The sequence below is a fragment of the Caloramator mitchellensis genome, assembly GCF_001440545.1.
GTDB classification, from domain to species: Bacteria; Bacillota; Clostridia; order Clostridiales; family Caloramatoraceae; genus Caloramator; species Caloramator mitchellensis.
On the sequence record NZ_LKHP01000012.1, the window covers coordinates 1 to 57,671 of the forward strand.

Here is a 57,671-nt window from a genome sequence, read left to right on the forward strand (position 1 = left end):
TTTTATCGTCCTTTATCAAATTTATTCTTTGTTCGAGTTTTATTTTTTCGCTGTTTAATTGCACAAGCGCTGCATATGAAAGTATAAACATCAGTAGAAAGATTATTGTTGAAACTAAAAAGAGCATCCTGCCACCCCCTATACTTCGATATTTATTATTTTTCTAATGAACAAAAGCCCAATGAATTCACTAATAATAGATGCAATTATCATAAATATTCCTATCCTTGTAGTGAACAAAAGCATTATATATTCCTTATTAAATGCATATATTACAAGACCTAAGAATACAGGCATTAAGCCTATAATAAGCCCTGAAAGTTTGCCCTGTGCCGTAAGAGTTTTTAATTCGTTTTTTATCTTTTGCCTTTCTCTTATGGTTTCAGATATATTATCAAGTATCTCCGAAAGATTCCCTCCAATGTCCTTTTGAATTAAAAGAGCGTTTATTAATAAATTTAAATCCTCTGAAACAACTCTCTGCTGAAGGCTTCTAAAAGCTTCTTCTTCTGGCATACCAAGGCTCATCTCCTTTAAAAGCCTTTTAAATTCCTTTCCAAGAGGTTCCTTTATCTGCTCGCTTACTACAGATAATGCTTGTAAAAATGAGTATCCTGCCTTTAGTGAATTTGAAATAATGACGATAGCTTCTGTTAATTGGCTGTCGAACATCTTAAATCTGTCGTTCTTTCGCTTTAATATGATTAGAGAAGGAATATTCCAAACTATAACCATAGTAAAGGATGACAAGAGCAAATCCCTTGTTATGCTGTAAATTAAAAACACAATAACAAATGTCGATAAAAGTTTAATAACTAAAAGCTCCTCAAATGTCAAGGGAACGTCTGCCCTTATAAGTTCAAGCTCAGTTTTTCTAATATTCTTCTTGTTAAATTTAAAATCAGGGACCAAATTGGAAAGAATTTTAATTAAGCTTATCCTTTCCTTCTTTAGGCTCTTTTTTTCCTCAACAAAGTCTTCTTCGAAATATTTCAATTTATCTATAGGCTTTTGCCTTCCGTATATAATAATCAAAATTGCAGCTGTCAATAAAAACACCGCAAGAAAAACGATAAAAAGTATAATTGCCATATAATCACTTCCAATTACTGAAATATTTCAGATGGGATTATAATTCCCTTTTCCTTAAGTTTTTGCATAAACTTTGGCATAACTCCTGTAAAAATAAATTCTCCCTTTACCTTGCCCTTATTATCAAGTCCTCTTTGTTCATACCTGAATATATCCTGAAGTATTATTACATCGCCTTCCATACCCTGAACTTCTGTTATATGGGTAATTTTTCTACTCCCGTCCATGAGTCTTGACTGCTGAATTATTAAATCTATAGCAGATGCAATCTGGTCTCTAATTGCCTTTACAGGTAGATTCATACCCGACATCAAAACCATTGTCTCAAGTCTTGATAGCATATCCCTAGGCGAATTGGCATGACCTGTGGTTAGCGAGCCATCGTGGCCTGTATTCATTGCCTGAAGCATATCGAGCGCCTCACCGCTTCTTACTTCACCGACTACTATTCTGTCCGGCCTCATTCTAAGGCTGTTTTTCACAAGATCTCTTATTGTTATCTCACCTTTACCTTCAAGATTAGCCGGCCTTGTTTCCAGCCTTACAACATGCTCCTGCGATAGCTGCAATTCTGCTGCATCTTCTATCGTTATAATTCTTTCCTCGTTTGGAATAAAAGATGATAAAACGTTCAAAGTAGTCGTCTTACCACTTCCTGTTCCACCTGATACAACAATATTCAGCCTTCCCTGAACGCAGGACTTCAAAAACTCTGCCATTTTAGATGTCATTGTCCCAAAACTTATTAAATCATCAACTGTAAAAGGATCCTCCGAAAATTTTCTGATTGTAATGGACGGCCCATCTATTGCAAGAGGGGGAATTATGGCATTAACTCTTGAACCATTCGGTAATCTTGCATCAACCATAGGAGAACTTTCATCTATTCTTCTTCCTAAGGGGGAAACGATTTTTTTGATTACGTGCATAACGTGATCATCATTTTTAAATTTTGCATCGGTTAAAGTTAGTTTACCGTGCCTTTCAACATATATTTTTGATGGGCCATTTACCATTATTTCAGTAACGGAGCTGTCCTTTAAGAAAGGTGTAATTGGACCAAAGCCAATTATCTCATCTATTAATTCTTCCCTAATCTTTTTCTTTTGGTTATTAGTTAAGTTTAGCGATTCCTCTTCTATATGCTTAGTTAAAATTGAATTAATCTTTTGTATTAATTCTTCATTTTGTTCTGATATTTCCTTAAAATCTATATCAAGTTCCTCAATTACCTTATTTTGAATCTTTGTTTTTAATTCTAAATATGGGTCGATTTCCTTTTCATTTTTGTTCTGCTTCTTATCTATGTTTATTGCTTCTAATCTTTTAATTAAAGACATTGAAATCCCCCCTAAACCTCCAGCGTCTTACACAGTGTTTCAATTGCCTTTGCCAGTTTTGATTTTATCAGTTTATTGTTGTCCATAAACGGTTTTCCATTGTTTATAGATGGCAAAACTGTCTTCTCATCATCTGGAATGCTTGCAAATATATTTTCCTTAAATACATCTTCAACGTCTCCCTTGTTTATTCCATAGTCTGTGTTGAATCTGTTGATGACTATCTTTACTTTTTTATTATCATATCCTAACGATTTCATGACCGAAAGCCCAAGCTTTGTGTTTTTCAGCGAAATTATATCCATCGTCGAAATCAACAATATATAGTCTGAATTATCAAGAACGTATAATGTAGTGTCGTTAAAATTTATTCCAGTATCCACTATTATCAAATCGTAGTGCCTTTTAATGATTTTAAATATTTTCTCCACGCTATCCTTTCCAATATATTCAGCCGATTCTGGTTTTTTAGGAGCAAATAAAATATCAAGGTTCTCCTTGTAGCCGAATATATAGGGCTTTAAGCTGTTATAGGAATCAAGCTGTTCATCATCTATAGTATCAAGAATAGTCTTATGATTTGCTCCGTCAACCATTAGGGATACATCACCGAACATCAAATCCATGTCAATTAGAATAGTCTTCTTAGTCTTGCTAAACTCTACTGCGCTGTTAACAGCAAGGACTGTTTTCCCAACTCCGCCTTTTGAGCTAAAAAAAGTCACTATTTTTCCATCCCTAATCTCTTCCTCGACATTCAGTTTTGAAAGTATATCCTTATATCTTTCGTAGGTTACTTTAATTGTTTCGATAAGCGATTCATAGTTAAATGGTTTTATAATATATTCTTTAGCACCATAGAACATGGCTTTTTTTAGGTATTCGCTTTCTCCCTGAACTGACATAATGATTACAATTACATTTGGATATAATTTTGTAATCCTTTCTGTTGCTTCAAGCCCGTTTAAAACAGGCATGTTTATATCCATCAAAACAACATCCGGCTTAAGCTTAGGTATAAGCCTTAAAGTTTCTTCACCATCACAGGCTTCCCCTACTATTTCAAATTCATCCTCCAAAAGAAGAATCTTTTTAATTATGTCCCTTGTTTCCTTTATATCATCTGCAATTAATACTTTAATCTTCATGGTATCACTCCTATTCAAAGGCGACCGGAATTTTTATCACCATACCTGGAACGATTATGTTTTCATCCTTTATTTTGTTTATTTCCTTTAAAAGTGCATAATTATCAGGAACGCCATAGAATGCCCTGCTTATATTTCTCAATGTATCTCCCTTTTTTACCTTGTAGTAAATGTATTTGGTCTTTGTATTAGTGCTACTTGTTCCTGATGAGCCTTTTAATAGGTCGGAATCAATAGTTCCATTCGTATTTATAATCTTATCATCCTTAACAGACCTTAATGCAAGTTTTACAACTCCTATATCTCCTGCAAGGACTAATTTTTCAACATCGTTTGCTGGGACCTCCAATGTAACAAAAAAGTTTGTAGGAACCTTCCCATCGTCCTTTGGACTATTTTCCCTCGAAAGGTTTCTATCAACAGCTAATACCTTTACGTTTTGGAGTATCATCTTTGCTATCTCGGGCCTTATTAATTTATTAGCTTCCCTTTTTTCTTGTAAGAAAACAATCACATCAACATAATCTCCAGGTTTTATTAGATATGAAACTCCAGTATCACCTGTTACATTCATTGAAACTGCTCTTTTATTTTCATCTATCTGAAAACTTAACTCGTTTATATTTTCGCTCTGTAGTTTTTCCTTGATTATAATCTCATCCTTAACTATGTTTTCCTTTGCAAATTTTCCAACAATATGAGAATAGTCCGTGATGAAACTATCTAAAAGAGCATCCTTAGATATTTCAACTTCCTTTAGCATGTCTTTTTGAATCACTGTTCCTTTTGGAATCGAAACCTGTGCAGCAATTATATTTACCATTTCTTCTTTCTTGTTGTTCTTTAGAGAGTTTAGGTAATAATATACTGAAGCTGTTGCCATAATAGATAGGATAAAGGATACTATAATCAGTTTTTTTGCTATTCCCTTCATACTAACACCTACCTTGTAAGTTTTGCACCATAAAGCCCTGTATCATTAAGACTCAAATCTATTTCAGCCCTATCTACATATCTTATAAACCTTCCTGTGATTTCTGCCTTACCTGATTTTTTATAAACATCCTCAACATAGAATTTTGCAAAACCAACCACCTGGACCTTCTTTCTTCCATCAACCTCAAGGGTATTAACAAGTGGCAATGTCCAAATCCTAATTGAGTCCCTGGTAAAATTTTGGAATGTGCTTTGTTCTGAATTTATTAAATTCCTAAGTTCATTTACAACCCCAGCCATATTACCAGGTTCTGTATCTATCCAATCTCCAACGCTTATCTTTCCGTTATATCCATATAGTGCATTATTCCTAAAAACTGCTGCTCCTTGTCCCCCCATTGCTAAAACTCCATAATTTCCGTGATATCCATCCCCAGCATCTTCCTTTAAAACTACTAAGTCTCCATAGTGATAATCATAAGCTACAACTGCAAATGGTCTTATTCCGCCATTTACAGACCTTGCTGGTCCAATTATTGCCTTTGATTTTGCATTAACAATGCTTTTATTTATTCCCATAATTTGTGCAAAGAAGTGCTTTACTTCTTTTTGAGAGCGTATCTCAATGCTTTTGTTGTTTTCAGCAATTAATATTTCAGATTTTCCAACTTCTGCACCGTTTTTTTCAAGATATTCCATTGCAATTTCATAAGCACTTTGAGGGTTAGTAGGAAGTTCTAGTGCTGCAGATAATGCCGCTGCGTCAACAGCATTCTCAAGTTTAATTTTTTCTCCATAAATTATCCCAATATCTATAACATAGGCTGAAAATCCCAAAAGTGCTGTCATTCCTATTGCAACTAGTATCGCTGCGTTTCCCTTTCTTTTCATACCATCACCCTCATTCAACCCTCATTGATGTTTCAGCTTTGAGCTCAATATTGTTGCCCAATAGATTGCTAATTACAGGGACAATTAATTCATAGTCATAGATTACTTTAACGTTTATAGTATCGCCTGATTTTCTACTGCCTTCACCAGGCGTTATTTCTATTCCAAGCTTAGAGTCATCCAGATTTGGTGATATGTTGCGAACTATCTGAATTATCTCGCTGTCGTTAGCACCCATAATTCCATATCTTGCCCCTTCCCTTGAGGCGTTTTGTATTGTTAAATAGGAATTGAGCATCATACCAAATTCTATAATTCCAGCTATTATAAATATCAAAATTGGAAGTATAATTGCAAATTCAACTAAAGCCTGGCCTTTATTTTTCATATTAACCGCCTCTGTTTCCACGCAAATAATTAATTTTTCATTATAAGCTTGTTTAAAAAAAGATATGCAAACTATTTCGCGTTTGCATATCTTTGAAAGTTAATCATGCTCTTATAGGTTTCCATTTATGCCCTCAAACAAAGTCTTTAGTTTAGGTCCCAAAAGAATCAATCCTGCAATAGCTACAACAGCTACCAGCGCGATTATTAACCCATATTCCACCATACCTTGTCCCTTTTGCTTTTTATTTAGAGCCATGAAGGTAAGCAAACTTCTTAGCATAATTTATACCCCCTTATATTTATTCTTAAATTTGTCTACCTTTTGTTAATTCTATTATATTAAGGTTATGAATCTAAAAATAGATTATGAAGGTCCTAACCTTTAGGTAATTTGGTCGCAAAAAAATAGGGACTAAAGTCCCTAAAACTTGAAATGACCTTCAATATCGTTCTGCAGCGCCAATATCGCCGCCTGAACCCTATCGTGAACGTTTAGCTTTAAAAATATACTTGTTGCATAATTTTTTACAGTTTTTTCAGAAAGATATAACATGTCCCCTATTTCCTTATTACTTAACCCCTTTGACATATAGTATAAAACCTCAACTTCACGCTTTGAAAGAGCATCAAATATACTGTTTTTTTCCTTTTCTTTATTTCTGATGTCCTTAAAAAGCAAAGATACCAAGGATTTATCTATATACTTTTCACCGCTATAAACTGTTCTTATTGCATCTACTATTTCTTCAGCTGCAGAGTCCTTTAAGATATACCCATCTGCACCTATGTCTATAGCCGTAAATATAGTAGCTTTATCGCTTTCAACGGTAAGCATAATTACTTTTAATTCACCATATTCTTTTTTAATCCTTCTTAACACCTCAATACCATCCATCTTAGGCATATTAATGTCAAGCAATAATACATCTGGAATATCTCTATTCAAATACGATAATACCTCTTCCCCATTCTTTGCTTTAAAAATTACAATTAAATCCTCTTCAAAACTGACTATTCGCTCAAGTCCCTGCCTTATAAGTTCATGGTCATCTGCAATTAAAACCTTAATCTTTTCCTTCATCTTGAATCACCCCCCTATTGACTGGAAGTTTAATCTTAAATGTTGTTCCATTACCCATTTTAGATACAATATGAAATTCGCCCTGTAGCTGATTTACTCTATCGATTATTCCTAATAATCCATAATTTTCCCCTGTTGTTTTAACTTTTTTTAATGTTTCTTCAACATCAAACCCTATTCCATCATCTGTTATGACTATCATCAGATATTTCATTCCATAGTCAAGCTTAACATCTACATTTCTTGCCTTTGAATGTTTCTTTATATTATTAAGTATTTCCTGAATCATTCTATAAGCAGCGATTTGTATGATTGGTTCAATCTCATCGTTAACTGGCTTTAATCTTAAATTAATGTTAATATTAGTTTCCTCTATAATTGACTTTACATGCTCTTGTATAGTTTGAATCAATCCCAGGTCATCGAAGGACATAGGCCTTAAATCAAAAATGGTATCCCTTATTTCCTTTAAAGCTTTCTTAAGAATTATTTTCAAATCATCTATTTCCTTAAGTCCTTCTTCTATATCCTTCATTATCACCTTAGGCAAAAAGTCAGCTCTCATTACCGCAGATGCGACATACTGGGCAGGTCCATCGTGTATATCCCTTGCTATCCTTGCTCTTTCATACTCCTGTGCCTCAAGTATTTTAATTCCAAGCAACATCTCTGATTCTTTATCATCTATTTCAAAGGCAGGAAGTATATCTCCCTCAAGGAACTTAAGCGCAACGCTAATTTGACTTATTACTTTTTCTGCACTTTTAATGTTCTCATCGAGTTTTCTTAGTTGGAGTTCTAAAGCATCTCTTTTTTCCCTTAAATGTTTTTCTTCTTGTATCCTGCTCATAAGATTGCCTCTAATCTCATAAGCCCTTTCATAAACTTCCCTTATATCTTTTTCTGTATATCTAGAAAAGTCTGAGGATACCTCAACAAGTCTTTTTCTCATTTGCTTATCTAGCTTTTCTAAATGATCCACCTCATCGATTATTTTAATAATATCGTTTTTCAGCTTTGCAATTTCAAACATCAACGATTCCTGTTCTTTTCGTATATTATCTATAATATTAACAATAGCTTCCTTGCTGTTCATAATATTATCTATTATTTTTCTAATAATATTATTGATTTCAACTATATCTATCTTCGGCATCCTCTCACCCCAATATGAGTTTAATTGCTATTTTAATTTAATTATAATTTCATTGTCTAGAAATTACAATTATAAATAATTAATTGTTTGACAAATGGTTTTTCTCATTAATCCTAATATCATTGTCAGAATTCTTTTGTAATTATTTGTAGAAATTTATAATTAGTTGATATATAATAAAAGAATGTAAAAAATAATCGTAGCTTCTTTTTAGGGGGAATTAAAATGTCCTTGAGCAAAAAGCTATTATATACAGTAACAATTGTTCAAATGATTACAATTTTATTGTTTAGCATTATATTTTTTAAGCTAACAATAAATCAAATAAAAAAATATGAAGAAGGCGAAATCATTTCTGAAGTAAAACAAATAGGTAATATAATTGCCAGAGATTTAGATAGTCTTGCCCATTCTACCTCTGATTGGGCCCTTTGGAAGGATACATATTTATTCATAAACGATAAGAATGATAACTATATTAATGAAAACATTAACCTGAAGACATTTGAAAACCTAAATATTAACTATATGATTTTTATTGATTCTAAAAACAAAATAAAATATTATAAAGGATTTGACATCTTAAACGGTAATGAAATAAAGGTAGATAATCAGTTAATCGATAGAATAAATGCTCTTATAAATAAGTCAAAACAAGGAGAGAAAATATATATAAGCAGCATAGTTAAGGCACAGGATAACTTCGTAATGTTATCAGGCATTCCTATAGCTTACGAAAATGCACCTTTAGAGTATTCAGGTATATTAATTTTTGGTAGAACGCTTGATGAAAATTATGTCGAAAGCATTTCAGAAAGAACAAATATTCCTCTTGAATTAAAAGTTAGCTTTAATAAAACTCAAGATGAAAGAATCATCGGAATTTCAAAAAATATAGCGCTTTCTTATAATCAAAATAAGGAATATATATTGGGAAAAATGTTTTATTCTAATCCTAATGTAACCGACACGTTGGTATTGAGTTTTAAACTTCCAAGAAAAATGTTCTTATTCTATAAAATTATATCCTTAGAAAATATAATAATATTCCTCGTATTAGTTTTAATCTCAGGTTTATTTTTATTCTTCATTATTAAAAATCAAATTACAAACAGAATTTTTAAACTTACAAACGATGTAATCAAAATAAGAAATGATAATGATTTTTCCGAAAGAGTAAGCATAATTAATGGACCAGATGAAGTTTCAACATTATCTGTTGAAATAAATAAAATGCTTGATAAACTTGAAAAATTCAAGAACAATTCAATAGAGCATGAATCCAAATACAGAAATTTGCTTGAAACTTCAAACGAAAGATTAAAACAAATTATCGACTTTCTGCCTGATGCGACATTTGCAATTGATAAAGAGGGAAAGGTAATTGTTTGGAATAGAGCAATGGAGGAGATGTCAAAGGTAAAATCAGAAGACATTCTTGGAAAGGGTAATTTTGAATACTCCATTCCATTCCGAAAGGAACGAAAACCTATATTAATCGATTTTGTATTTAACAAAAATCACAAATTAGACGATTGTTATCTGGATTTCAAGATAAACGATGATGGTTCAGTGATTGGAGAATCTCATGATGTAAACCTTGGAATTTATACATGGGGCAAAGCAAGCCCACTATACGATAAAGATGGAAATATATTTGCTGCTATTGAAACGATAAGAGATATTACAGACAAAATAGAGTCTGAAAAATCAATTATTTATCAAAAGAAATTCTTTGAAACTCTATTTTTAAGGACAGGCGATGCAATTGCAATTTTTAATAAAGATAATAAAATAGTAGACATAAACGAAAACTTTGAAAAAGTATTTGGATACACAAAAGAAGAATGCATAGGCTATGACATAGATGAAATAGTAACAAACAATAATCATGGTATTATTGGACAAGCAAGAGAAATAACAAGCACAGTCTACGATAATGGATATTTTGAAACCGAAGGAATCAGATTTGACAAGAGCGGAAATCCAATAGACATGATTATTAAGGGAGTTACAATAAAAATTGACGGTGAAATTATAGGAGGATTTGCAATTTACTCAGATATATCAAGCAAGAAAAAGTTTGAAAACAAACTGAAGTATTTAAGTTTACACGATAGTTTAACAGGGCTTTACAATAGAAACTATTTTGATAGCAAAATATTAGAGCTTCAAAAATCCGACGAATTCCCTATTTCAATAATATCAATAGATGTTAACGGATTAAAGTTAATAAACGACACATTAGGACATCTTAAAGGAGACGAGCTCTTGGTTAGGGCAAGCCAGATATTGAGAAGGGCGATTGAAGCAGACTTGATTTTTAGAGTAGGAGGAGATGAATTTATAGTCGTCCTGCCAAACACTGATGAAAATTCAGGTGAGGAATTAATAGAAAAAATAATAGATGAGTTTGATAAATATAATAAAGAAAATGCTGATTTCCCAATAAACATCTCGCTGGGTCTTTCAACAGCCAAAAATAAAAATGATTCTTTGATTGAAATATACAAGCGAGCCGACGACTTTATGTATAAGAATAAGTTAATACAAAAGACAAGCCCCAAAAGTCAAATTTTATCTACACTCATGTCCGCACTTGCAGAAAGAGACTTTTTAACAAGCGGACATGCGGATAGAGTTACCAACCTTTGCTTAAAATTGGGTGAGAAAGTTGGTCTTTCTTCAAACGAGCTTACACGATTAACTCTTTTAGGCGAGGTTCACGACCTTGGAAAGGTCGGAATTCCTGATAGCATACTCTTTAAAAATGGACCCCTTGATAATGACGAATGGGAGGTAATGAAGCAGCACTGCGAAAAGGGATACAGAATCGCACTTTCATCTCCTGAGCTTGCAAGCATTGCAGAGCTTATTCTAAAGCATCACGAAAAGTGGGATGGAAGTGGATATCCACTTGGTATAAAAGGTAAAGAAATTCCAATAGAATGTAGAATTCTAAACATCGTCGATTCCTACGACGCCATGATAAGCGATAGACCTTACCGTAAGGGCATGAAAAAGGAAGATGCTATAAAGGAAATAATAAGATGCTCCGGGACTCAGTTTGACCCAGAACTTGTCCCCTTGTTTATTGAAATAATTACTAAAGATGAATAAAAAGGAGAAAATGATTTACAATAATAGTATAAGTTATATTTTCTCCTCCGTAATGATTTAGGCTGTCTCAGATTCTGAGGCAGCCATTAGTTTTACTTAATCAAGCTTAACTCATCAAATGTCGGTTTAAGCCTTTGATATAATTTTTTGTAAACTTCGTAGTATTTTTCATATTCTTTAACATTATCCTCAATTGGATAAATTACATCGGTTACGCCTATTATTTGTTCGCAGGCTGATTCTACCGAGGTGTAGTGCCCATATCCTACGGACGCGAGTATTGCAGCGCCAAGGGCCGGCCCTTCAGTTGAGTTTATTATTTCAACCTTCTTGTTGAATACATCTGCAATAATCTGCCTCCAAAGTCTGCTCTTTGCACCGCCTCCATTTAATCTTACACAATCTATATTTATTCCAAGTTCATCTATCAACCTTAATGAATCCTTAAGCCCATAAGCAACTCCTTCTAATATAGCTCTTGTCATATGCCCTTTTTCATGTGTCATGCTAAGCCCAATAAAAGAGCCTCGCACATCAGGGTCGCTGTATGGGGTTCTTTCTCCCATAAGATATGGCAAAAATATTAGTTTCTGACTGCCTATCGCAGCCTTTTCAGCTTCTTCCATCAAATAATCATAGGATTCCTCTTTAGAGTTAATGCCCTCAACCCACCATTTTAGCGAAGCTGCTGCCGAGAGCATAACGCCCATTACATGCCACTTACCATTTGCATGACAGAATGAATGCAGCCTATTTTCAGCATCGACTGCAAAATCATCAAGCGCAGCAAATACAACTCCCGAAGTCCCAAGCGAAACTGAAGCATTACCTCCGCTTACAACCCCTGTTCCAATAGCTGCTGCTGCCTGGTCGCCAGCACCTGCAACCACCATCGTTCCCTTTAATAGCCCTGTATCGCCTGCAGCCTCCTTAGTGACATAACCTGTGCACTCAAATGACTCATAAAGCTTAGGAAGTATTTTTTCATCGATATTTAAATACTTCAAAAGCTCATAAGACCATCTCTTATTCTTAACATCAAGAAGCAGCATTCCAGATGCATCTGAAAAATCCGTCGCATACTCGCCCGTCAGTTTAAATCTTATATAATCCTTCGGAAGAAGAATGTGTGCAATTTGATCATATATTTGCCTTTTGTTATTCCTAATCCATAAAATCTTAGGAAGTGTAAAACCCGTCAATGCAATATTTCCAGTATAATCGGAAAGTTTATCCCGACCATATTCAATATTTAAATAATCGCACTCCCTTTGAGTTCTCTGGTCACACCATAGAATTGCAGGGTCTAAAACATTATTATTCTTATCGAGCATTACAAGCCCATGCATCTGTCCACTTAGTCCAATTGATTTTACATCTTCTCCTTTTATTCCTGTGTTATCTAATATCTCCCTTATTCCTTCCTTTGTAGATATCCACCACTCCTCTGGGTTTTGTTCTGCCCAGTTTGGATATGGATAATATATTGGAAACTCCTTTGTAGAACTTGCAACAATTTTCCCTTCCCCATCCATTAGTATTATCTTAACCGACGAAGTTCCCAAATCTATCCCCATAAAATACATAATCTCACCCCTATAGTTGGAATTTGGGCTGTCTCAATTACTTTAAACAATCATAAATTGAACATTATCGAATTAATTATGTTTTCAAGGTATTCCTGTCTTGCGCTTTCTAATTCCTTTACTTCTCCTAACTCGAGTGCATACTTTTCCAGGTCTTCTAAGCTTACATTGCCTGAAACTATTTCCTTCCCAATTCCATAAGTATAGCTTGAATATCTATTTTCAATAAATTTATCTATTCTTCCATCCTCAATTATTTTGTTTGCAATCTTGAGCCCGAGTGCAAAAGCATCCATTCCAGCGATGTAAGAATAGAATATATCCTCAGGTTTGTTAGAGCTTCTTCTTGTCTTTGCGTCGAAGTTTAATCCGCCCTTTGTAAATCCTCCAGCCTTTAATACTTCATACATACACATAGCAGTTTCATAAACATTAGTTGGGAATTGGTCCGTATCCCATCCTAAAAGCAAATCTCCCTGATTTGCGTCAATCGAACCAAAAACGCCATTTACCCTTGCAACCCTTAACTCATGTTGGAATGTATGGCCAGCAAGCGTTGCATGGTTTGCTTCAATATTCATCTTAAAATATTTGTCTAGTCCGTATTTTCTCAAAAAGGATATAACGGTAGCCACATCAAAATCATATTGGTGCTTCGTTGGTTCCTTCGGCTTTGGCTCTATATAGAAATCACCTTCGAATCCAATCTTTTTTGCATAATCAACTGCCATTCTCATAAGTCTTGCCATATTATCAAGTTCAAGTCCCATATCTGTATTCAAGAGAGTTTCGTATCCTTCTCTTCCTCCCCAGAATACATATCCCTGTCCACCAAGCTCATGCGTAATATCAAGCGCCTTTTTAATCTGTGCGCCTGCAAACGCAAACACATCTGCATAGGGGCTTGTTCCAGCACCGTGCATGTATCTTGGGTGGCTGAAAAGATTTGCAGTTCCCCACAAAACCTTCTTGTCATACTGCTTCATCAAATCCTTCATAAGACTTACAATTTCATCAAGGGCCCTGTTTGTTTCCTTTAAATTATCAAACTCAGGTGCAATATCCCTGTCGTGGAAGCAAAAATATTCGAGTCCTAATTTGTCCATTAGTTCAAAGGCTGCATATGCTTTATTCTTAAATACTTCTAATTTATCATTTCCACCAAAACTTTTATCCACCGTTCCTCTTCCAAACATGTCTGAGCCTTCTCCACACATCGTATGCCAGTAGCTCATTGAAAACCTTAAATGTTCCTTCATCGTCTTATTTCCAACAACTTCGTCTGGATTATAAAATTTAAATGCAAGTGGATTATCTGATTTTGGGCCTTCATACCTTATTTTTTCTATATTCTTAAAAAATTCCATCTTAAGTCCCCCTTTATTTGTTTCTTGATGCTATTATCTCTTTATATTTAAAAAAGCTATCCTTCTTTATCCTTTGTTGAGTATTGTAGTCTACATATACTATTCCAAAACGTTTTGAATATCCAAATCCCCACTCAAAATTGTCAAGCAATGACCAGCAGAAATATCCTTTTACATTTAACCCTAATTCATTCATCTTTTCAACTGCTCTTAAATGGTCAACAAGATATTCTATTCTATCTATATCGTGCACCCTTCCATCTTCAACTTCATCTTCCCATGCAGAACCATTTTCAGTGATATAAATTGGAAGGTCGGTATATTTTCTTACCATCTTGATTAAATCAACAAATTCATTAGGAGATACATCCCAACCCATAGCCGTTTTTTTGTAGTCTGAATACGCCCCTCTATGAAGAAGTAAGCTGTTTGGGTCATACTCAACTAAAGAACGGTTATAGAAATTTATACCTAAAAAGTCGCATTTTTCGTTTATTATTTCAAAGTCATCTGATTTTATAAAACTAAAATCATCTATCCTTTGCGCATATAGATTAATCATATCAAATGGATATCTCCCTCTAAATAAAGGTTCAAGAAACCATCTGTTTAAAAATCCATCACCATTGTTTGCAGCAATTAAATCCTTATAATCATTGCTTGCAGGATAATATGGGCTTAAGTTAATAGTAATTCCGATTGGTTTTTTAAGCCCCATTTCACGATATTTCCTTACTACCAAACCATGTGATAATAAAAGGTGGTGTGCTACTTTAACCGCTGCCGATATGCTTCTTTTTCCTGGTGCGTGCTCTCCAATTAAGTTAGATAAGAAAGAAGCACACCATGGTTCATTATGCGTTATCCACATATCGACATATTCATCAAGTTCCTCAAAGCATTTATTTGTGTATTCTAAGAAATACTTAATATTATCCCTTACTTCCCAGCCGCCTTTATCCTGAACCCATTGTGGAAGGTCCCAATGATAAAGGGTAGCTGTTGCCTTTATACCCTTTGCTTTAAGTTCCTTTAATAGGTTTTTATAAAACTCCATCCCCTTTGGGTTATATTCTCCTTCTTTAGGGAAAATTCTTGGCCATGCTATTGAAAATCTATAGCTATCGGCACCCAATTCCTTAATAAGTTCAACATCCTCTTTGTATCTGTGATAATGGTCGCATGCAACATCTCCATTGTCCATGTTTAAAACTTTACCCTTAGTTTTTGAGAATGTATCCCAGATAGAAGGAGTCCTTCCATCCTCATCATGGGCACCCTCTATTTGATATGAAGCTGTTGCAACTCCAAATATAAAGTCTTTTTCAAAGCTCATAATAAACCTCCAATTACTCCGCAACTCTTGAGCAGCTATTCCTCATTATCAATTTAGTTGGAATTCGTATCTCATACGGCTCATCAATTTCCTTTTCCTCAATCAAATTGATTAAAAGGTCTGCTGCTCTTTTTCCAATCTCCATTCTATCCTGTTCTATTGTTGTCAGTGGTGGAGTTGTAAAGGCGGAAATTTTAATATTATCAAAACCAACTATGGATATATCCTCTGGTATTCTAAATCCCTTTTCCTGAAAGGTAGTCATGGAGACATATGCAACATCATCATACGCCACATATACTGCAGTTGGAAAATCATCGAATGTCTGCTGCAATAGCTGAAGCGCGGCTTTTTGTCCAGCCTCATGTGTAAAATCCTCAGCCTCCACAACATATTTAGGATTGAATTCCATCCCTCTGGATTCTAAAAACTCCCTATATGCTTCGTATCTTTCTCTTCCAGCTACACTGTTTAAAGGACATGCAATATGAGCTATTTTTCTATGTCCTAAAAAATATAGGTATTCCAATGCCTGAAAGCTTCCCATTCTGTTGTCTGAAATAACTGTATACTTATTTGGATAAATTCCTTCGACTGAAACACATTTAATATCGCTCTCAAGGATAGACTTTATCTCATCTTTAAACTTTGCTCCAACTGCTAAAAGGACCCCATCAACTCCCCTGTAAAGGCAGTGTTCAAGATATGACTCCTCCTTATTACCAAACCTTTTGCTGATGAAAACTATGTCATATCCATATTCGCCAATCCTTGTGTTGAAGCTCTGAAGTATTTCGCTAAAGTGAGGATGCGTAATGCCTGTATGAAGTTCTTCAGACAAAACAACACCTATTAGCCATGTCTTTTTAGTTGCAAGCGCCCTTGCACTGTTGTTTGGTGTATATCCTAATTTATCAGCAGTTTCCATTATTTTTTTGTATGTTTTTTGACTTATTGATTTGTAGTTGTTAAAAGCCTTTGATACAGTTGCTGGTGAACAACCTGCTTCCTTTGCAACATCATATATTGTTACCATATTATTCCCCTCGAATCCATTTTTTAATAAATTATACTATAGTATATTTTGAATTCAATCCAAAATTTTGTATTTGAAATAATAAAAATCTGCAAATGCGCTGTAATCCTTCATATCGATGCAGCTCATTCCAACAAATGCTCCTGTAAAGCCAAGAGGATTTGCGTATTCATCTGAAAGAATGGTCACATCTATGTCATAAGGTATTTCAACCCAATTATTTTCTTCCTTTGCATATAAGAACCTTCCTACTTTATCCTTTACGATTAATTTTAAATATATTTTCCCTTCTCCTACAGGTATTTCTTCTATAGGCATTGAAAATTCCCCGTTGTTTAATACAAGAATTCCAAGGCATTTTCCCTTTTCCTCGTCATAGGATAGCCTTAAAATATATTGATTTAATTCATCATATCTATAAATCAATCCTGCCATCTTCTGAAAATGGTTAAAATTAAATTCAAGACAGGTTTCTGCTTCAAACCTGAAATCCGTCTGCCTTCTTACCAGTATATTCTGATAGTGATTTGACATAGGTGACTGCCCACCGTATAATCTTAACCTTCCATCATCCAATATCTCATGCTTTGCAGGAACCCTTAACGACATAAAATCAAGTTTAAAATTATACTCATCAAATTTATACTCAAAAACTCTTTTTTCAACTTTCTCGCCATAGCCTTCAAATTCAACAGGAGGAGTTAACCCGCCATTTTTTAAATATGGCCAATCATCAATCCAAACTACTTCTGAAATAGCAGTTTCCCTTCCAAGCGGACACCTTTTGTTTTCATCTACCGGTCTTCCGCAAAGGAACGCTATAAACCATCTTCCATCAGGCCCTTGGCATAAACTTCCATGACCTGCTTTTTTAATGTAGGCATTTTCATCAAATCTTGAGGTAACAAGGTGTGTGCTTGGATGAACCTCGTATGGTCCAAATATATTTTTTGAGCGTGCAACAGTTACTGCATGTTCATAGGTTGTCCCACCTTCTGCTGTAATTAAATAATAATATCCATTTCTCTTGTAAAGGTGTGGTCCCTCAACAAGTCCAAGCTCTGTTCCATTAAATATTTTCACCGGCTCTGAAATTGGTTTTAGCGTTTTAGAATCAAGTTCGGTCAAAAGTATTCCTGAAAATTGATATTTTCCTTCTTTTCTGTAATCCCACTCCATATTGACTAAGTATTTTCTTCCATCATCGTCATGAAACAGGGAAGGGTCAAATCCTGAGCAGTTAACAAACACTGGTTCACTCCATGGCCCTTCTATTGAAGGTGCCTTTGTTATATAGTTTGGAGCATCCTTAAATGGTCCAAATGCCCAGTTCTTTACATCTGTAAAAACAAGGTAAAAATAGCCATCACAATAGCTTAGGCATGGTGCCCAAATTCCACCCGATTTAGGATTGCCTGTCATGTTGAGCATTTTTAAATCATCAAGAGGTGATTTAACCGCTTCCCAGTTGGCAAGGTCATTTGATTTTGAGATAGCAACTCCGGGAAAATATTCAAATGTTGAGTTTGCAATGTAAAATGTTCCATCAACGCATATTATGCTTGGGTCTGGATGAAATCCAGTTAAAACAGGATTTTTAATCATATAAATGCACCTACCTTAAGTCATTCTTTAACCGAGCCCATTGCAATACCATTAACTATATATCTTGAGAATAGGATGTAAACTATCAATATAGGAACGATTGATACTGCAAGTCCTAAATATATACTTCCATATTCTGTTCTATATACGTCCCCTCTTAATGTTTGAACAAGCATTGGAAGGGTGTATTTTTGCATCTTTGAAATCAATACAAATGGGGTAAAGAAATTGTTCCACGAACCAACAAATGCGAATATTCCCATTGTAACTGCACCAGGCTTTGCTATTGGAAGCATTATTTTGTGGAAAATTGTAAGCTCACTGCATCCATCAATTCTTGCCGCCTCAATCAGCTCTTTTACAATTGTCGATTCTAAATATTGTATAGCAAAGAATATTGAGCTTGGGGCAGCAATTGCCGGGACAATAAGGGGGATATAGCTATTTAATAGATTTAGCAGCGACATATATTTATAAAATCCTATTATGGCAACTTGAGTTGGCACCATAACAAGAAGTATTATAAATCCATATAAAAACTTTTTTGAAGCAAAATCATAAACATGTATCGCGTAAGCAAACATCATAGAAAAATATACCGTTAAAACCGTAACTGCTACTGAAATGAAAGCGCTGTTATAAAATCCTCTCCATATGTTAAAGCCTCTGTTGGTGAGATTTTTCCAGTTAACAAATAAATTATTGCTTGGAACAAGGCTAAGTCCCTGCTGTATCTCTGGAGTTGAACGAGTAGCATTAACCAAAAGAATCCAAATTGGAACAACGCATAGTAAAAATAAAATTGCAAGAATAATATATATAAAAACTCTCATTAATTTCGTTTTAATTGTGTAGTTCATAACCCTTTACCTCCCCTTTAACAGCCTTTGCATTATTTTTTGAATCCTTTTCACTTAATAGTTTTACAATAAGAAGTGCTGAGAGGCAGGTAACAATAAATATCATAACTCCAACGCTTGCAGCTGCTCCTATGTGTCCCTTGCTGCTTGAAAATTTCATATACATGAGTATGTTCATCGTCATAATAGAGCCATTTGGCGAACCTCGTCCATCGGTTAGCATATATGGAATGTCAAACATCTGCATTCCTCCAACCAATGATGTAACCAAAACATAAACAAGAACAGGTCTTAATAGAGGAAGTGTTATCTTTCTAAACATCTGCCATGAATTAGCTCCATCCACCATCGCCGATTCGTAGAAGGATGGTGAAATTGAAGTCATACCAGCCATAAGAATTATTAGTGTTGAACCAAACCACATCCACCATTGTATAAACGCTACTATTGATACTGTCCATCCGCTATGTCTAAAATACTCTATTGCATCATTAATTATGCCAAGTCTTACTGCCGCTTGATTTACAGGTCCGTAAAATGAAAAGAAGTTAAAAAATAATACCGCAATAGTTGCAGGCATTAATATGTTTGGAAGGTAGAAAATAGTTCTCCAAAAACCTACAAATTTAATCTTTAATCTTGTGCTTGTAAACCAGACTGCAAGAAGCATAGCTATTCCTATCTGAGGTATAAAGTTTAATAGCCATATTTTCCATGTGTTTAATAGCGATTGGATAAAAAATCTATCGTCAAATAATTTTTTAAAGTTTTCGAATCCAATTAATTTGTATGCCTTACTCATCATGGTCATATTAGTAAAGCTAAGATAAAATGTATATACAAGCGGATAAAGGCTGAATAAAAGAAATCCAATGATAAAAGGTGCGGTAAATATATATCCATAATAATTTTTATTAATCTTCGTATTTGCCAAGGCTACTACACCCTTTCTTTTTCAATTTTACAATAGGAGCTGTCTCAAAACACTCAAGTTATTTGATTTAAGACAGCTCCTTAAAAATCATTCTACGATAAGTTCTGGTAAAGCGTTCTTTACTGCTTCCTTGAATTGCTTTAGAGCCTGTTCTTTTGTAGCCTTTCCTGCAGCATAATTGTTAAGTGGGTCGTTTAATGCACGCTGAATAGCATCATCTGTTCCTTGAAGCAATTTCAAGCTTATATTTGGTGCAGCCTCAGCAAAGCTCTTGTATGAGTTTTGTCCTGCGAGGAATTTTGATGTTTCTGCGTTATCAAATTGTGATGCGATTTCTTCAACAACCTTTTGGCTTGATACAAAGTCTCCAGGGCCCTGTGATAACTTGTCTCCTATTGTTGGGTCAATCTTCTTCAAGTATTCATTTGTATATGTTCCAAGTGCCCAATTTTTGAGGTTTTCTTCATCAAGAGCAACAAATTTAACGAATTCCTTTGCAAGGTCTAAGTTCTTTGTTCCCTTAACTGCTGCTACCCATGTTCCACCCCATTGATATGGCATAGGTCCATTTATACAAGCCCAGTCTCCAGCAGTATTTTTACCAACTGTCTTAGTCTTGTCAGAACCTTCAACCTTAACTTCCTTTGGAGCTGAGTTAGGCATTAAAACATATGGAAGTCCCCATGTAGGAAGAATGTATGAGAAAACTTGCTTTGGATTTCCCTTAGCATCAACAAGTGAATCGTTCATTCCAGCGAACCAACCTTCCTGCCATTGATTTGCTTGAGCTTCATAACCGTTTTGTCTGAATGATTTTGCAACTTCAAATAGTTCATCAACCTTAGGGTCGATAACCAATTTGCCGTCAACAACCCATGGCTGTTGTCTGTTTGCAAAGAATAGGTTTGTGAAATCACCAATTGAAGCTACCATGTAGGTGTTTCCTTTTGATTTTTCCTTTATAACCTTTGCTGCTTGTTCAAATTTTTTCATATCTCCAACTATTTCTTGAATCTTTTCTGGGTCATCTGTTCCAAAATATTTCTTAGCAAGGCTTCTTCTGTAGAAGTATGCACCAGGAGTTGCCTGATATGAAAATGCCTTAACTATTCCATCATGAGTTGCCATGTCTATTGTAAATTGATATGTTTTTAGTTGTTGTGCAAGCGGGAGTAAATCTGATAAATCCTCTAAATAGTCGCTTTCAATAAATTCTCTAACAAATGACGCTTCAAGAGCGATAACGTCTGGGCCTTCCCCTGCTTGAAGAGCTGATTTTATCTTTGTCTGATATTCTCCGTTTGTCATAGGAATCATTGTGTATTCAACTTTTATGTCAGGGTGTTTTCCTTGAAATGCTACTGCCATCGTCTTAACTTCGTCAGTAAATGACCAGATTCTAAGAACCTTTGGCTCATTTGATTGAGTGTTGTTATTAGTTTCAGCTGACTTGTTTGAGCATCCTGCAAATAAGCTCATTAACATAAAAGCTGCCATGAGTAATGAAATTAGCTTTTTCATTAATCCCCTCTCCCCTTTTAATAAATTTTGTTTACGAAACCGGTTTCCTTGTTTCTATAAATATGTTATCATACTTTTCAGAATATTTCAATTAGGAAACTTTTGTTTCCTTAATTATTTTTGTAACAATCTTTGTTTTTCGCCCCCAAATTACCATATATATGTAAAATCCATCAGATTTATGTCTATTTTTAGGAAACCGATTTCCTTATTTTATGAAAAACTTAATCTTAAGTGCCTGGCACCAAAAAATAAGAAAAGCAGCCTAAGGCTGCTTTAATTATCTGTTGAAGTTTCTCTTTTCAGCTTTCTTTGCTCTTCTGCAATCTGGGCATCTCTTTGGTTCGTTTTCGAATCCTTTTTCCTTGTAGAAAGCTTGTTCTCCTTCAGTGAAAACGAATTCCTTTCCACAGTCTACACAGTTTAACTTCTTGTCTGCCATTTTAACATTCCTCCAAAAATAATTATTTTGATTCAAAGACCCTTAATAACCATTCCCAAAGAGGAATGTTAAAGTCTTATTGAATACTATTTAAATATAACATACTTTAGAAAATATTACAAGCGTTTTTTAAAATTATTTTTTGTTCTTTCATCAATGTAGGTTAGGCATTAGTTGATATCGATTTGATTAATTATCCGGATTATAGTTTAAAATTATCTATAGTTCTTGATAAATCCAATGCGGTTGAGGTCAAGCTCTGGGATGTTGCTGCAACCTCCTGTGAAGATGCGGACAATTCTTCTGAAGATGCCGCAACTTCCTCAGACGCTGCACTATTTTCTTCTGTAATCGCACTTACACTATCAACCTTAACAACCACTTCTTCCTTAGCTTTATTCATCTCATCCATTTTTTCAAAAACAACAGCTATCTTAGGCACAATCTTCTCAATCGAATTTAATATTTCTTCAAACGATTCAACAGTATTTTTAACTGACGTAGATTGATAAATTATGAAGTTTTCAACTTCATCTGATGTTTTTGTGACTTCAATAGTATCGTTTTGTATCGAATTTATAAGTTCATTAATTTCATCTGTTGATTTTTTAGATTCTTCTGCCAGTTTTCTAACTTCATCAGCAACTACAGCAAAACCTCTGCCAGCTTCTCCTGCCCTTGCAGCCTCTATTGCTGCATTTAGTGCCAATAGGTTTGTTTGTTCTGAAATTGAATTTATAACATTTGTTATATTACCTATTTCTTTAACTGAATTTGTTAATCCATTAATCTTTATATTCACTCTTTCAAAGGCATTCTTAATGTCATCGATAGATTTGATAAGCTCGTCCATTTCTTTCTTACCAGTATCAGCCTTGCCAGCTGTATTAACAGTTTCTTCATTTACATTTTTTAATTCTTTATATACATTTTCAATGCTATTTGTAAGTTTGTTCATCAATTCAGCAACATCCTGTAAATCGTTAGCCTGTGAAGATGAACCTTCCGCAACCTGCTGCATTGTTTTTGCAACTTCCTGGGATGAAGATGACATCTCTTCTGAAATAGCTGAAAGACCCTCAGCCTTTTCAAGGACATCATTAGCGGTAATCTTTATTTTTTCTATTATGTTCTTTTGGGTTTTAACCATGTCTATAAAGTTTCTTTGAATTTCAGCTATCTCATCGTTTGATTTTATGTCGACGCTTATATTCAGGTTGCCATTTTTAACTTCCTTCATCGATAGGGATAATTTGTTCAATGGATCTAACCTCTTGCTTAAATACCATAATATAAACAGTGAACCAACTATTAAATTTATTAAAGATATGATTATTATCATATTCAACACAGTCTTTGCTGCCTTATAAAAATCTTCATCATATGCGCCTACATTGATATACCAATCCCATGGGGCAAAATAACCAACGGCATTTGTTTTAGCCCTAACTACATTTTCCCCAGGATTTTGCCAATAGAAATGAATAATTCCATTGTTTTTGGGATTTCTACCTTCGTCAATTATCAATTTAGCTATATTATTTCCCTTTGGATCTACAGCCTTTGATATGTCATCTCCTTCTTTAAAAGGATGCATCATTTCAACTCCCTGGCTGTTTATAGCAAATATATACGCACTTATACCTAGCTCTAACTTTTCATTCAAACCTCTTGTCTTTCCATCATCCTTTTTAGGATTAAGCATCTTTGATTTAAACTCTTCCTGTGCTTCTTCTCTGGTAAGCTTTCCCTCTTGAATGTTTTTCTCCAAAATTTCCATAAAAGCTATCGCCATGTTTACCTTGTTTTTTAAAGCTCTTTCACCTAATTCTGTTAATGATTTTTTTGCAACTGAATATGCCATAAATCCAAGAACAGACATGCTTAATAAAACTACTGCTACAAATATCGACAACATCTTGACCTTGATACTGATTTTTTTCATTATTCATCCTCGCTTTCGTCAACTTTTTACAAAAACACAAGAATATTATAATTATTTTTTAACTTTTTGTAAATACTACTATATTTTTTATTAAAAATCAGCTCTTGGTCTTCCAACATAAAACCCTTGAATATAATCGCATCCTATATGCTTTAAAATATTATATTGTTCCTCAGTTTCTATACCTTCTGCTACTACTTTAACCTTTAAACTCTTAAATAACATTATTAAACCTTCTATAACCTTTGAATCATTAGCATTTAAAAATTTATCATTTAATGATTTATCAAGTTTAACCTTGTTGATAGGAAGATATGTCAAATAATTAAGCGAAGAATATCCCACTCCAAAATCATCCAATGCAATAGTAATTCCCAATTTTCTCAATTCATTTAAAACATTTAAAGCTTCAGCCTTATTTTCAATCATTATGTTCTCGGTTATTTCAATCTCTATTAATCTCGGGTCAATTTGATATTCCTCAATAGCCTTTTGAACTGTAAATACAAACATGCTATCCTTAAGCTGTTTTGGAGAAACATTTATTGCAATTGGTATTTCCTTGCCTAAATTTGCACATCTTTTTATTTGTTTTACAGCTTCTTCAATTACCCACTTCCCTATGGGGATGATTAAATTTGTCTCTTCAGCAATAGGAATAAACTTGGCTGGAGACAGATTAGAATCCTTTAGCCTTAAAAGTGCTTCATAAGAAACTATATTTTTTGTTTTAGCATCAACAACTGGCTGGTAATATAAAGCAAAACCATCTTGATTTATTGCTTTTACTAATTGATTTTCTATCTCTATATTCTCTCTAAGTTTTACAGTCATCTCATCGTGGAAGAAGATGAAGGTATTTTTACCCATAAATTTTGCTCTATACATTGCTGTATCTGCCTTCATAAGCAAATCTTCTATAGTGAATCCATCTTTTGGAAATACCGATATGCCAATGCTTGCAGTAATGTTGAATTCTGGAGATTTCTCACTAATTTCCTGTTTAAAAGTATTTAATATCTTTTTTGCATATTTTTCTATAGTAGATTCATCATCCGCATTCTTAATGAGGATTAAAAATTCATCCCCTCCAAACCTATAGAATTTTATATTTTTATCTGTCAATGTATTGAAAACTTCTGCAACATGTTTTAATAGTTTATCTCCATATATATGACCCATAATGTCATTTATGTTTTTGAAATTATCTATATCAAATAGCATAACAGCGCCGCTTTTTTTATTGTTCAATTCATGTGAAAGTTCCTCCACAAAAACAGCCCTGTTTGGAAGCTCAGTTAAATGGTCATAATATGCCAATTTTTCTATTTCCTGTTCTTTTTGTTTTAGTAAAGTTGTTTCAAAAAATATTCCGAATAATTTTGTTGATTTTCCATCAATGCTTTCTATCGCTTTACCAGTCACCAACAACCAACGTATATTTCCTGATTTGTCTATTATTCTTATTTGGGTATGTATCTTATCATCTTTCTTCTGGACATATTTATAGTAATCTTGTATTAATATTTTCTTGTCTTCAGGTTCAATTACCATGTCAAATAATTTTTTTAATGTGTTTTCACCCCTAATTTTAAATCCAACTATTTCATCGATATTCTCTGAGATATGCAGTTTCTTAGATGTCAAATCAAACTCCCACACCCCGCTGTTGCTTGCCTTTATTGCAAGATCATACTTTTGCTGCAGCTCTTCAAGCTTTTGTGTATAGTTTTGTATTTCATCATATTGTGCTCTAAGTTCTTCTTCAGCTGCTGTAAGCTGCTCTATAGTCGATATAAGTTCCTCATTAGCTGCAGTCAGCTCTTCTTTGCTTTCTTTAATTTCACTGAAAGATGCTGAAATTTTGTTCAATATATTGTTTATAACAGACTTAAGCCCAGAGAAATCATCATTCTTTTGTATCGGTAATCTGTATTCTATATTTTCTTCTAAATCGATTTTTTCTATGTCATCAGATAAGTTTTCTAATGGATTTTTTATTTTTTGAGCTAAAATATATATTATTATAAAACATAATATTAAATCCAATATGATAGTGATTAAAAAATAATCAGACAGTTTCTTATAAATTTCATTCATTGATATTCCAATTGTTAAAACTCCTTGAATGGTATCTCCCTTTTTAACAGGAACTGTGACTTGCATAACTCTTATTTTAATTTCAGGATCATAAATTTCAATTGTAGAAATGCGGCGATTTAATGCGTTAATCAAGACGTTATCTTTATTTCCATAATTGACATGAATCTGATTGCTTATTCTTGCCATTTCATTCAAATTTTTATCGTAATAAACCGCATATATAATATTCTTATCGTTTTTTAATCTATTTAACTGATTTTGATATTGAAATTTTTCTTTTAATTGATATATCTGTTCTGATAAAATACCAACCTGAATAAAGCTACCATCGTTCCTTCTTACATATCCGTATCTTAAAAATCTAAAGGATTCTGTGTCCTTTCTTATATCTTTTTCCACCCATGCATCAAATCCACTGTTCATAAAAAAATACGCAGGATGACCTTCAAAAACCTTTGCCCCAACATATTCATCTATAGTAGAATTTAGAATTTCTCCTTCCCTACTAAAAAGGTTGATTTCAAACACATTAAGTTTTGAGGCTAATTCCCTTAATCTCTCGTTATTTATATTTTTTTCGCTTAATATCACTGCTTTTCCAACTACTATTATTTTATCCTCTATTATTGAATCAATTACATCCATAGAAGCAGAATTATTTTCTATTTGATTTGAAAATTCGTTTGCAATTCTAGTCCCAAAATCTTTTGTATTATTAAGCACAAGAGTTCTTCCTACTTTATACGTTACTGCTCCCAAAGTAGCAAGTGAAACAAAAACAATCAATATAGGAATTATAGTCAGGCTTTTCAAATTAATTATTTTTGTCTTATTCTTTAAATCCATATACTTCTCCTTTTTGACGAAATATATTAATTTTCACTTTTATTCGATATTTATTAGATTTATTATAAAATAAATATTTTCCTTATTCAATATTTTGGAGTCTTAATTTTGGAAGTAAATTTGTCGAAAAATAATCATTCTACAAATTATTTTATATATTGACATATTTTGCACGAGTAATATAATATTATTAAGAAGAATTTATCAATAAATATTTACTATTCGCAACTCACATGACATTGATATATGTTCACCAACCCCATATTTTGCTGGCATGAACTTTCCTCCGAAACCCCAATGTATAGTTTATGCCAGCTTTTCTTTAAAAAATCCCCCTATTCTCTTTTTTCTCCCCTCAATTTATAAAAGGTTCCTTTATCGAATAAAGGAACCTTCTGTTTTATGCTTTTTCCCATAATAATTTGTTTTTATTAAAAATAGGTCTTATGCTCCCCTCTTCATAAAGATAAGTGATATACGAACGTATTGTGCTCGACAATAATACATATTGATTTGCGTCCAGACTAATATCATATATATCGCATATATTCTCAAGTATTTCTTCTATTGTTTTTCCTTCACTGCAAATGTTTTGTATTTTTGATGCTATACCTAGCACTTCATTCTTATTCAGCTCAACTAAATCTTTAATATCTTTGATTGGTTCTCCATGGCTTGGCACAAACATCTCTGCGTTAAAATTATTAAGCTTTTCAAGCGTCTTTAGGTGAGCTTTAACATCCAATATGTAATATATATGATATTTTTTTATTATATTTTCAGGAAATACAGAATCTCCAACGAAAAACACATCATCAGGCGTTAGAACTCCTATCATATCGAAATAATGGCCGGGCAGTGAAATAGTTTTAAGTCCTGTGTTAAATATTTCTCCATCAGATGGAATGATATTTGTAACTGCTGACGGCTTTGCCATTAGAAATTTATTATTAAGGTCTTTAAATGGCAATCCTCCATATAAAAACGATGCTTCAAGAATTGGGTCCGTGATAAATGCCGATTCAATTCGCGTTGATAAAATATCGCAATTTGTTTTATCCTGTAAAAATTGATTTCCACCTACATGATCCGCATTTGAGTGGGTGTTTATTATCAACTTTAAATTCCAACCCTGTTCCTTTAATAATTTTAGTATTTGCCTTCCTGCTTCCTTATCGTTACCGCTGTCAATGAGTATTGCATTTCCATTATTCACGTATATTCCTACATTCGTCGGCGATGGGATATAGAATGTATTCCCCTTTAAATGAACTAACGAAAGAGCCATAAATATGCCACCCTTCAGAAATTTTTTACTTGTAATATAATGGTAGCATATAAATTGTATGCAATAAAGCCTTATATTAGATTAAAATTAAAAGGGTTGTTTATAACAACCCTTAAATTATTTCGCAACCTTAGCAGCTTCTACTATTGCCTTTACATATCCATAAGTATCAGCAAGTGTTGCTCCTGATACTGCATCTGTCATCTTGTCTGCTGGAGTTGATGCTAGAACAGATTCTAATTCTGCTATTGTCTTTCCTGTTACATATGCTCTTATGTAATCAAAGTTCTTATCGATTGGATTAGTTGCGTTTGCTTTTTCCTTCATGTTCTTTGAATAGTATTCAGCGTTTGTCATCTTTGATGCTAATACTTTTCCCTGTGGATAATCCTTTCCAAAATCTTTGTCTGAGTTTGGAACACCTATTGCAACTGTATTGCTCATGTATTGATAGTCATCGAAATAAGTTGCAACTATCTTATCTCCAACAACAGCTGTAACTGCAACTGTAAAGCACTTTGTTCCATGTGCTGCATAGTCAACCTTTCCTATCTTTATGTTGTTGATGTCCTTAGCGTCAACTTCAAGTGTAACATTGTCCTTTGCAGCTTTAGCAGCTTCTACTATTGCCTTTACATATCCATAAGTATCAGCAAGTGTTGCTCCTGATACTGCATCTGTCATCTTGTCTGCTGGAGTTGATGCTAGAACAGATTCTAATTCTGCTATTGTCTTTCCTGTTACATATGCTCTTATGTAATCAAAGTTCTTATCGATTGGATTAGTTGCGTTTGCTTTTTCCTTCATGTTCTTTGAATAGTATTCAGCGTTTGTCATCTTTGATGCTAATACTTTTCCCTGTGGATAATCCTTTCCAAAATCCTTGTCTGAGTTTGGAACTCCTGTTGCAACTGTATTGCTCATAAATTGATAATCATCGAAATATGCTGCAACTATCTTATCCCCTGCAACTGCTGCTACTGCAAGTGTAAAGCACTTTGTTCCATGCGCTGCATAGTCAACCTTTCCTATCTTAACAGTAACCTTTTGTTCCTTTACAACTGGTGTTTGTGGTTTTGTTGCAACTGGTTTAACAGGAGCTATTTTAGCTAAAGTCTTAGGTCCAACTATTCCATCAACTCTAAGTCCCTTTTTCTTTTGATAGTCTTTAACTGCTTCTAAAGTCTTTGGACCGTAAATTCCATCAACCTTTAACTTATAACCATTTTGGTTAAGGTATGTTTGCAATAACTTAACATCTTCTCCGAATGATTTAAAAGCAAGCAATCGATTGATTTTACCGTTGAAATTTTGTGTAGTTTGTGTAGTTTTAGTAGTTTGAGTAGTTTTTGGTTTTTGAGTAGTTGGCTTTGTGTTAGTGTTTCCACCTGATGTTGCCGCTGAAACATCATCAACACCAAATAATTTTGAGCCTGAGCTTACAGCTAATGATGAGATAGTTAACATAGCTGCTAAAACAAAGGTCAAGAATTTAACATTTTTCTTCAACATAAAACCCCCCTTAGGATTAATTTTAGATTTTAATATTACGAAAATTGTTTGTTAAATAGTAAACATTTAAAAGTTTAGTTTTCGTAATATTTCATATATATTATATCATATTGTGCAAAAAATTCCATAGTCTTTAGTTAAATTTTCTACTAAAAGTTAATATTTATAAAAATTTTGACTCCAATAAAAAATCCCTGCCTTCGCAGGGATTTTATTATGCTGTCTTACTCTTTTCTTTTATAACTATTTCTTTTCCTTCTTTACGCCATTTTGCAAATTCAGCAGTAGCAGTGAATAAAACGTCCGATGATGAGTTAAGCGCTGTTTCGCACGAGTCTTGAATAACTCCTACTATGAAACCTACACCAACTACCTGCATTGCAACGTCGTTTGGAATTCCAAATAAGCTGCACGCAAGTGGAATAAGAAGTAGTGAACCACCAGCAACACCTGAAGCACCACATGCGCTTATAGCTGATAATACGCTTAATATAAATGCTGTAGGCATGTCTACTTTAATTCCAAGCGTATTCGCTGCTGCAAGCGATAAAACTGAAATTGTAACTGCTGCACCAGCCATGTTTATTGTAGCCCCAAGAGGTATTGAAACTGAATAGGTATCCTTATCAAGTCCCAATCTGTCGCATAGAGCCATATTTACAGGTATATTTGCTGCTGAGCTTCTTGTAAAGAACGCAGTAATACCGCTGTCCTTTAGACATTTTAATACAAGCGGATATGGGTTCTTGCGGATATATAAGAAAACAATAATTGGGTTAACAACCAAAGCTACGAATGCCATTGTTGCAACTAATACAACTATTAATTGTCCATAGCTAAGCAGAGCTTGAATTCCATTTGTAGCAATTGATTCAAAAACAAGTCCCATAATTCCAATTGGCGCAAAATTAATTACCCACTTAACAATTGTAGAAAGAGCATCTGCTATATTAGCTATTGCTGATTTTGTTGAATCTGCAGCATTTCTAAGCGCAATACCAAGTAAAACCGCCCATGAAAGAATTCCAATATAATTTGCATTGAAAAGCGCTTTTACAGGATTATCAACAAGGTTTAGCAATAACCCTTTAAGAACTTCTGTTACACCACCTGGAGGCGTTAGATTTGCTGCACCCTCGCCAGAAAGTGTCAAAGTTACAGGGAACATAAAGCTAACAATAACACCTATAAGACCAGCAGCAAATGTCCCAATTAAATAAAGTATAATAATTGATTTCATATTAGTCTGATGTCCGCTCTTATGTTGTGAAAGAGCTGATGATACTAAAAATAATACCAATATTGGAGCAACTGCCTTTAGTGCACCAACAAATAAAGAACCGAAAATTGTTACAAATTTTGCCTTTTCAGGAATAGTTAGAGCCAATACAATACCGATTATTAAACCAATAATAATTCTTTTAACAAGGCTCAACTGATTCCACTTGTTTAGTAAGTTGTTCATGTCTCATCTCCCCCTCGTTAATCTTTTTGTTGCACCTTAAAAGTAATGCAACTCATGAAATATTCTATCATAAATTGTAGAAGAAAGGAAGAGAAAATTTATAAAATTGTAACAATTTTAATTTTTTAAAAAATAAAAATTAAAAGCCAGGCATTTAACCCGACTTACCATAAATCTTTACATGAAGTAGATATTCCTACCGCACCATTTGAAATGGCGTTTTCTATATCAATTTTATCCAAAATCAGTCCACCTGCAATAACAGGTATTTTTACATTCTCGTGTATTTTTTTAATAACCTTATGAGAAAGCCCAGGCATTATCTCAACAGCATTAGGTTTGTCCTCCAATATATTTTTTATGCCAGTTTCAAGCGACCTTGAATCCAGCAGAAATATTCTTTGAACAGCGATTAAACCTTCATTCTTTATGCACTTTATCATTGTTGGCTTTGTTGTAATAATGCCGTCGACACCAACAAGTTTTAGATATTTTACAGCATATTCGTCCTTCCCTAAACCTTCTACCAAATCGATATGAGCAAAAACTTTCTTACCGCTATTTTTTATTGCAGCAACAATGCTCTTCATATTTAGTATGTTTCCGCACAGCAAAAAAACTACTTTAACATCCCTCTCGAGGACAACATCAATATCCCTAACGCTTTTTATTGCAGCAATTATAGGATTCTCACTTAAACTATCCAACAATATCTTCATCATTATCCCCCTAAATTTTAATCTGCCCTTTGAATTTTGGAAGTAGCAACTATATTAGCGCCAGTTCCAAGGACATTTTCAATTACTATATCACCAATTTCTACCGGTGCTTTTGTCTTCACCTTATTTATTTCCTTCATTATATCAAAAATTTTGCTTTTTGGAATTTCTTTATCTGTTTTAACTGATAAAAGCGGCCTATCTCCACCTTCAACTTTAACCGTTGTAGTTATTATTCTAAGAGGGTTTGTTATTTCATTTTTTGCATATTCTTCGCCCCTCTTGCACTTATTGCCGCTCACCTTTATTTCTCCATCTACTTCAACTTCCAGCTGACAACCGAGAGGGCAATTTATGCAGGTCATATTTTTTATCATATTGCCACCTCCTCAAGTTCAAATACCAATTCATCTCCCTCAACTTTTTGAAGAATTTCCTTAGATAATTTTACATTCTCCATCTCTCCGGGCGATACATGATTTTTTCTTAATTTATATAACACCTTATCTCCATCTTTTACAATCAAGTTTACATTGTGGTATACATCGCTAACCCTCATGTAAAAATTAACAGCATCCTTTACATTTTCAGGATGGATTATATTAGGAACGACATATCTAATTCCATTTAACCCTTTAGTCTTAAATTTATTAGCGCTATTTGATTTTTCGCCTTTGATATATTTTGCTGCGCCGTATCCTGCAAGGAAGCTCTCCTGTGTTACAAAGTCCACAAGGTCGTGAACGTGAACTACATTTCCACATGCAAAAATTCCTTCTATGCTTGTTTCCATCAACTCATTCACATAAGCTCCATTTGTTACAGGGTTTATCTCTATTTTTGTTTCTCTTGTCAGTTCATTTTCAGGTATTAATCCAACAGATAATAAAAGCGTATCACATTCAACAAATAATTCAGTCCCTTCGATGGGCTGCCTTTTATCATCCACCTTTGCAATTGTAACTCCTTCTACTCTTTCTTTGCCGTGTATTTTAGTTACAGTATGGTTAAACAGAAGTGGGATGTCAAAATCCTCAAGGCATTGGACAATATTTCTCTTAAGTCCAGTTGAGTATGGCATAAGCTCAACAACCATTTTAACTTCTGCTCCCTCTATTGTCATTCTCCTTGCCATTATAAGGCCGATATCACCTGAGCCTAAAATTACAACCTTCTTTCCAACCATATAGCCTTCCATATTTACGAACCTCTGGGCTGCTCCTGCAGTAAAAACTCCTGCCGGTCTGTTGCCTGGAATATTTAATGCCCCTCTTGTTCTTTCTCTGCAACCCATAGCCAGAACAACAGCCTTTGCCTGAATTTCGAACAATCCATCCTTGGGGTTTAATACTATTATTTTTTTATCCTCACCTAAATGCAGCACCATTGATTCAAGTTTATATTCTATCCCTAATTTTTCAACCTCATCTATAAATCTTTGGGCATATTCTGGCCCTGTTAACTGCTCCTTAAAAACGTGAAGTCCAAAACCATTGTGGATGCATTGTTGAAGTATTCCACCCAGCCTTTTGTCCCTTTCGAGTATCAATATATCATCAATTCCATTTTTCTTTGCTTCAATGGCAGCAGCAAGCCCTGCAGGGCCTCCTCCGATTATAACTAAATCCTTATTCATTCTTTCGCCCCCAATCACTTAGTCTTGCCTGTCAAAATATAGCTTCCTCTATCCGACTTTGTAATATCAGTTAAAGGAATATCAAGTTCTCTTGAAAGTATCTCAACCACCCTTGGCATGCAGAATCCACCTTGGCATCTTCCCATTCCTGCCCTGACTCTTTTCTTTACCCCATCAACACTCCTTGCTCCAAGAGGTCTTTTTATTGCGTTTATTATATCTCCCTCTGTTATGTGCTCACATCTGCAGATTATTCTTCCATAGGCGCTGTTTGAAGATAGGGCTGATTTTTTCTCATCATCGGTCATTTGTATAAATAGCTTTGTGTTTGTTCTGTGTTTTATGAAATTGTTCTTCAAAGTTAATCTTAATCCCTCATTTTCAAGCAGACTAACTACATAAGGAGCAATTGCAACCGATGCAGTCAAACCGGGTGATTCTATCCCCGCAGCGTTCACTGCATTTTTTGTAGGAACGTTTATTACAAAGTCTCCAGTGTCAGACGTTGCTCTAATTCCTGTAAAAGAGGTTATAATATCTCTTGGGTTTATATTTTTTACGCTTCGGCTTCCCCCTTTTAATATCTCCTCAATTCCTTCCTTTGTAGTAGAAACATCGTCTTTCTTATCCATTTCAATCGCATTAGGCCCTACGAATAAATTTCCATGAACCGTTGGAGATACAAGTATTCCTTTTCCTTTGTTTGAAGGAGTCTGGAATATTGTTCTTGTAACAATATTTCCAACTGATTTGTCAAAAAGGCAATACTCTCCCCTTCTTGGAATTATTTTGAATTTTTCTCCACCAAGCATATCGTTTATTTCATCTGAAAAAAGCCCCGCTGCATTAACTAAATATCTTGATTTAAATTTTCCTTTGTTTGTCTCTATGTTAAATACATCGTTTTCTTTGTAAATATTAGTTACAGTTGTTGAAAACATGAATTCTACGCCGTTTTCATTTGCGTTTTCTGCAAGCGCTATTGCAAGTTCAAATGGCGAAACTATTGCTCCGGTTTCGGCATAAAGCGCACCAACGACATTATCCTGCAAATTAGGCTCTAATGAAAAAACAGAATTTTTATCTATTATCGAAAGATTCTTAACTCCATTCTTTAGCCCTCTTTTGTATAGCATTTCAATATGTCTTAAATCATCATCGTTAAATGCCAGGACAAGAGAACCGTTTCTTTTATAAGGAACATCCAGCTCTTCACAAATTTTTTCATACATCTCACTGCCTAATACATTGAATTTTGCCTTTAAAGTTCCTTCCTTGGCATCATACCCTGCGTGAACTATTCCACTGTTAGCCTTAGTTGAGCCATTTGAGACATCATTAGACTTTTCAATGACCACGCAGCTCAAATCATATTTTGAAAGTTCTCTTGCAATACTTGTTCCAACAATACCTGCCCCAATTATCGCAACATCAAACATAAAAAAGCCTCCCCTTAATAAAATAAGCCATGGAAAAAAGGCCACAATTCTGTGGCTTTTTCCATGGCTCTCAACTCTCGCCAATTATTCTGTTATTTTTATATTATCACATTCTATTTACTAAATCAATTATTCTTCATTTTCCCATGAGAGAGCTCTTTTAACCGCCTTATGCCATCCCTTAACAAGCTTTGCTCTCTTTTCTTCGTCCATATTTGGTTCAAACTTTCTGTCTACCGACCAGTTGTTTAATATTTCGTCTTTGTTTTCCCAGTATCCAACTGCAAGACCAGCAAGGTATGCTGCTCCAAGTGCTGTTGTTTCAACAACCTTTGGTCTATAAACATCAACATTTAATACATCTGATTGGAACTGCATTAAGAAGTTGTTTGCAACAGCACCGCCATCAACCTTGAGCACTGAAAGCTTTATTCCTGAATCTTCTTCCATAGCGCTTAAAACATCCATAGTCTGATAAGCCATAGATTCAAGAGCCGCTCTTATAATATGTTCTTTCTTTGCTCCTCTTGTAAGTCCAACTATAGTTCCTCTTGCATACATATCCCAATATGGAGCTCCCATTCCTACAAACGCTGGAACTACATAAACACCATTTGAATCTTCAACTGCAGTTGCATATTCTTCGCTATCTGCAGCTGACTTTATCATCCTTAATTCATCTCTTAACCATTGTATAACAGCTCCTGCGATGAATATACTTCCTTCAAGTGCATATTCAACCTTTCCGTCGACTCCCCAAGCAATTGTAGTTAAAAGGCCATTCTTTGATTTTACTGGCTTTTCGCCTGTATTCATTAACATAAAGCAGCCTGTTCCATAAGTATTTTTAGCCATACCTTCTTTATAGCAACCTTGTCCAAACAATGCAGCCTGTTGGTCGCCAGCAATACCTGCTATAGGAATTTCTCCACCTATTACATCAACTGTAGTATTGCCATAAACGCTGCTTGAAGGTTTAACTTCTGGAAGCATTGATTTTGGTATGTTCATTATTTCCAATATTTCATCATCCCATTTTAATTCATAAATGTTATAAAGCAATGTTCTTGAAGCGTTTGAATAATCAGTTACATGAACCTTACCACCTGTTAAATTCCAAATCAACCATGTATCGATATTTCCAAATAAAAGCTCTCCCTTTTCAGCCTTTTCTCTTGCGCCTTCAACATTATCTAGTATCCACTTTATTTTTGTTCCTGAAAAATATGCGTCCAAAACAAGACCGGTCTTGTCCCTTAGCATATCGGCATAGCCTTTACTTCTCAAATCATCGCATATTTCAGCAGTTCTTCTACACTGCCAAACTATTGCATTGTATATTGGTTTTCCTGTTGTCTTATCCCAAACAACTGTTGTTTCTCTTTGATTTGTTATACCTATTGCAGCTATATTTTCTGCAGCAAGACCTGCCTTTGCAAGAGCTTCATTTGCCACCCCAATTTGTGTTGCCCAGATTTCCATAGGGTCATGTTCAACCCAACCAGCCTTAGGGTATATTTGAGTAAATTCCTTTTGTGCAACTGAAACTATGTTTCCACCTTTATCAAAAACTATTGCTCTTGAGCTTGTTGTTCCTTGGTCTAATGCTAATATATATCTTGACATTTTATATCCTCCCATCACTTTTTGATTTCTACTTTGCTCTTAGCAACTACTTGCATAGTTGGAAAGTATGGAACTATTATCTTTTCGTAAATAAATCCTCCTAACTGTGCACCAATGATTGGTCCAAATATAGGAACTATGAAGCCGTAGCTGTTTGGTCCTACTGCTGCACTTCCCCATCCAGCAAATATTGCAAACAATCTTGGTCCTAAATCACGGGCTGGATTCATTGCAAATCCTGTAAGCGGACCGAAGGATGAACCTATTATTGCTATAGTAATACCTATCATAACTGCTGCCATACCAGGAGTTGGAGCCGCCTGATTTCTTGTATCACCAACTGCTAAAACAACAATCAAAAGGAAAGCTGTAATTGCAATTTCAACTAAAAGAGCTTCCATTGTTGAAAGATGTGGTTTTGGAAAAGTAGAAAAAATACCAACTAATTTAGCACTTTCTTGAGTTCCTCTAACAAGATTATTTGTCTGTTCATAAAGCAAGAATGAACTTCTATATAAGCCATATACAACAGCCGCAGCAGCAAATGTTCCGAGCATCTGAGCTATTATATATGGTATAACCTTTTTCTTGTCAAAACCTTTAAATGTTGCCAGTGCAAGTGTAACTGCCGGGTTAATGTGGGTTCCTGAGATTGAGCCTGTAACAAATATAGCCATCGCAACTGCCATACCCCAAACTATCGAAATTTCCCATTGTCCAATTCCCGCACCCTCTAAAACAAGAGCTGCAACAACGCCAACACCTATGAAGATAAGAATAAATGAACCGATAAATTCAGAAATCAATTCCCCTAAATAACTTTTTTGCATTTTTTACATCCCCCTCAATAGATTTTACTTTTTCTTTTGATAAAAGGTATTATTTTTCCAAAACCCACCTCCCAAAAAAAGCCGCAATACTACAATTGTAGTATTGCGGCTCTCAAATCTCTGCCATCTACGTTTATATTCTAACGCATAATTTTAAGAATTTTCAATATAATTACTAAAAGTTAAAAAAATAACCTTCGTCATAAAACGACAAAACTCAGTTAATGTTGTCAGAAAAATTTTACGATGTTTTAAAACATGAGGGTGTTGTTTCAATTGTGTCGTGGGGTGCTACCGATGAACCACATATAGTTAACACATGGAATTCCTACCTTGTTGTAACTAATGATGAGAAAATCCTTATCCCCGCATATGCTATGCATAGAACAGAAAAGAACATAAATGTCAACAATAAAGTTAAATTAGCTTTAGGAAGCAAGGAAGTATTAGGATATAAGGATTATCAGGGCACTGGTTTTGTAGTTGAAGGAACTGCAAGATACATAACCTCTGGGCCAGAATTTGACATGATGAAAGAAAAATTTTCATTCTTAACAAGAGTTCTTGAAATAACTGTAACATCAGCAAAACAAATGCTTTGATATGAATTGAGTGAATTGATTATTAGAGATTGTAAAGATTTTGTGCAAACTTATTAAAAACCTCTTTCTTGGTAAGAATCAAAATAAAAATCAAGAAGGAGGTTTTTTTTATGCCACTATTAACATATGTAGTTTCTGTTCGTCAGACCGGAGCTTTGCCGCCGACTTCCTTAAGATTCCAACTCACGGTGGACACCTTTGTCTTAAGCTAACGGTTGGCACTGTCGACCCCCGTATCGTATTTTCAACGACAAGATTACGCACATTCGGGCACACCCCAAAATATAGAATCACTTTACATAAGTGTTTCTCTATCAGTATACGATGTCAATTCCGACATTCAACCAATTCGAATGCAATCCTATATTTTAATAAATATTTAAATATCAAAATAAGCTTCCATATAATCCATATCATGCGCAATTCTTAAAATTGTAAATACCCTGCTAAAATTTGGCTGATACAATGACTCTTCTACTATTTCAAAATCATCAATATTCTCCTGAAACCATATATCACATCTTAAAATTCTTTTAATAGTTTCATTGCTATATCTATTATGAAGAAGCTCTCTAGCAGCTGATCCCTTTATTATTCCAGGCTTCAAGTTAAAATCAAAACTTGATGACTTTGCTTGAACAATCTTTGTTCCATTGCTATAATACACCATTGCTATAACCTTATCCTGAGTAATTGATATTACTTTTCTTGCCATTGCCCCTAATGATACATTAAATACATGAGACAGCTCCTTTATTAATTCTAAAGTAATAACCTTGTTTTCGATTTTTGTAAGCAATATGTTCGTAGGTATTAATAGCTCTGCTGCAAAAATATCTGCTTGATTTTCCTCTACGTTATCTGAACTAAAATCTCCAATATTAAAGCAGGCACACATATTACTATGCCAAGGTATAAAAAAGTGTCCTACTTCATGAGCAATTGAGAACCTTTGTCTTGGAATATATAATATTTTTCTATTATTAATAATTATGTTCTTTTTCCCTTTAGAAACAATCAGAAGAGCTTCGGCAGATTGGATATTTTCATAATTTACTTTTAAATCGTAAGTTTCACATACTTTAAAAATATCTACAGGAGGAGTTAAATTTAAGGATGAAACAATATCCTGAGCATAAAGCTCAGGATTATTTTCATATAGATACATTCTCTGTTACAGATATTTAGATATTATTTCAGCATCCTTCTCATTTAACTCTCCTGTTTTTCCTCTTGCAGCAATGCCATATGCTTCCTCTCCACCCATAAAGGATTCTATATCCTTTCTAAAGAATCTCCATTCCCTTCCAAATTTATAAGCTTTTAATCTGCCATCTTTTATCATATTATATATTGTTTGATTGCTAACTCTTAATAGATCTGCTACTTCAGTTAAATTTAAAACATCAGGCTTTTGGTTTTCATCTACATCCACTAAGCTTTTACTTAGCTTTTGTAGCATAACAGCATCTTTTCCTTCGATTGTTATCTCACCACATTGTGGGCATACATATGCACTAACTCCATCTATAGTTAACTTATAACTTCCCCAACCAGTATTTATAGATGTGGTTTTCATCTCCATCTCAGTATTACAAATATAACATTTCTTAATCATAATTAATATATCTCCCTTCTTCGCAAAACATTATTAATACATTCCCAAACCTCTTCTTTTGTCCTGCATACGGTTATAATTAAAGGAGTATCTAAGGCAGCTACAACGGTATATACCTCTGGCTTACTAGCTGTTGCTTCCTGAAATAAAACTTTTATATCATTTGTTCTTCTATCAGTTTGAAACTCTATAGTTTTCCCTCTTATGATACAATCTAAAACCTGGTCCATGTCGATTTCACGTTCTGCCATCCTTTTAACAGCATGTTCAGTAACATCAAAATTTCCCTCAATGACTTTTTTGCGAATCATCTTTTCGGCTAATTGTTCTATCATGAATTATTACCTCTTCTTATATATAATATACACCTTTAACTGGTATTTTACAATAAAATATTATAAATTACAATAAAATATTATAAATTAATATAAATCATATACATCTTTTATATAATATGCTGGTATAATAGTTTAGCTCCTTCAATGTCAATTGGTATGTAGCCCCATTCATCGCATATCAATAGGTCTACCTGCTCTATTTGTTTAATAATTTCTTCAAAAGTTCTTGCCGATAACTCAAACCCATGATTAAATTTTTGTCATGGACAAATCCGGTAGTTTTATTATCTAATTCTTCACTCTATTAAAATTCTTAATAATGAAGTAAGGATGGGCATTTCAATAATTTGCCCATCCCAACTTTTGACATAGATCAAAATTTTTATAAAAATTAAAAGTTCCCTAACCGAAGAATATTACCGTTAGGACTTTTTTTAATTACCTTTAATATATTTTTGCTCCTTCTATTTCTTTTATCCTTAATCTAAATCTCCGGTTTAATATGGATAGGGGAATTATAAAAAGTCAAAGTTTACATTGAGGCCAGTATCTATTAACTTTTTTATGACTTTTTCATAGTTATACATTCCTTTAACCATTATTCCTAGAACATATACTGGACTATTTTCAAAGTATATAACTTTTTTCTTCGTTAAGTAGGCCTCTGAAATTTCAGGGTGTTTGTTTAGAACGTTAATTATTCTATTAACATGATCTTCATCGAGATCATGAAGTATTAACTCATCTTTAAATGTTAATACTTCTCTCTCATTTTTCGCATATTCCACTATTTCGCTGTGGTTTATTATCTTATTGTAGTATTCCTGAGCTTTCTCATTATATCTTTGTCTAATATAGTAATTATAAATGTGCTTACATGCATTTATATAGTATTTTATAAATTGTTCTTCTAAATATTTTTCACTAATGTTTATTACTCTTTCAAGATATACAATCCCCTCGTTATTATTTTGGGATAGGAAAGCCTTCCCAAGACCGTAGTTTGCTTTTAAATGTTTTTCGTTCATTAAATTAAAATAAAACAATACAATTTAAATAGATCTAAAATACTAATAACTATTGATTCTAAAATATTCGAAACTACTTATGATACGGTTCGCCATTAATAATCCTATATCCCCTGTAAATCTGCTCAAGAAGAATTAATCTCATAAGTTGATGCGGGAAAGTCATCTTTGAAAAGGATAATTTAAAATTTGCTCTGTCTAAAACTTCCTTATAAAGGCCTAAAGAGCCTCCAATTACAAATGCTAAGTTTGAGTTTCCCATCACTGCCCTTTCATTTAAAAATGCAGCAAGTTCCTCTGAGGATAGCATTTTACCCTTTATATCAAGCGCGATAACAAAGGTATTATCCTTGATATTTTTTAAAATTCCCTGACCTTCCTTTTGCTTTATTATTTCCTCTTCCTTTTCTGAAATATTTTCTGGTGCCTTCTCGTCTGGAACTTCAATAACATTAATATTGCAGTATCTTGAAAGTCTTTTTTTGTATTCATCTATTCCGTCCTTTAAATATTTTTCCTTTAGCTTTCCAACACAAATCAAATCTATATTCATTTTGTAATTCCTTTCTAAAAAATATAAAACATATTGAAAAGGGCATCTCAAATATAAATTTTGAGGTTGCCCAAATAATTTCGTGATTTCAATTGTTTTTCCTTAGGATTTTATCCATAGGTTTTCCCTTTGCCAATTCATCGATTAACTTATCTAAATATCGTATTTCCTTCATAATAGGTTCTTGAATATCTTCCACTCGGACTCCACATACCACGCCTTTAATCAATTGTCGCGCAGGATTTAAACAAGGTGCTTTTGTAAAAAATGTCTCATAATCTACCTGATTTTCCAACTGAATTTGTAAATCTTCCTGAGTATATCCGGTTAACCAGCGTATTATTTCATCAACTTCAGCTTTTGTGCGTCCTTTTCTCTCTGCCTTTGCTACTAAAAGAGGATAAACTCTTGAAAAACTCATTTTATAAATATCTTGTCTAGCCACCATACCCCTCCTCTTTATATATCTCATTTTTGAGACAACTACCATCAAAAATTTAGTTTGATAACAAAAGAATCTTAAGTAATAAGTATACATGTCCAAATTGTCAAACAAATCAAGAAGTCAAGAAATCAAGTGAATGTCACTTCTACGGTGAGGTTGTCAATGGAGTCTAAAGTGACTTTAACTTCTCTTATAAGCCCTATAGGGTCTTTGACTTTTAATACAGCAATTGAACCTACCTCTTTGAGGTAAAGCTCTTCCTTAAGGTCGACTATTTTATTAACTTCAACACCGTCTATGGATAATATTACATCGCCTTCCTTAATTCCTGCGTTAAATCCAGGACCGTTTTCTATAACTTCGTAGACATATATTCCTTTGTCTATGTTGTAATTATAATATCTGGCAGTTTCTGAATCAAAAACTCTAAGCCCGAGCGTTGGCATAACAAAATTTCCCTTTTCTCTTAGGGATTTTAAAATGGGCTTTATTATGTTTATTGGGATTGCAAATCCTATTCCCTCGTAGCTTGAGGCTTTTACTGAATTAATTCCGATGACTTCACCCTTTAAATTAATCAACGGTCCACCGCTGTTTCCAGGGTTTATTGCAGCATCGGTTTGCAAAAGGTCTTCCATGTATTTTCCCTTTTCAACTTCAATTGTTATGTCCTTTCCACTTACTATACCCGCTGTTACTGAACGGTGAAACCTTAAGTTTAAAGGATTTCCTATTGCAAGAACGCTATCCCCAATGTTTACAAGGTTAGAATCTCCTAATATTACTTCATCAAGGTTTGTCTCTTCAATCTTTACAATTGCTAAATCCAAAACCCTATCCTCAAATACAATTCTTCCGGTGTATTCCCTTCCATCTGTTAATGTTACGGTTATATCTCCGTCTAAGACATGGCTGTTGGTTGCAATATAGCCGTTTTTGTCTATTATAAATCCTGAAGCCACCTGTTTCTTGCTCGTAATAGAAACTACTGATGGAACGACTTTGTTTGAGGCGTATGAAAAGTCTGTGGATTTTTCAATTATAATTCTTTGTTCTGGCTCGTTTGTTTCTTGTTTCCCCTGAATTGCAATTGGAAAAAACAAAATAATCAAAACGCCGCCGATTAATGCACCGATTAAACCCGACAAAAAATATCCGAACAGGGAAGGATATCTTTCCTCCATATTACCACCCTTTATACAGTTTGAACCCTCCCCACCCTGTCTCTATGGGCAATATCAATAATTAAATCTTTGCCATCTTTAATGCCATTCATCTCAAGAACTGAAATGACAGTTCTTAGTGCAAGCTCAGGGTAGTTGTTTGTCTTGCTAAGATGCCCTAACATAACCTTTTTGAGCCTGCTGTTTATAATATCAACTATGGCTTTTCCGCAGTCTTCATTTGAAAGATGTCCTTTATCGCTCAAAACTCTTCTTTTTAAATAGTAAGGATATGGACCCACCTTCAGCATTTCAACGTCATGATTTGATTCTAACAATATAAAGTCAGAATCTTTAATGTTGTCTTTGACCTCATCGCTTGCATATCCAATATCCGTTGCAATTGAAACCTTTTTATTTGAATGATAAAAGCTATATCCAACCGGGTCAACTGCATCATGGGGTATTTTAAAAGGTTTAATATAAATATCTCCTATTTCAAAACCATCAAACCCCTGAAATACCTTTATGTTATGTAGTTTTACTTCACCAATTACACCATAAATTGCATTCCATGTATTAGTATTTGCATAAATAGGAATATTATACCTTCTTGATAAAATGCCTGCTGCTTTAATATGGTCGTCATGTTCGTGTGTTATCAGTATTCCCTTTATTTCACTTGGGCTTACTCCAATTTCAATTAAACCACTTTCAATTTTCTTTCCTGTCAGCCCTGCATCTATCAAAAGCCTGGTCTTTTCTGTCCCAACGTAAAGACAATTTCCACTGCTACCGCTATATATCGAACAAAACTGCATAAAATCTCCTCTTTCGAATAAATTTGTATCAAATTTAATTATAATTCTTCTTAAATAAAATAACAATAAGTTAACTGATATCAGTTAACTTATTGTATCAAATCGTATGTTAAGCAGACCGGTTTTTTATATTTAGCGTCTTTAACAATTTCAGCATCTATATTGAAAATTTCTTTTAAATTATCCTTTGTCATAACAAAATCAGGATTTCCATCGCATACAATGCTTCCATCCTTTATTCCAACCATATAATCGGCAAATCTTGCTGCATTATTTAACTCGTGAATTACCATTACAATAGTTCTGCCTTGTATTTTGTTTAAATCCTCAAGAAGTTTGAGTATCTCCAATTGATGTGAAAGGTCGAGATATGTTGTTGGTTCATCTAATAAAAGAACTTCAGTCTGTTGAGCTAATGCCATAGCAATCCAAACCCTCTGCCTTTGTCCCCCTGAGAGCTCATCTAATGGTCTTTCCTTCAATTTATCCATACCTACAACTTCAAGCGCCCATTTTATAGCATCCTTATCCTCCCTGCTTAAACTTCCAAATCCCCTTTGGTATGGGAATCTGCCATAGGAAACCAGGTCCTCAACACTCAATCCCTTTGGAGCAATAGGACTTTGAGGTAAGAATGCCATAACCTTTGCTATTTCCTTTGGTTGTTTCTCTATTATATTCTCGCCCTTTAATAAAATATTACCCTTTTTAGGTTTATGAACTCTTGCAATTGTTTTTAGTATAGTGGATTTTCCACAGCCGTTTGCTCCAATAATTGCTGTTATTTGTCCTTCAGGTATTCTTAAGTTTAAGTCTTTTACTATTTCAACATCATCATAAGCGATAGTTAAATTTTCAGTTGTTATTATACTCATTTGAACCTCCTGTTATTGCTTTATCATTAGATATACAAAATATGGAACGCCTATTATCGAGATAATTATTCCAACAGGCATCTCACCTGTTATAATTAAATTTCTTGAAATTGCATCCGAAACTAAAAGAAGAAAAGTCCCTATCATTACAGATATAGGTATCATAATTTTATGCTTTGCACCTACTAAATTTCTTGCAATGTGAGGAGAAATAAGCCCTAAAAAGGCAAGCGTCCCAGAGACAGAAGTTGCAATAGCCGATAGTAAAACCGAAAGAAAAAGCAGATTTCTTCTCTCTTTTTCCAGTTTTACTCCTAATCCTATCGATATCTCATCTCCTAAATTCAAAACATCTAAAAATCTGGATTTATAATAAGCTATAAAGGATGCAACTAAAATGCCAGGAAAAGCAGCGATAACATATCTCCAATCTGTTCCCCAGAGGCTGCCGAGCGTCCAAATCATTACACGGTTGAATTCCTGAGTTGTAAACCTAAGTTGAAAAATAACCAAAAGGGCACTGAATACAGAATTTATGCCTATTCCCATCAATATCAGTCTGTTTGAGTTTGTTCCCCTTTTCCACGCAAAGATGTATATCAAAAGTGCACCTATAAATGCTCCGATGAAAGCAATTATAGGAAGGGTGAAAATAGTAAGGCTGCTTACGCCATCATAAACGTTCCCATTCATTAAATATATATATACAACAACCGCAAGGGCTGCTCCAGAGCTTATTCCAAGCATCCCTGGGTCTGCCAAATCATTTTTAGTAACCCCTTGAAGAACGGCACCTGAAATAGAAAGCGCTGCTGCTACTAATATTGCAATAATTATTCTTGGAAGTCTGATATCAAAAATTATTATATTATGCTTTTTAGTCCCTTGTCCTAACAATGTTTTTATAATGTCAACTGCACCTATTTTAAATGAGCCAACGTTTAAACTTATTACAATTGCAATAAATATAAGAGCTATTAAAATAGATGCTACCGCAATAAAATTTCTATTGTTTAACCTTTTCAAAATGCTCTTTGCCCCCTTCTTACAATGTAAATGAAAATAGGAGCACCAATAAGTGCTGTCAGGGAACCTATAGGTGTTTCATAAGGTCTGTTAATCATTCTTGCAACAATATCGCTAAAAACAAGCAGATTTGCTCCTAAAACTATAGAAGCTGGAATAATATTTCTATAATCAGAACCAACTATCCCCCTTGCAATTTGAGGAACTATTAATCCAACAAACATAATATTTCCTGCAACTGAAACCGAACCTCCGCTGAGAATTATAACAATAACAATTCCAATAAATCTTATCAAATTTATTTTAACTCCAAGGCTTGTTGCAACCTCTTCTCCCAGGCTTAAAATTGTTATTTGTGGAGAAATGATAATTGATACAATTATTCCAAAAATTCCAATAAGGGATAACAGTTTCACAGAAGTCCAGGTTGCAGATGTTAGCCCTCCCGAAATCCAGAAGCTAATCTGTTGGGATAGGTTAAAATACATTGCAATTGCAGTAGAAAGCGACATCAAAAGCGTCCCAATAGCAACACCTGCTAATGCCATTCTTATAGGGTCAACTTTTTTTATTGATTTAGAACTCAAAAAATAGACTAAAAATCCACTTATGCTTGCCCCTAAGAATGAAACAAACATTAAATTAAAACTTCCTATGCTTTTTTGAAACGCAAGAGCAATCGCAATTGAAAAGGTTGCCCCCTGTGTAACCCCGATTATAGAAGGCTCAGCAAGGGGATTTCTTGTTAATCCCTGCAAAATTGCCCCGGATACAGAAAGAAAAGCTCCAACAAGTGCTGCTGAAATTGCCCTTGGGATTCTAATGTCCCTGATTATCTGCGCATCTATTTCATTCTTTGAAATAAATATGCTTGAAATAATTTGAGAAAAGCTAATCTGTTTAGCTCCTAATGAAATCGAAAGCATAATTCCAATAATTAGTAATACAAGTGAAGCTAAAATTAATATATTAGTAGCTTTATTTTTTGATAGTCTATTCATCGCTTAATTACCTCTCCTACAATAAAATATAGGATGACAAAAGCCACCCTATATTATTTAATCAATTCTTCCTTTAATAAATCCAGCAATAATTCCTTTCCAATAGGTTCATAACCCTGTCCAAAATATGGAGTGCTATCTAGGAATGTAACATTGCCTTCTTTGACAGCTCTTATGTTTTTAAACACTGAACTTGATTCAAGGCTTGCTTTGTCAGCCTCTGTTGCTATAACGATTAGATTATCAGAGTCAATTTGTGACAAGCCTTCTAATGTAACAACCGGAAGGCTTATTCCTTCTTGCTTTGGTAGGTTTGCAGGCTTATTAAGCTTCATATCGTTGTATATCATCGCACCAATTCCAGCGTCGCTGAAAACATAGAACTGTCCTGCACTTGCCAAAACTGTTAAATATGATTGTTCGCCCTTTTTTGATTTTATTTCATTTGCTATATCCTGTGCCTTTTTATCGTATTCCTCAAGCCATTTGTTTGCAACGTCTTCTTTTCCGAGTAATTTTGCAACATCGGTCATTTTGCCTCTCCAGTCGTTGTCATATTCCTTTAGCATAACAACCGGTGCAATATCCTTCAACTGATTATATATCTTTTCTTGTCTTTGGCTCATTATTATTAGGTCTGGTTCAGTTTGAATTATACCCTCAACATCCATGGTGTCGGACATGTAAAAACCTACGATTTTTGAACTGCCTAACTTATCCTTCAAGTATGTAGCAAGCTCGGTCGGTTTGTATGGGTCAGTATTTGCTGTAGCTACAGGAGTGAATCCAAGTATCAAAAGTATTTCGCTTGAGCCGGATATATCAACTATACGCTTTGGATTGGATGGTATTTCAACATCACCTTTAACTGTATTAACAACTCTTTTTTGATTTTCTGCGTTTGTCTCTTGAGTCTGTTTTGCACAACCTGCAAAAATGCTCATAATTAGTATTGCTGATAATATTACTGCAAATATTTTTTTCATTTTAGTCCTCCTTTGTAATGATATTCATTATCATTTGTTAACAATATTCATTTTAACATAATTTTATAGTTTGTCAATACTTTGATTAAAAATATAATCTCCATAAATGATTCTTAAACATAAGAAACCATTTATGGAGATTAACAGAAAATGTTTTAAAATATTCTTATTAAATAATTCAAGAAATCAAGCAACACTAATAACTTTAGTAAATATATCTGCTATTTGTGGGTCAAATTGAGTCCCTGAGCATCTTTTTATTTCTTCAATTGCTTGTTGCGGAGTCTTTTGCTTATTATACGGCCTTAGGCTTGTCATTGCATCATAGGCATCAGCAATTGCAAGTATTCTGCATTCAAGAGGTATTTCATCAGCTTTTAATCCAAACGGATAGCCATTTCCATCCCATCTTTCGTGATGCTTTAAAATATAATCTGCAATACCAGCAAGTTCTGGAGAGGATATTGCTATTCTATATCCCCTTTCCGGGTGAGTTTTAAGTATTTCCCACTCTTCTTTTGTAAGGGGCTCTTTTTTGTTTAGTATTTCATCTGGAATCGCAACCTTTCCTAAGTCATGCATCTGTGATAAAAGTATTAGGTTGTTTTTCTGTATTTCATTTAAGTTCATCTTTTCTGCAATTGCAATACATATGTTTTTTACCCTATCAGTATGTCCTCTAGTTACGTAATCCTTTTCACCAAGTGCAGCAAGCAATACATTTAAAATTTGATTTTTTGAACTTGCTTTTTCAATTAATTTTTTCTTATACATATTATCGTCGGCTTCCTTCATTATGTCTTGTATCCTTTGATTTACATTTGCTTTTTCTGCAAGACCAAGTGCAACGCTTAGCATTAATATTTTTTCCTTAACATTATTATTGTATTTTTCTATATTTTTATTTAATGTTTCAACTAACCTTTCTGCTTCTTTTTTAGGCGTATTAGGCATAACAAGGACGAATTCGTCACCACCTATTCTAAACGCTAAATCCTCTTTTCGTTTAGATATCATTAATATTTTAGTAAATGATTTTAGCAATTTATCACCGTAGAAATGACCCATAGTATCGTTAACAAGTTTTAATCCGTTAACATCTGCCATGAGAATACTAACTGAATCTTTAATATCAAGTCCATTAATTATTTTGTCGTAAAAATATCTGCTATTGTATAGACCAGTTAAAGCATCGTGAAAACTCATATATTCTAATTTTTTTTCATATTTTTTCTGCTTTGTTATATCTGTATATATTGCATACCCTCCAACTATTTTGCCATCTATCTTAATAGTCAGTCCTCTAGCTATTACATCTATAGGTTTATTATATTTATTGTATCTTTGTCCTTCGATAACTAAATAACCTTTTCTGAAGATTTCCTCTGCAGATAATATCTCCTCATTATTTTTTGCAATTAAATAATCTAAATTCTTGTTTATACATTCATCCTTTTTATACTTAAACAAATCCTCAAAGATTTTATTAACATTTACTATTAATCCATTTTCATCAAATTCGGCAATTGCATCAGGTGAATTTTCAAATAACGCATTCAAATATATATTTTTTAATTCTGTCTCTTTCTTTTCTTCTACTAATTCCGCTTCGACCACTTTTCTCCTCTCGATTTCTTCACTTAGCATTTTATTATCCACTCTTAGTCTATAAATGTAAATCATAAATAGTGAAAATGAAAAAATTAATATCAATACGAGTGATATTTTCATTTTATTTAATAATTGAAACATCATTTTAAATGTAGTTTGAATATACATTCCTGTGCCTATATAGGCCTCAATCTCCGGTATTCCTCTAACATATGATAGTTTCTGTTCGTAATTTTGCGAATTGGGTGGATATAAATAATACGAAACGAATGAACCCTCTGGATGTTCTTTAGCAGCTTTGACAAGTTCTCTTATAACATACTTCCCTTTAATATCCTGATAATTCCACTGATTTGTGCCCTCCTTAGAAGGTTCAAATGGTTGCACAAGATATGTTCCATTATAATCGCTCATAAAAATATAGTTATTTGAATATTCATCTCTATATGTCATTCTTCTAACGATAGTTGTTATTTCTTTTATTGCATCTTCTTTTGATATTTTACCTTGCCTTTTTTGTTCTATTATAGGTAAAATAGTGTTGTAGGCCATATCGACCTTTTGTTTTAATTCTATCTGTCTTTGTTTTTCCACCTGTCTGTAGAAATTATCCGAAATCAACTTTGTATAATATACCTGTAAAAATATAGATATAATTATTAAAAATGACATGTATTTTAATTTATCTAATTTCATAAAATCACCCTTTATTTGTTTCTTTAAAATATTATATGTTAAAATTCGTTGCCTATCAACAAAAAATGACAAGAATTGTATTTATACAATATTATGGGAGAGTGATAAAATGTCAATTTATGAAGAAGCGTTAAAATTTCACGAAAGAGTAAAGGGGAAAATCGAAGTAATTTCAAGGGTAGAAGTAGATAATTCATATGATTTATCCCTTGCATACACACCTGGGGTAGCACAGCCTTGTATAGAAATTCAAAAAAATCCCAATCTTGCATACACATATACCCGAAAATGGAACACCATAGCCGTGATATCTGACGGGACTGCAGTATTAGGACTTGGAGATATTGGACCTTTGGCAAGCTTGCCTGTAATGGAGGGAAAATGCGTTCTGTTTAAGAAGTTTGCAGATGTTGACGCCTTTCCAATAGTTATAGATTCTAAGAACATAGATGAAATTGTTGATACTATTTCAAAAATCTCTCTTGGATTTGGCGGTATTAACCTTGAGGATATTTCGGCTCCAAGATGCTTTGAAATAGAAAAGAGGCTCAAGGAGAAGCTTGATATCCCTGTTTTTCATGATGACCAGCATGGAACTGCAATAGTTGTATTAGCAGGCCTTATAAATGCACTTAAGATAGTTAAAAAAGATTTAGAAGGTTTAAAAATAGTTATAAACGGCGCTGGTGCAGCTGGCACTTCTATTGCTAAACTTCTATTATCCTATGGAGCTAAAAATGTAATAATGTGCGATAAACACGGTGCCCTTTCAACTGACCAAAATCTTGATGAGGCAAAAATGGAGCTTGCAAAGATTACAAATCCAAATAACGAAAAGGGTAAGCTTATAGATGTCATAAAAAATGCAGATGTTTTTATAGGGGTTTCTGCTCCTAATGTATTAACATCTGAAATGGTAAAAAACATGAGTAATGATTCGATTGTATTTGCTATGGCAAACCCAACGCCTGAAATTTTTCCTGAAGATGCAAAAAAAGGCGGCGCAAGAATAGTTGGAACCGGGCGTTCCGATTATCCTAACCAAATAAACAATGTATTAGCATTTCCAGGAATATTTAGAGGTGCACTTGACGCAAGAGCAAGTGAAATTAACGAAGATATGAAAATAGCTGCAGCCATGGCGATTGCAAATTCAATTAAAGAAGATGAACTAACTGAAGAAAACATAATCCCTAAACCATTTGATTTGAAGGTTCAAAGAGAGGTTTCAAGAGCAGTCTTTGAAGCTGCTATAAAGAGTAAAGTTGCAAGAATAAAATAATTTAAAAAGATTTATCAAGAATATTTTAAAATAAAAATACCCCATAAACAAATTATGTGCATTCACAATAACGCCTATATGCTTTTCATTCTTGTTTTTTGACTTACTACAATAATTAGTTTATAAAATTACGGATGGTTGAAAAGTCAAAAACAAAATAATTTAAGGCTTATTGTGAATGCCAATTGTAAAATGTTCATGGGGTTCATAAAATTTACAACATGTCCTAATTGTCAAACAAATCAAGAAGTCAAGAAATCAAGTGAATGTCACTATCTATTGCTTATTCTTATGATGCTTGCGCCTAATTTTCTAAGCTTTTCTTCGATTTTTTCGTATCCTCTATCTATGTGTCTTACATGGGTTACTGTTGTTCTTCCCTCTGCAGCAAGGCCGGCGATAACTAATGCTGCGCCAGCTCTTAAATCTGTTGCCATAACTTCTGCACCCGATAGTCTATCTATTCCGTCTATTACTGCTATTTTTCCTTCGACCTTTATATTTGCACCCATCCTCTTAAGCTCATCAACGTGTTTAAATCTTCCTTCCCAGATGCTCTCTGTAACAATACTTCTTCCTTCTGAAACGGATAAAAGCGTTGTAAATGGTTGTTGAATATCCGTTGGAAAGCCTGGATATGGAAGAGTTTTTATATTGACAGCCTTTGGTCTTTTATCACAAAATACTCTTATTGAGTCCTCATATTCCTCGATATTTACTCCCATTTCGATTAGCTTTGCACTCATTGATTCAAGGTGATATGGTATTACATTTTTAATCAGCACATCCCCTCTTGTTATTGCAGCAGCTACCATATACGTTCCTGCCTCTATCTGGTCTGGTATAACTGAATAATCGGAGCCTCTGAGATGTTTAACGCCATGAATCTTTATAATGTCAGTTCCAGCACCCTTTATATTAGCTCCCATTGAATTCAAAAAGTTTGCAACATCAACCACATGGGGCTCTTTTGCTGCATTTTCAATTACAGTTAGTCCTTCCGCCTTTGTAGCTGCAAGCATTATATTAATAGTTGCACCAACAGATACAACGTCAAGATATATATTAGCTCCCTTTAATCCATTAGGAGCAGTTACCTTTATAAATCCGTGCTCAACATTAACCTTGGCACCTAATGCTTCAAACCCCTTTATATGCTGGTCAATTGGTCTTACACCTATTGAACAACCGCCTGGAAATTCAACTTCAGCTTTATTATACTTTCCAAGAAGGGCACCTAAAAGGTAATATGAAGCCCTCATAGTCCTTACGCTCTCTCCATGTGCAACATGAGTCCTTAAAGTATTAGGGTCTATTCTAACATGTCCATCTCTTTCAGAAGTTAAAGATGCCCCCATATCAATCAATATGTTTTCAAGGCATTTTATATCCTGTATAAAAGGAATATTATCTATATTACAAACTCCATCATCAGCAAGCAGTGCTGCTGGTAATATTGCTACAGCTGCGTTTTTTGCACCGCTTATATTAACTTCTCCTATTAGCTTTTTTCCACCTTCAATCAACAACTTATCCATGCTACAACCATCCTTTTCTATATCTATGTAAAAGAAAATATCCAAATCCATAACTTTTATTATATCATTATTAAAGTATTTTTGTAACTACTTTTTATTTTCATTTTATGTAAAAGCTTACCTTAAATCTTTTATTTAAATAATTAATCTTTTGTATTGAAATTATTAATAAAATGAATTACTATTAAATTGGGGGTGGATTGATGGATTTTAAACAAATTGAAGCATTTGTTAATGTAGCAAAATACAAAAGCTTTTCTAAGGCAGCAGATGCGATATTCTTATCCCAGCCAACCATAAGTGCACACATTTCAAATCTTGAAAAGGAGCTAAATACGGTATTGTTTGACAGAAGTAGCAAGGAAGTAACTTTAACTCCTTCTGGCAAGATATTTTTAGACTATGCGGTAAACCTTCTAAACATAAGAAATAACGCTGTTTTTTCTATATCCGAATTTGAGAAAAAAATAACAGGCAAATTAACTATTGCATCATCTACAACTCCCTGTCGATTTTTGGTTCCTTCTTTAATAAAGAAATTCCATGAAAATTATTCATCAGTAGAATTCGATGTAAAGGAAGAGAGCACAAAAAACGTAATCGACTACATTATAAAGGGAGAGGCTGAGATAGGAATAGTTGGAGAAGTATTGGCAGACGATAGGCTTACATATAAAAAAATTGCAGATGATAATCTTATTATTATCGGAAGCCCGGAAGTTAAAAATATCACGTCTCTTGAAGAACTTTTAAAACAAAGATTTATATTAAGAGAAAAGGGTTCTGCTACAAGAAATATTTTTGAAAAATATATGGATAATTTAGGTTGTCTAGAAAAAATAAAGGTTTTCGCAGAAGTGTCCAGCCTTGAGGCAGTATTGCAGTTTGTTAAAAATGGAATTGGAATTTCAATTGTATCCGAATATGCCTGCGAAGATTATACTAAAACTGGACTTGTAAAAAAGATAGAGGTTGATGGTTTTAAGATAAATAGAGACATTTATTTGATATTCCACAACAAAAGAACATTGTCCCCGGCAGCACGAGCTTTTTATGAATTTTCGAGTAACAATATCTAATTCGCTGCATATAATATAGTGCATAAATTTTTTGAGGGATATTATGTTCTTTATTAATAGAAAGATAGATGCCCACCTTAAGCAGTTCATGAAATTAAACATTAAAAATAAAATACCCGTTATTATTCTTATCAAATCAAACACAAACAAAATAAAGAGCAAAGTTTTAAGTTCCAATGGAAAAATAAAATGGGAATATGAAAACATCAGCGCAATTTCTTGCGAACTTTCACCAATGTCAATAGATGCTTTAACTGAATATCCTGAGGTTTCCTTTATATGCTATGACTATAAGGGAAACCTCTGCCTTACAAACGCACATAAAATAATGGGGACTAACATTATTAATGTATATGGTTTAACAGGAAAAAATATAGGAATTGGACTTATCGATACAGGGGTTTATCCTCACCCCGACCTTATAAACAAAAGAAACACAATAGCATACTTTAAAGACCTTATAAACGGCTTTGATAAACCATACGATGATAATGGTCACGGAACTTTTTTATCTGGCTGTATAGCTGCAAATAAATATACAACTAACATTGAAGGCATCGCACCCGATTCAAGCATTTATATGATCAAGGCTTTTGATACTACAGGAAAAGGCTTCTTATCAGATGTCGTTAAGGGCATCGATATTTTAATCAGTATGTCTTCAAATACTAACCTTAGAATAATTACACTTCCATTTGAATTTGATATAAGCCCTATAATCAATCCTCTTGAGCTGATTATTAAAACTGCTATATCAAAAAATATAATAGTTGTTGCAGCAGCAGGAAACAACGGACCACAGAGCTTTTCAATCAATTGCCCGGGAAATATAGAAGAGGTTATAACAGTGGGCGGTGCCGAATGCAGCGGTAATATCAAAAGCTGCAAAGTTGCATCATACTCTGGGAGAGGACCAACCACAAATAAGATAACAAAGCCTGATGTTGTTATGCTATCGAGCAATATTACGAGTTTATCTTCAGATACAACATATCTTCCAGGTAAAAGCAGTCACATAGCCTCATTTTACACTATAAAATCAGGAACTTCAATCGCAGCTGCTTTTGTTGCCGCATATTGTGCTATTATGCTTGAAAAAACCCCTACCCTCACTCCTAAAGACATGAAGTCAGTCGTCTGCCTCTCTACCATAAGCCTTGGCGAAAACAAATACTCTCAGGGCAAAGGTTTGGTGACATTCACTTGATTTCTTGACTTCTTGAATTGTTTAACAATTAGGACAGACTGTCAATTCTTGTTAAGATGCTATTCTTTAACTTAGTAGATAGGCAAATCCATTATAAAAATATCTTAAATGGAGGTTTAAACGAAATACGAAGTTTTATTAATAATTAAATTTCCATGAAAAATAAATAAATTACTAAATGAATCCTGACCACCTTTGATTTTTTAGCAGATATTTGAAATCATACTAAGCATTTTGAGCTTATTAATCTTTCTAAATTGGGTTTATCATTTTAATGTAATGCATGTCGAAAATCATAACAACCCGTAAAACGGGTGGTTTGCATTAGCCCTATAAGGGCATATTACTGGTTGTGTCTAAAGACACCCTGAAATATCTTCCAACAGCATAGTTTTTTCAGGCTACCCCTAAAGGGGTTTATTTTTTGTCTTTTTCCACAGGCTCACCCGTAAACAGGTCTATGAATTCTTTCAAACTTATTTGGTCATATGTTAAATCTTCTTGTAATTGATTTTTTATAATCTTCTCATTGCTATAAGTTCTTCAGAACCGCGGGCATAGCCCATGGTATTCATAATACAATTAAGGATGGGCATTTGATCAAATACCCATCCTTACTATTAACGTAAAACCAAAAATATAAAATTGATATTAAAGGTGTTTTTATCATCTTATATATTTAAGTGGATCTACTGGTGTTCCATATTTCCTAACTTCAAAATGAAGATGTGGACCTGTTGAACGGCCTGTGCTACCAACAGCAGCTATTTTTTCACCCTTGTTTACATATTCTCCAATGCTTACATATAATTTGCTTGCATGTCCATATAGAGTTGTAAATCCGTTAGAATGGCTAATTATAATGCACTTGCCGTAGCCGCTTTTCCATCCAGCATAAATAACCTTTCCAGATGCTGCTGCATAAATTGGGGTTCCAGTTGGAGATGCAAGGTCTATTCCTTCATGTCTTCTTCCCCATCTGAATTTAAATCCCGAAGTAAGCCTTCCTCTAGAAGGTCTGATAAAGCCCCCCGAAAAAGCAACATATCCGCTATGAGCCTTACCACCAACTATTAAAACTTCATCCTTTGGCTCTTTCAATACCTCAGTATTTAATACATCTTCCTGAACAACGCTGTCGTTAACAATAAAGACCTTCTTTTCGATATATGCAAGACCAGTTTGTCCCTTTTCCTTAATCTTTTCAATTCCCTTTTTGATATTTTTATCTACTATTTTCTTTGTATCATAAGGAATTTCTTCTTTGCCGTTAATTTGTGCAACAATCTCAACATTTACATATGGCTTTTTTCTAATAAATTTAATCTTTTGCCCAATTTGTATTTTATCTATATTCAAATCCGGATTAGCAAGTTTAATATCTTCAATCGAGATATCGTTATTAAGAGAAATATCCCAAATTGTATCTCCTTTTTTTACTTCATATTCTTGAGTTAACATTTGTCCATCAGCAATTTTTTGAATTACATCGTCTATATCCTGCGTGTTTTTATAATAATCCCAAACAAAGTCTGGCTCAATTTTCTCTCTTATAGTAGCTGAAATTATTTTAATCTCACCATCAACTTTTGGATAATAGTATTTTTTTAGATCTTCTAATAATTTTTCATATTCCTTTTGTGATTTTACTCTTGCAACTTCTTGTCCATCGATTTTAACTGCAACAACTTTTGCTTTAAGCCCTAATTCTTTTCTAACGCTAAGTTCTAATTCGTCTTTACTTAAAAAATCTGTCTTTAAAAAATTAATTTTCTCAAAGGATATTTTTTCTAAACTATTTTTACCATCTGTTAATTCTATTGAACTTAATACGTCATTATAAACATCTACTCCCTTAACTGCACCAATCTTTTGCCCATTAACTTTTACTATGTAGGCAGATTCCTTATCTATGTTTATGTCAATGCTAAATGTCGCTACTAATAAACCAGCAATTAGTCCTATTACCCAAAATTTGTCGATTTTACTCAAAATCTCGCTAAAATTTGCCTTTATTGGAGAAATTCTTAATTTATCACCATCTTGCACCTTTTTTCCCCCTTTCTCAGACACTCACATTTATTAGTATACACCAATTAAAAAGTAAATGCAACATAGTATATTTTATGCAAAAAAGAGTAATATATTTCTATTTGTTTAATGTTTTATAACTTGTTATAATATATTCAAGTCCAAAAAAAGAGGTGCTAATTATGCCAAACATTAAACTGAACTCTCCAATGCTCGATTATATTCCATTGCCTTATGAATTTTTAGAAAAGAATTTAAAGGAAATAGACGGTAACTTTCTTAAGGTTTATATTCTTCTATTAAAATTTGCCTTCGATGGCATTGATACATCTACATCCAATATTTCTAATTTTCTCGGTATCATTGAAACAGATGTAATAAGAGCAATAGAATACCTTCAAGAAAATCAAGTTTTAGCAATAAATAAAGATGGGTCTATCTCATTTTCATATAGCAGAAGAAACAACCTTGAATTGACTAAACAATCTGTATTAAAAGATATTGAAAGATTATTATCAAGA

General features: G+C 33.8%; 50 protein-coding genes and 1 pseudogene (1 of these 51 running past the window's edge). 6 read left to right on the plus strand and 45 right to left on the minus strand.

Annotation, left to right across the window (positions count from 1 at the left end; all coding sequences use genetic code 11):
• Window positions 1-138: 138 nt before the first annotated feature.
• The 9 genes from ABG79_RS09310 to ABG79_RS09345 form a co-directional block, all read right to left on the minus strand.
• Window positions 139-1,092 carry a type II secretion system F family protein gene (locus ABG79_RS09310; protein WP_242859329.1) on the minus strand — a complete coding sequence of 318 codons (954 nt, stop codon included), beginning with the start codon at window positions 1,090-1,092 and terminating at the stop codon, window positions 139-141.
• 14 nt (window positions 1,093-1,106) lie between these two features.
• Complete coding sequence (locus ABG79_RS09315) at window positions 1,107-2,432, minus strand: TadA family conjugal transfer-associated ATPase (protein ID WP_057979206.1); 1,326 nt, start codon at window positions 2,430-2,432, stop codon at window positions 1,107-1,109.
• Window positions 2,433-2,443: 11 nt separating this feature from the next.
• Window positions 2,444-3,580, minus strand: coding sequence for a CpaE/TadZ family protein (locus ABG79_RS09320; RefSeq protein WP_057979207.1), 1,137 nt, complete (start codon window positions 3,578-3,580; stop codon window positions 2,444-2,446).
• A gap of 10 nt (window positions 3,581-3,590) precedes the next feature.
• Window positions 3,591-4,514: a Flp pilus assembly protein CpaB gene (gene cpaB, locus ABG79_RS09325; RefSeq protein WP_057979208.1), complete on the minus strand. Its 924-nt coding sequence runs from the start codon at window positions 4,512-4,514 to the stop codon at window positions 3,591-3,593.
• A gap of 8 nt (window positions 4,515-4,522) precedes the next feature.
• Window positions 4,523-5,407 (minus strand): pilus assembly protein TadG-related protein, encoded by an 885-nt coding sequence (locus ABG79_RS09330; protein WP_057979209.1) that lies wholly within the window; start codon window positions 5,405-5,407, stop codon window positions 4,523-4,525.
• A 10-nt stretch (window positions 5,408-5,417) separates the two neighbouring features.
• Complete coding sequence (locus tag ABG79_RS09335; RefSeq protein WP_057979210.1) at window positions 5,418-5,795, minus strand: TadE/TadG family type IV pilus assembly protein; 378 nt, start codon at window positions 5,793-5,795, stop codon at window positions 5,418-5,420.
• 111 nt (window positions 5,796-5,906) lie between these two features.
• Entirely contained in the window at window positions 5,907-6,077 is a 171-nt protein-coding gene (locus tag ABG79_RS12280; RefSeq protein WP_083490404.1) for a Flp family type IVb pilin, read from the minus strand.
• 141 nt (window positions 6,078-6,218) lie between these two features.
• Complete coding sequence (locus ABG79_RS09340; RefSeq protein ID WP_057979211.1) at window positions 6,219-6,878, minus strand: response regulator; 660 nt, start codon at window positions 6,876-6,878, stop codon at window positions 6,219-6,221.
• Complete coding sequence (locus ABG79_RS09345; protein ID WP_057979212.1) at window positions 6,862-8,034, minus strand: sensor histidine kinase; 1,173 nt, start codon at window positions 8,032-8,034, stop codon at window positions 6,862-6,864. Before ABG79_RS09345 ends, ABG79_RS09340 begins: the two co-directional genes overlap by 17 nt.
• A 225-nt stretch (window positions 8,035-8,259) precedes the next feature.
• On the opposite strand from ABG79_RS09345, the gene ABG79_RS09350 reads away from it, so the two are divergent.
• Window positions 8,260-11,154: an HD domain-containing phosphohydrolase gene (locus ABG79_RS09350; RefSeq protein WP_057979213.1), complete on the plus strand. Its 2,895-nt coding sequence runs from the start codon at window positions 8,260-8,262 to the stop codon at window positions 11,152-11,154.
• Window positions 11,155-11,246: 92 nt separating this feature from the next.
• Here ABG79_RS09350 and xylB read toward each other — a convergent pair whose 3' ends face one another.
• From xylB to ABG79_RS09450, 20 genes are all read right to left on the minus strand, one after another.
• Window positions 11,247-12,740 carry a xylulokinase gene (gene xylB, locus ABG79_RS09355; RefSeq protein ID WP_057979214.1) on the minus strand — a complete coding sequence of 498 codons (1,494 nt, stop codon included), beginning with the start codon at window positions 12,738-12,740 and terminating at the stop codon, window positions 11,247-11,249.
• 50 nt (window positions 12,741-12,790) lie between these two features.
• Window positions 12,791-14,107, minus strand: coding sequence for a xylose isomerase (gene xylA / locus ABG79_RS09360; RefSeq protein WP_057979215.1), 1,317 nt, complete (start codon window positions 14,105-14,107; stop codon window positions 12,791-12,793).
• 13 nt (window positions 14,108-14,120) lie between these two features.
• Window positions 14,121-15,443 (minus strand): GH1 family beta-glucosidase, encoded by a 1,323-nt coding sequence (locus tag ABG79_RS09365; protein WP_200956812.1) that lies wholly within the window; start codon window positions 15,441-15,443, stop codon window positions 14,121-14,123.
• A 13-nt stretch (window positions 15,444-15,456) separates the two neighbouring features.
• The gene (locus ABG79_RS09370; protein WP_057979216.1) at window positions 15,457-16,479 is read right to left on the minus strand and encodes a LacI family DNA-binding transcriptional regulator; all 1,023 of its coding nucleotides are present in this window, start codon (window positions 16,477-16,479) and stop codon (window positions 15,457-15,459) included.
• A gap of 54 nt (window positions 16,480-16,533) precedes the next feature.
• The gene (locus ABG79_RS09375) at window positions 16,534-18,084 is read right to left on the minus strand and encodes a glycoside hydrolase family 43 protein (RefSeq protein ID WP_057979217.1); all 1,551 of its coding nucleotides are present in this window, start codon (window positions 18,082-18,084) and stop codon (window positions 16,534-16,536) included.
• 20 nt (window positions 18,085-18,104) lie between these two features.
• Window positions 18,105-18,944 carry a carbohydrate ABC transporter permease gene (locus ABG79_RS09380; RefSeq protein WP_057979218.1) on the minus strand — a complete coding sequence of 280 codons (840 nt, stop codon included), beginning with the start codon at window positions 18,942-18,944 and terminating at the stop codon, window positions 18,105-18,107.
• Window positions 18,928-19,878 (minus strand): carbohydrate ABC transporter permease, encoded by a 951-nt coding sequence (locus tag ABG79_RS09385; RefSeq protein ID WP_057979219.1) that lies wholly within the window; start codon window positions 19,876-19,878, stop codon window positions 18,928-18,930. The genes ABG79_RS09380 and ABG79_RS09385 overlap by 17 nt, the downstream gene beginning before the upstream one ends.
• An 87-nt stretch (window positions 19,879-19,965) precedes the next feature.
• Window positions 19,966-21,399: an ABC transporter substrate-binding protein gene (locus ABG79_RS09390; RefSeq protein ID WP_057979220.1), complete on the minus strand. Its 1,434-nt coding sequence runs from the start codon at window positions 21,397-21,399 to the stop codon at window positions 19,966-19,968.
• A 280-nt stretch (window positions 21,400-21,679) separates the two neighbouring features.
• Window positions 21,680-21,841 carry a zinc-ribbon domain-containing protein gene (locus tag ABG79_RS09395; RefSeq protein ID WP_057979221.1) on the minus strand — a complete coding sequence of 54 codons (162 nt, stop codon included), beginning with the start codon at window positions 21,839-21,841 and terminating at the stop codon, window positions 21,680-21,682.
• Between the two features lie 202 nt (window positions 21,842-22,043).
• Window positions 22,044-23,786 carry a methyl-accepting chemotaxis protein gene (locus ABG79_RS09400; RefSeq protein ID WP_057979222.1) on the minus strand — a complete coding sequence of 581 codons (1,743 nt, stop codon included), beginning with the start codon at window positions 23,784-23,786 and terminating at the stop codon, window positions 22,044-22,046.
• A gap of 90 nt (window positions 23,787-23,876) precedes the next feature.
• Window positions 23,877-26,735, minus strand: coding sequence for an EAL domain-containing protein (locus tag ABG79_RS09405; protein WP_057979223.1), 2,859 nt, complete (start codon window positions 26,733-26,735; stop codon window positions 23,877-23,879).
• A 400-nt stretch (window positions 26,736-27,135) separates the two neighbouring features.
• Entirely contained in the window at window positions 27,136-28,023 is an 888-nt protein-coding gene (locus ABG79_RS09410; RefSeq protein WP_057979224.1) for an MBL fold metallo-hydrolase, read from the minus strand.
• Window positions 28,024-28,140: 117 nt separating this feature from the next.
• Complete coding sequence (locus ABG79_RS09415; RefSeq protein WP_152978233.1) at window positions 28,141-29,535, minus strand: peptidoglycan-binding domain-containing protein; 1,395 nt, start codon at window positions 29,533-29,535, stop codon at window positions 28,141-28,143.
• A gap of 214 nt (window positions 29,536-29,749) precedes the next feature.
• Entirely contained in the window at window positions 29,750-31,000 is a 1,251-nt protein-coding gene (sstT, locus tag ABG79_RS09420) for a serine/threonine transporter SstT (RefSeq protein WP_057979225.1), read from the minus strand.
• Window positions 31,001-31,164: 164 nt separating this feature from the next.
• Window positions 31,165-31,719 carry a glycerol-3-phosphate responsive antiterminator gene (locus ABG79_RS09425; protein ID WP_083490405.1) on the minus strand — a complete coding sequence of 185 codons (555 nt, stop codon included), beginning with the start codon at window positions 31,717-31,719 and terminating at the stop codon, window positions 31,165-31,167.
• 17 nt (window positions 31,720-31,736) lie between these two features.
• A complete protein-coding gene (locus tag ABG79_RS09430; protein ID WP_083490406.1) occupies window positions 31,737-32,096 on the minus strand; it encodes a DUF1667 domain-containing protein in 360 nt (119 codons plus the stop codon).
• The gene (locus ABG79_RS09435) at window positions 32,093-33,355 is read right to left on the minus strand and encodes an NAD(P)/FAD-dependent oxidoreductase (protein WP_057979227.1); all 1,263 of its coding nucleotides are present in this window, start codon (window positions 33,353-33,355) and stop codon (window positions 32,093-32,095) included. Before ABG79_RS09435 ends, ABG79_RS09430 begins: the two co-directional genes overlap by 4 nt.
• Window positions 33,356-33,369: 14 nt before the next feature.
• Window positions 33,370-34,794, minus strand: a complete 1,425-nt coding sequence (locus ABG79_RS09440) for an NAD(P)/FAD-dependent oxidoreductase (protein WP_057979228.1) — start codon at window positions 34,792-34,794, stop codon at window positions 33,370-33,372.
• Window positions 34,795-34,923: 129 nt separating this feature from the next.
• Entirely contained in the window at window positions 34,924-36,420 is a 1,497-nt protein-coding gene (glpK, locus tag ABG79_RS09445; RefSeq protein ID WP_057979229.1) for a glycerol kinase GlpK, read from the minus strand.
• Between the two features lie 14 nt (window positions 36,421-36,434).
• Window positions 36,435-37,250 (minus strand): MIP/aquaporin family protein, encoded by an 816-nt coding sequence (locus ABG79_RS09450; RefSeq protein WP_057979230.1) that lies wholly within the window; start codon window positions 37,248-37,250, stop codon window positions 36,435-36,437.
• Between the two features lie 224 nt (window positions 37,251-37,474).
• On the opposite strand from ABG79_RS09450, the gene ABG79_RS09455 reads away from it, so the two are divergent.
• Window positions 37,475-37,852 (plus strand): pyridoxamine 5'-phosphate oxidase family protein, encoded by a 378-nt coding sequence (locus ABG79_RS09455; protein ID WP_057979231.1) that lies wholly within the window; start codon window positions 37,475-37,477, stop codon window positions 37,850-37,852.
• Between the two features lie 379 nt (window positions 37,853-38,231).
• Here ABG79_RS09455 and ABG79_RS09460 read toward each other — a convergent pair whose 3' ends face one another.
• The 13 genes from ABG79_RS09460 to ABG79_RS09520 form a co-directional block, all read right to left on the minus strand.
• The gene (locus ABG79_RS09460; RefSeq protein WP_057979232.1) at window positions 38,232-39,020 is read right to left on the minus strand and encodes an ImmA/IrrE family metallo-endopeptidase; all 789 of its coding nucleotides are present in this window, start codon (window positions 39,018-39,020) and stop codon (window positions 38,232-38,234) included.
• Between the two features lie 6 nt (window positions 39,021-39,026).
• Window positions 39,027-39,470, minus strand: a complete 444-nt coding sequence (locus ABG79_RS09465) for a helix-turn-helix domain-containing protein (RefSeq protein ID WP_083490407.1) — start codon at window positions 39,468-39,470, stop codon at window positions 39,027-39,029.
• A gap of 2 nt (window positions 39,471-39,472) precedes the next feature.
• The gene (locus ABG79_RS09470) at window positions 39,473-39,805 is read right to left on the minus strand and encodes a DUF4258 domain-containing protein (RefSeq protein WP_057979233.1); all 333 of its coding nucleotides are present in this window, start codon (window positions 39,803-39,805) and stop codon (window positions 39,473-39,475) included.
• 518 nt (window positions 39,806-40,323) lie between these two features.
• Window positions 40,324-40,836, minus strand: a complete 513-nt coding sequence (locus ABG79_RS09475) for a hypothetical protein (protein ID WP_057979234.1) — start codon at window positions 40,834-40,836, stop codon at window positions 40,324-40,326.
• A gap of 73 nt (window positions 40,837-40,909) precedes the next feature.
• Window positions 40,910-41,389 (minus strand): 23S rRNA (pseudouridine(1915)-N(3))-methyltransferase RlmH, encoded by a 480-nt coding sequence (gene rlmH / locus ABG79_RS09480; protein WP_057979235.1) that lies wholly within the window; start codon window positions 41,387-41,389, stop codon window positions 40,910-40,912.
• A gap of 88 nt (window positions 41,390-41,477) precedes the next feature.
• Entirely contained in the window at window positions 41,478-41,810 is a 333-nt protein-coding gene (locus tag ABG79_RS09485; protein ID WP_423230098.1) for a DUF2200 domain-containing protein, read from the minus strand.
• Between the two features lie 152 nt (window positions 41,811-41,962).
• Window positions 41,963-43,018, minus strand: a complete 1,056-nt coding sequence (locus ABG79_RS09490) for a S1C family serine protease (protein WP_057979236.1) — start codon at window positions 43,016-43,018, stop codon at window positions 41,963-41,965.
• 11 nt (window positions 43,019-43,029) lie between these two features.
• Window positions 43,030-43,818 carry an MBL fold metallo-hydrolase gene (locus ABG79_RS09495; protein ID WP_057979237.1) on the minus strand — a complete coding sequence of 263 codons (789 nt, stop codon included), beginning with the start codon at window positions 43,816-43,818 and terminating at the stop codon, window positions 43,030-43,032.
• 89 nt (window positions 43,819-43,907) lie between these two features.
• Window positions 43,908-44,693 (minus strand): ABC transporter ATP-binding protein, encoded by a 786-nt coding sequence (locus tag ABG79_RS09500; protein ID WP_057979238.1) that lies wholly within the window; start codon window positions 44,691-44,693, stop codon window positions 43,908-43,910.
• Window positions 44,694-44,705: 12 nt separating this feature from the next.
• Window positions 44,706-45,719, minus strand: coding sequence for a FecCD family ABC transporter permease (locus tag ABG79_RS09505; RefSeq protein WP_057979239.1), 1,014 nt, complete (start codon window positions 45,717-45,719; stop codon window positions 44,706-44,708).
• Window positions 45,716-46,720: a FecCD family ABC transporter permease gene (locus tag ABG79_RS09510; protein ID WP_057979240.1), complete on the minus strand. Its 1,005-nt coding sequence runs from the start codon at window positions 46,718-46,720 to the stop codon at window positions 45,716-45,718. The genes ABG79_RS09505 and ABG79_RS09510 overlap by 4 nt, the downstream gene beginning before the upstream one ends.
• A 53-nt stretch (window positions 46,721-46,773) precedes the next feature.
• Window positions 46,774-47,706: an ABC transporter substrate-binding protein gene (locus ABG79_RS09515; protein ID WP_057979241.1), complete on the minus strand. Its 933-nt coding sequence runs from the start codon at window positions 47,704-47,706 to the stop codon at window positions 46,774-46,776.
• 186 nt (window positions 47,707-47,892) lie between these two features.
• A complete protein-coding gene (locus ABG79_RS09520; protein ID WP_057979242.1) occupies window positions 47,893-50,013 on the minus strand; it encodes a cache domain-containing protein in 2,121 nt (706 codons plus the stop codon).
• A 109-nt stretch (window positions 50,014-50,122) separates the two neighbouring features.
• Here ABG79_RS09520 and ABG79_RS09525 point away from each other — a divergent pair, with 109 nt between their 5' ends.
• Complete coding sequence (locus tag ABG79_RS09525) at window positions 50,123-51,295, plus strand: NAD(P)-dependent malic enzyme (RefSeq protein ID WP_057979243.1); 1,173 nt, start codon at window positions 50,123-50,125, stop codon at window positions 51,293-51,295.
• A gap of 272 nt (window positions 51,296-51,567) precedes the next feature.
• On the opposite strand, the gene ABG79_RS09530 is transcribed toward ABG79_RS09525, so the two are convergent.
• Window positions 51,568-52,833 (minus strand): UDP-N-acetylglucosamine 1-carboxyvinyltransferase, encoded by a 1,266-nt coding sequence (locus ABG79_RS09530; protein ID WP_057979244.1) that lies wholly within the window; start codon window positions 52,831-52,833, stop codon window positions 51,568-51,570.
• Window positions 52,834-53,036: 203 nt separating this feature from the next.
• Between ABG79_RS09530 and ABG79_RS09535 the strand changes: the two genes are divergently transcribed.
• Both ABG79_RS09535 and ABG79_RS09540 read left to right on the plus strand, forming a co-directional pair.
• Window positions 53,037-53,912: a selenium metabolism-associated LysR family transcriptional regulator gene (locus ABG79_RS09535; protein ID WP_057979245.1), complete on the plus strand. Its 876-nt coding sequence runs from the start codon at window positions 53,037-53,039 to the stop codon at window positions 53,910-53,912.
• A 43-nt stretch (window positions 53,913-53,955) separates the two neighbouring features.
• On the plus strand, window positions 53,956-55,119 hold the full coding sequence (locus ABG79_RS09540) for a S8 family serine peptidase (protein ID WP_057979246.1): 1,164 nt from the start codon (window positions 53,956-53,958) through the stop codon (window positions 55,117-55,119).
• A 417-nt stretch (window positions 55,120-55,536) separates the two neighbouring features.
• Here ABG79_RS09540 and ABG79_RS12695 read toward each other — a convergent pair.
• Both ABG79_RS12695 and ABG79_RS09545 read right to left on the minus strand, forming a co-directional pair.
• A pseudogene (locus ABG79_RS12695) lies at window positions 55,537-55,647 on the minus strand (IS200/IS605 family transposase); the annotation flags it as partial.
• A gap of 138 nt (window positions 55,648-55,785) precedes the next feature.
• Window positions 55,786-57,168 (minus strand): M23 family metallopeptidase, encoded by a 1,383-nt coding sequence (locus ABG79_RS09545; RefSeq protein ID WP_057979247.1) that lies wholly within the window; start codon window positions 57,166-57,168, stop codon window positions 55,786-55,788.
• Between the two features lie 164 nt (window positions 57,169-57,332).
• Here ABG79_RS09545 and ABG79_RS09550 point away from each other — a divergent pair, with 164 nt between their 5' ends.
• Window positions 57,333-57,671 carry the 5' end (the start) of a DnaD domain protein gene (locus ABG79_RS09550; RefSeq protein ID WP_057979248.1) on the plus strand. 579 nt of this gene lie beyond the right edge of the window, so the window shows 339 of its 918 coding nt (coding positions 1-339); its start codon is at window positions 57,333-57,335; its stop codon lies off the right edge, out of view.

What these genes read in the sequence shown, in the direction of transcription:
- ABG79_RS09390 (WP_057979220.1), bottom strand. Translation starts at nt 21,399, where the DNA reads ATGAAAAAGCTAATTTCATTACTCATGGCAGCTTTTATGTTAATGAGC.
- ABG79_RS09450 (WP_057979230.1), bottom strand. Translation starts at nt 37,250, where the DNA reads ATGCAAAAAAGTTATTTAGGGGAATTGATTTCTGAATTTATCGGTTCA.
- xylA (WP_057979215.1), bottom strand. Translation starts at nt 14,107, where the DNA reads ATGGAATTTTTTAAGAATATAGAAAAAATAAGGTATGAAGGCCCAAAA.
- rlmH (WP_057979235.1), bottom strand. Translation starts at nt 41,389, where the DNA reads ATGAATATAGATTTGATTTGTGTTGGAAAGCTAAAGGAAAAATATTTA.
- ABG79_RS09320 (WP_057979207.1), bottom strand. Translation starts at nt 3,580, where the DNA reads ATGAAGATTAAAGTATTAATTGCAGATGATATAAAGGAAACAAGGGAC.
- ABG79_RS09400 (WP_057979222.1), bottom strand. Translation starts at nt 23,786, where the DNA reads ATGAAAAAAATCAGTATCAAGGTCAAGATGTTGTCGATATTTGTAGCA.
- ABG79_RS09395 (WP_057979221.1), bottom strand. Translation starts at nt 21,841, where the DNA reads ATGGCAGACAAGAAGTTAAACTGTGTAGACTGTGGAAAGGAATTCGTT.
- ABG79_RS09530 (WP_057979244.1), bottom strand. Translation starts at nt 52,833, where the DNA reads ATGGATAAGTTGTTGATTGAAGGTGGAAAAAAGCTAATAGGAGAAGTT.
- ABG79_RS09520 (WP_057979242.1), bottom strand. Translation starts at nt 50,013, where the DNA reads ATGAAATTAGATAAATTAAAATACATGTCATTTTTAATAATTATATCT.
- ABG79_RS09350 (WP_057979213.1), top strand. Translation starts at nt 8,260, where the DNA reads ATGTCCTTGAGCAAAAAGCTATTATATACAGTAACAATTGTTCAAATG.
- ABG79_RS12280 (WP_083490404.1), bottom strand. Translation starts at nt 6,077, where the DNA reads ATGCTAAGAAGTTTGCTTACCTTCATGGCTCTAAATAAAAAGCAAAAG.
- ABG79_RS09490 (WP_057979236.1), bottom strand. Translation starts at nt 43,018, where the DNA reads ATGGAGGAAAGATATCCTTCCCTGTTCGGATATTTTTTGTCGGGTTTA.
- sstT (WP_057979225.1), bottom strand. Translation starts at nt 31,000, where the DNA reads ATGAACAACTTACTAAACAAGTGGAATCAGTTGAGCCTTGTTAAAAGA.
- ABG79_RS09425 (WP_083490405.1), bottom strand. Translation starts at nt 31,719, where the DNA reads ATGAAGATATTGTTGGATAGTTTAAGTGAGAATCCTATAATTGCTGCA.
- ABG79_RS09370 (WP_057979216.1), bottom strand. Translation starts at nt 16,479, where the DNA reads ATGGTAACAATATATGATGTTGCAAAGGAAGCAGGTTGTTCACCAGCA.
- ABG79_RS09315 (WP_057979206.1), bottom strand. Translation starts at nt 2,432, where the DNA reads ATGTCTTTAATTAAAAGATTAGAAGCAATAAACATAGATAAGAAGCAG.
- ABG79_RS09365 (WP_200956812.1), bottom strand. Translation starts at nt 15,443, where the DNA reads ATGAGCTTTGAAAAAGACTTTATATTTGGAGTTGCAACAGCTTCATAT.
- ABG79_RS09510 (WP_057979240.1), bottom strand. Translation starts at nt 46,720, where the DNA reads ATGAATAGACTATCAAAAAATAAAGCTACTAATATATTAATTTTAGCT.
- ABG79_RS09310 (WP_242859329.1), bottom strand. Translation starts at nt 1,092, where the DNA reads ATGGCAATTATACTTTTTATCGTTTTTCTTGCGGTGTTTTTATTGACA.
- ABG79_RS09440 (WP_057979228.1), bottom strand. Translation starts at nt 34,794, where the DNA reads ATGTTTGATGTTGCGATAATTGGGGCAGGTATTGTTGGAACAAGTATT.
- ABG79_RS09460 (WP_057979232.1), bottom strand. Translation starts at nt 39,020, where the DNA reads ATGTATCTATATGAAAATAATCCTGAGCTTTATGCTCAGGATATTGTT.
- ABG79_RS09405 (WP_057979223.1), bottom strand. Translation starts at nt 26,735, where the DNA reads ATGGATTTAAAGAATAAGACAAAAATAATTAATTTGAAAAGCCTGACT.
- ABG79_RS09375 (WP_057979217.1), bottom strand. Translation starts at nt 18,084, where the DNA reads ATGATTAAAAATCCTGTTTTAACTGGATTTCATCCAGACCCAAGCATA.
- ABG79_RS09475 (WP_057979234.1), bottom strand. Translation starts at nt 40,836, where the DNA reads ATGAACGAAAAACATTTAAAAGCAAACTACGGTCTTGGGAAGGCTTTC.
- ABG79_RS09430 (WP_083490406.1), bottom strand. Translation starts at nt 32,096, where the DNA reads ATGATAAAAAATATGACCTGCATAAATTGCCCTCTCGGTTGTCAGCTG.
- ABG79_RS09525 (WP_057979243.1), top strand. Translation starts at nt 50,123, where the DNA reads ATGTCAATTTATGAAGAAGCGTTAAAATTTCACGAAAGAGTAAAGGGG.
- ABG79_RS09535 (WP_057979245.1), top strand. Translation starts at nt 53,037, where the DNA reads ATGGATTTTAAACAAATTGAAGCATTTGTTAATGTAGCAAAATACAAA.
- ABG79_RS09380 (WP_057979218.1), bottom strand. Translation starts at nt 18,944, where the DNA reads ATGAACTACACAATTAAAACGAAATTAATGAGAGTTTTTATATATATT.
- ABG79_RS09330 (WP_057979209.1), bottom strand. Translation starts at nt 5,407, where the DNA reads ATGAAAAGAAAGGGAAACGCAGCGATACTAGTTGCAATAGGAATGACA.
- ABG79_RS09340 (WP_057979211.1), bottom strand. Translation starts at nt 6,878, where the DNA reads ATGAAGGAAAAGATTAAGGTTTTAATTGCAGATGACCATGAACTTATA.
- ABG79_RS09485 (WP_423230098.1), bottom strand. Translation starts at nt 41,810, where the DNA reads ATGAGTTTTTCAAGAGTTTATCCTCTTTTAGTAGCAAAGGCAGAGAGA.
- ABG79_RS09515 (WP_057979241.1), bottom strand. Translation starts at nt 47,706, where the DNA reads ATGAAAAAAATATTTGCAGTAATATTATCAGCAATACTAATTATGAGC.
- glpK (WP_057979229.1), bottom strand. Translation starts at nt 36,420, where the DNA reads ATGTCAAGATATATATTAGCATTAGACCAAGGAACAACAAGCTCAAGA.
- ABG79_RS09335 (WP_057979210.1), bottom strand. Translation starts at nt 5,795, where the DNA reads ATGAAAAATAAAGGCCAGGCTTTAGTTGAATTTGCAATTATACTTCCA.
- ABG79_RS09495 (WP_057979237.1), bottom strand. Translation starts at nt 43,818, where the DNA reads ATGCAGTTTTGTTCGATATATAGCGGTAGCAGTGGAAATTGTCTTTAC.
- ABG79_RS09500 (WP_057979238.1), bottom strand. Translation starts at nt 44,693, where the DNA reads ATGAGTATAATAACAACTGAAAATTTAACTATCGCTTATGATGATGTT.
- ABG79_RS09415 (WP_152978233.1), bottom strand. Translation starts at nt 29,535, where the DNA reads ATGTTGAAGAAAAATGTTAAATTCTTGACCTTTGTTTTAGCAGCTATG.
- xylB (WP_057979214.1), bottom strand. Translation starts at nt 12,740, where the DNA reads ATGTATTTTATGGGGATAGATTTGGGAACTTCGTCGGTTAAGATAATA.
- cpaB (WP_057979208.1), bottom strand. Translation starts at nt 4,514, where the DNA reads ATGAAGGGAATAGCAAAAAAACTGATTATAGTATCCTTTATCCTATCT.
- ABG79_RS09470 (WP_057979233.1), bottom strand. Translation starts at nt 39,805, where the DNA reads ATGATAGAACAATTAGCCGAAAAGATGATTCGCAAAAAAGTCATTGAG.
- ABG79_RS09410 (WP_057979224.1), bottom strand. Translation starts at nt 28,023, where the DNA reads ATGGCTCTTTCGTTAGTTCATTTAAAGGGGAATACATTCTATATCCCA.
- ABG79_RS09455 (WP_057979231.1), top strand. Translation starts at nt 37,475, where the DNA reads ATGTTGTCAGAAAAATTTTACGATGTTTTAAAACATGAGGGTGTTGTT.
- ABG79_RS09435 (WP_057979227.1), bottom strand. Translation starts at nt 33,355, where the DNA reads ATGAATAAGGATTTAGTTATAATCGGAGGAGGCCCTGCAGGGCTTGCT.
- ABG79_RS09540 (WP_057979246.1), top strand. Translation starts at nt 53,956, where the DNA reads ATGTTCTTTATTAATAGAAAGATAGATGCCCACCTTAAGCAGTTCATG.
- ABG79_RS09345 (WP_057979212.1), bottom strand. Translation starts at nt 8,034, where the DNA reads ATGCCGAAGATAGATATAGTTGAAATCAATAATATTATTAGAAAAATA.
- ABG79_RS09465 (WP_083490407.1), bottom strand. Translation starts at nt 39,470, where the DNA reads ATGATTAAGAAATGTTATATTTGTAATACTGAGATGGAGATGAAAACC.